General features: G+C 58.9%; 51 protein-coding genes (1 of these 51 running past the window's edge). 30 read left to right on the forward strand and 21 right to left on the reverse strand.

All coding sequences use genetic code 11. The annotated features are described in order from the left end of the window. Positions 1-321: 321 nt before the first annotated feature. Complete coding sequence (locus N902_RS20525; protein WP_051564470.1) at positions 322-1,122, reverse strand: sigma-54-dependent transcriptional regulator; 801 nt, start codon at positions 1,120-1,122, stop codon at positions 322-324. A 189-nt stretch (positions 1,123-1,311) separates the two neighbouring features. On the opposite strand from N902_RS20525, the gene aroL reads away from it, so the two are divergent. The 3 genes from aroL to N902_RS0109220 all read left to right on the forward strand — a co-directional run bounded on the left by aroL (position 1,312) and on the right by N902_RS0109220 (position 4,371). Beyond that, positions 1,312-1,989 carry a shikimate kinase AroL gene (gene aroL / locus N902_RS0109210; RefSeq protein ID WP_051564471.1) on the forward strand — a complete coding sequence of 226 codons (678 nt, stop codon included), beginning with the start codon at positions 1,312-1,314 and terminating at the stop codon, positions 1,987-1,989. 3 nt (positions 1,990-1,992) lie between these two features. Then, the gene (locus tag N902_RS0109215) at positions 1,993-2,838 is read left to right on the forward strand and encodes an HD domain-containing protein (RefSeq protein ID WP_051564472.1); all 846 of its coding nucleotides are present in this window, start codon (positions 1,993-1,995) and stop codon (positions 2,836-2,838) included. Positions 2,839-3,045: 207 nt separating this feature from the next. Beyond that, positions 3,046-4,371, forward strand: coding sequence for a citrate synthase (locus N902_RS0109220; RefSeq protein WP_084288116.1), 1,326 nt, complete (start codon positions 3,046-3,048; stop codon positions 4,369-4,371). A gap of 363 nt (positions 4,372-4,734) precedes the next feature. Here N902_RS0109220 and pruA read toward each other — a convergent pair whose 3' ends face one another. The 3 genes from pruA to N902_RS0109235 form a co-directional block, all read right to left on the reverse strand. Then, positions 4,735-6,366 carry an L-glutamate gamma-semialdehyde dehydrogenase gene (pruA, locus tag N902_RS0109225; protein ID WP_027370707.1) on the reverse strand — a complete coding sequence of 544 codons (1,632 nt, stop codon included), beginning with the start codon at positions 6,364-6,366 and terminating at the stop codon, positions 4,735-4,737. Between the two features lie 914 nt (positions 6,367-7,280). Then, positions 7,281-7,478, reverse strand: coding sequence for a rubredoxin (locus tag N902_RS0109230; RefSeq protein WP_027370708.1), 198 nt, complete (start codon positions 7,476-7,478; stop codon positions 7,281-7,283). Between the two features lie 130 nt (positions 7,479-7,608). After that, positions 7,609-8,715, reverse strand: a complete 1,107-nt coding sequence (locus tag N902_RS0109235) for a DegT/DnrJ/EryC1/StrS family aminotransferase (RefSeq protein ID WP_279614655.1) — start codon at positions 8,713-8,715, stop codon at positions 7,609-7,611. A 47-nt stretch (positions 8,716-8,762) separates the two neighbouring features. Here N902_RS0109235 and N902_RS0109240 point away from each other — a divergent pair, with 47 nt between their 5' ends. Both N902_RS0109240 and N902_RS19225 read left to right on the forward strand, forming a co-directional pair. Beyond that, positions 8,763-8,993: a 2-hydroxymuconate tautomerase gene (locus tag N902_RS0109240; RefSeq protein ID WP_279614656.1), complete on the forward strand. Its 231-nt coding sequence runs from the start codon at positions 8,763-8,765 to the stop codon at positions 8,991-8,993. A 2-nt stretch (positions 8,994-8,995) separates the two neighbouring features. Continuing rightward, positions 8,996-9,715 (forward strand): DUF2231 domain-containing protein, encoded by a 720-nt coding sequence (locus N902_RS19225; protein WP_208596296.1) that lies wholly within the window; start codon positions 8,996-8,998, stop codon positions 9,713-9,715. 451 nt (positions 9,716-10,166) lie between these two features. Here the strand turns inward: N902_RS19225 and lysA are convergent, their stop codons facing one another. The 9 genes from lysA to N902_RS0109290 form a co-directional block, all read right to left on the reverse strand. Continuing rightward, positions 10,167-11,411, reverse strand: a complete 1,245-nt coding sequence (gene lysA / locus N902_RS0109250) for a diaminopimelate decarboxylase (protein WP_027370711.1) — start codon at positions 11,409-11,411, stop codon at positions 10,167-10,169. Between the two features lie 108 nt (positions 11,412-11,519). Further along, positions 11,520-12,533, reverse strand: coding sequence for a biotin--[acetyl-CoA-carboxylase] ligase (locus N902_RS0109255; protein WP_051564473.1), 1,014 nt, complete (start codon positions 12,531-12,533; stop codon positions 11,520-11,522). Positions 12,534-12,720: 187 nt separating this feature from the next. Beyond that, entirely contained in the window at positions 12,721-13,194 is a 474-nt protein-coding gene (locus N902_RS0109260; protein ID WP_051564474.1) for an ATP synthase subunit K, read from the reverse strand. Then, positions 13,185-14,966 carry a V-type ATP synthase subunit I gene (locus tag N902_RS0109265; protein ID WP_027370714.1) on the reverse strand — a complete coding sequence of 594 codons (1,782 nt, stop codon included), beginning with the start codon at positions 14,964-14,966 and terminating at the stop codon, positions 13,185-13,187. The genes N902_RS0109260 and N902_RS0109265 overlap by 10 nt, the downstream gene beginning before the upstream one ends. Beyond that, the gene (locus N902_RS0109270) at positions 14,963-15,568 is read right to left on the reverse strand and encodes a V-type ATP synthase subunit D (protein ID WP_027370715.1); all 606 of its coding nucleotides are present in this window, start codon (positions 15,566-15,568) and stop codon (positions 14,963-14,965) included. The genes N902_RS0109265 and N902_RS0109270 overlap by 4 nt, the downstream gene beginning before the upstream one ends. Next, positions 15,534-16,868 (reverse strand): V-type ATP synthase subunit B, encoded by a 1,335-nt coding sequence (locus N902_RS0109275; RefSeq protein ID WP_027370716.1) that lies wholly within the window; start codon positions 16,866-16,868, stop codon positions 15,534-15,536. Before N902_RS0109275 ends, N902_RS0109270 begins: the two co-directional genes overlap by 35 nt. Further along, complete coding sequence (locus tag N902_RS0109280; RefSeq protein ID WP_027370717.1) at positions 16,861-18,594, reverse strand: V-type ATP synthase subunit A; 1,734 nt, start codon at positions 18,592-18,594, stop codon at positions 16,861-16,863. The genes N902_RS0109275 and N902_RS0109280 overlap by 8 nt, the downstream gene beginning before the upstream one ends. Continuing rightward, positions 18,591-19,145: a DUF2764 family protein gene (locus N902_RS0109285; RefSeq protein WP_027370718.1), complete on the reverse strand. Its 555-nt coding sequence runs from the start codon at positions 19,143-19,145 to the stop codon at positions 18,591-18,593. Before N902_RS0109285 ends, N902_RS0109280 begins: the two co-directional genes overlap by 4 nt. Beyond that, positions 19,145-19,813: a hypothetical protein gene (locus N902_RS0109290; protein WP_027370719.1), complete on the reverse strand. Its 669-nt coding sequence runs from the start codon at positions 19,811-19,813 to the stop codon at positions 19,145-19,147. Before N902_RS0109290 ends, N902_RS0109285 begins: the two co-directional genes overlap by 1 nt. 127 nt (positions 19,814-19,940) lie before the next feature. On the opposite strand from N902_RS0109290, the gene coaE reads away from it, so the two are divergent. From coaE to N902_RS0109310, 4 genes are read left to right on the forward strand one after another with little or no spacing between them, the layout of a single operon-like run. Further along, complete coding sequence (coaE, locus tag N902_RS17210; protein ID WP_051564475.1) at positions 19,941-21,563, forward strand: dephospho-CoA kinase; 1,623 nt, start codon at positions 19,941-19,943, stop codon at positions 21,561-21,563. Then, positions 21,564-22,298: a rhomboid family intramembrane serine protease gene (locus N902_RS0109300; protein ID WP_027370720.1), complete on the forward strand. Its 735-nt coding sequence runs from the start codon at positions 21,564-21,566 to the stop codon at positions 22,296-22,298. A 57-nt stretch (positions 22,299-22,355) separates the two neighbouring features. Then, positions 22,356-23,114, forward strand: a complete 759-nt coding sequence (locus N902_RS0109305; RefSeq protein WP_027370721.1) for an ABC transporter ATP-binding protein — start codon at positions 22,356-22,358, stop codon at positions 23,112-23,114. Next, on the forward strand, positions 23,102-24,307 hold the full coding sequence (locus N902_RS0109310) for a SufB/SufD family protein (RefSeq protein WP_425246692.1): 1,206 nt from the start codon (positions 23,102-23,104) through the stop codon (positions 24,305-24,307). Before N902_RS0109305 ends, N902_RS0109310 begins: the two co-directional genes overlap by 13 nt. Before the next feature lie 104 nt (positions 24,308-24,411). Here N902_RS0109310 and N902_RS0109315 read toward each other — a convergent pair whose 3' ends face one another. After that, positions 24,412-24,873 carry a YkgJ family cysteine cluster protein gene (locus N902_RS0109315; protein ID WP_027370723.1) on the reverse strand — a complete coding sequence of 154 codons (462 nt, stop codon included), beginning with the start codon at positions 24,871-24,873 and terminating at the stop codon, positions 24,412-24,414. Positions 24,874-24,952: 79 nt separating this feature from the next. Here N902_RS0109315 and N902_RS0109320 point away from each other — a divergent pair, with 79 nt between their 5' ends. The 5 genes from N902_RS0109320 (at position 24,953) to N902_RS0109340 (ending at position 28,607) form a co-directional block, all read left to right on the forward strand. Continuing rightward, entirely contained in the window at positions 24,953-26,176 is a 1,224-nt protein-coding gene (locus N902_RS0109320; protein ID WP_027370724.1) for a M24 family metallopeptidase, read from the forward strand. Between the two features lie 8 nt (positions 26,177-26,184). Continuing rightward, positions 26,185-27,057, forward strand: coding sequence for a DUF3786 domain-containing protein (locus N902_RS17215; RefSeq protein ID WP_051564476.1), 873 nt, complete (start codon positions 26,185-26,187; stop codon positions 27,055-27,057). Next, on the forward strand, positions 27,042-27,689 hold the full coding sequence (locus N902_RS0109330; RefSeq protein ID WP_027370725.1) for a cyclase family protein: 648 nt from the start codon (positions 27,042-27,044) through the stop codon (positions 27,687-27,689). Before N902_RS17215 ends, N902_RS0109330 begins: the two co-directional genes overlap by 16 nt. Before the next feature lie 72 nt (positions 27,690-27,761). Then, complete coding sequence (locus tag N902_RS0109335) at positions 27,762-28,307, forward strand: gamma carbonic anhydrase family protein (protein ID WP_027370726.1); 546 nt, start codon at positions 27,762-27,764, stop codon at positions 28,305-28,307. A 27-nt stretch (positions 28,308-28,334) separates the two neighbouring features. After that, entirely contained in the window at positions 28,335-28,607 is a 273-nt protein-coding gene (locus N902_RS0109340; RefSeq protein ID WP_027370727.1) for a hypothetical protein, read from the forward strand. Positions 28,608-28,648: 41 nt separating this feature from the next. On the opposite strand, the gene N902_RS0109345 is transcribed toward N902_RS0109340, so the two are convergent. From N902_RS0109345 to N902_RS0109355, 3 genes are all read right to left on the reverse strand, one after another. Continuing rightward, positions 28,649-28,996, reverse strand: a complete 348-nt coding sequence (locus tag N902_RS0109345; protein ID WP_027370728.1) for an STAS domain-containing protein — start codon at positions 28,994-28,996, stop codon at positions 28,649-28,651. Positions 28,997-29,141: 145 nt separating this feature from the next. Next, complete coding sequence (locus tag N902_RS0109350; protein ID WP_027370729.1) at positions 29,142-31,607, reverse strand: glycogen/starch/alpha-glucan phosphorylase; 2,466 nt, start codon at positions 31,605-31,607, stop codon at positions 29,142-29,144. Between the two features lie 65 nt (positions 31,608-31,672). Next, complete coding sequence (locus tag N902_RS0109355) at positions 31,673-33,574, reverse strand: AMP-dependent synthetase/ligase (RefSeq protein ID WP_027370730.1); 1,902 nt, start codon at positions 33,572-33,574, stop codon at positions 31,673-31,675. A gap of 459 nt (positions 33,575-34,033) precedes the next feature. Between N902_RS0109355 and N902_RS17220 the strand changes: the two genes are divergently transcribed. The 5 genes from N902_RS17220 (at position 34,034) to N902_RS0109380 (ending at position 37,451) form a co-directional block, all read left to right on the forward strand. Then, complete coding sequence (locus N902_RS17220) at positions 34,034-35,239, forward strand: homocysteine biosynthesis protein (protein ID WP_034622401.1); 1,206 nt, start codon at positions 34,034-34,036, stop codon at positions 35,237-35,239. A 51-nt stretch (positions 35,240-35,290) separates the two neighbouring features. Beyond that, complete coding sequence (locus tag N902_RS17225) at positions 35,291-36,016, forward strand: UPF0280 family protein (RefSeq protein ID WP_051564477.1); 726 nt, start codon at positions 35,291-35,293, stop codon at positions 36,014-36,016. A gap of 86 nt (positions 36,017-36,102) precedes the next feature. After that, positions 36,103-36,546: an NIL domain-containing protein gene (locus N902_RS0109370; protein ID WP_027370731.1), complete on the forward strand. Its 444-nt coding sequence runs from the start codon at positions 36,103-36,105 to the stop codon at positions 36,544-36,546. Between the two features lie 76 nt (positions 36,547-36,622). Further along, positions 36,623-37,087, forward strand: coding sequence for a PaaI family thioesterase (locus N902_RS0109375; protein WP_084288128.1), 465 nt, complete (start codon positions 36,623-36,625; stop codon positions 37,085-37,087). A gap of 163 nt (positions 37,088-37,250) precedes the next feature. Then, a complete protein-coding gene (locus N902_RS0109380; RefSeq protein WP_027370733.1) occupies positions 37,251-37,451 on the forward strand; it encodes a hypothetical protein in 201 nt (66 codons plus the stop codon). A gap of 101 nt (positions 37,452-37,552) precedes the next feature. Here N902_RS0109380 and N902_RS0109385 read toward each other — a convergent pair whose 3' ends face one another. Together N902_RS0109385 and N902_RS0109390 are read right to left on the reverse strand one after the other, a co-directional pair. Continuing rightward, positions 37,553-38,215 (reverse strand): nitrite/sulfite reductase domain-containing protein, encoded by a 663-nt coding sequence (locus N902_RS0109385; RefSeq protein ID WP_027370734.1) that lies wholly within the window; start codon positions 38,213-38,215, stop codon positions 37,553-37,555. Between the two features lie 91 nt (positions 38,216-38,306). Then, positions 38,307-39,032, reverse strand: a complete 726-nt coding sequence (locus tag N902_RS0109390; RefSeq protein WP_027370735.1) for a DUF72 domain-containing protein — start codon at positions 39,030-39,032, stop codon at positions 38,307-38,309. 398 nt (positions 39,033-39,430) lie between these two features. Between N902_RS0109390 and cdaA the strand changes: the two genes are divergently transcribed. Continuing rightward, entirely contained in the window at positions 39,431-40,645 is a 1,215-nt protein-coding gene (gene cdaA, locus N902_RS0109395) for a diadenylate cyclase CdaA (protein WP_027370736.1), read from the forward strand. Between the two features lie 403 nt (positions 40,646-41,048). Here the strand turns inward: cdaA and treY are convergent, their stop codons facing one another. Further along, positions 41,049-43,700: a malto-oligosyltrehalose synthase gene (gene treY / locus N902_RS0109400; RefSeq protein ID WP_027370737.1), complete on the reverse strand. Its 2,652-nt coding sequence runs from the start codon at positions 43,698-43,700 to the stop codon at positions 41,049-41,051. A 320-nt stretch (positions 43,701-44,020) separates the two neighbouring features. Here treY and N902_RS0109405 point away from each other — a divergent pair, with 320 nt between their 5' ends. Continuing rightward, positions 44,021-45,391 (forward strand): SH3 domain-containing C40 family peptidase, encoded by a 1,371-nt coding sequence (locus N902_RS0109405; protein WP_034622403.1) that lies wholly within the window; start codon positions 44,021-44,023, stop codon positions 45,389-45,391. 65 nt (positions 45,392-45,456) lie between these two features. Here N902_RS0109405 and N902_RS0109410 read toward each other — a convergent pair whose 3' ends face one another. Next, on the reverse strand, positions 45,457-45,678 hold the full coding sequence (locus N902_RS0109410) for a hypothetical protein (RefSeq protein WP_027370739.1): 222 nt from the start codon (positions 45,676-45,678) through the stop codon (positions 45,457-45,459). Positions 45,679-45,988: 310 nt separating this feature from the next. Here N902_RS0109410 and mfd point away from each other — a divergent pair, with 310 nt between their 5' ends. The 9 genes from mfd to glyS form a co-directional block, all read left to right on the forward strand. Next, positions 45,989-49,489, forward strand: a complete 3,501-nt coding sequence (gene mfd / locus N902_RS17230; protein WP_051564478.1) for a transcription-repair coupling factor — start codon at positions 45,989-45,991, stop codon at positions 49,487-49,489. A 33-nt stretch (positions 49,490-49,522) separates the two neighbouring features. Next, positions 49,523-50,440, forward strand: a complete 918-nt coding sequence (locus tag N902_RS0109420) for a SurA N-terminal domain-containing protein (protein WP_027370740.1) — start codon at positions 49,523-49,525, stop codon at positions 50,438-50,440. Between the two features lie 64 nt (positions 50,441-50,504). Then, positions 50,505-51,521 (forward strand): helix-turn-helix domain-containing protein, encoded by a 1,017-nt coding sequence (locus N902_RS0109425; protein WP_027370741.1) that lies wholly within the window; start codon positions 50,505-50,507, stop codon positions 51,519-51,521. A 45-nt stretch (positions 51,522-51,566) separates the two neighbouring features. Next, positions 51,567-52,322 (forward strand): DNA repair protein RecO, encoded by a 756-nt coding sequence (gene recO, locus N902_RS0109430; RefSeq protein ID WP_051564479.1) that lies wholly within the window; start codon positions 51,567-51,569, stop codon positions 52,320-52,322. Positions 52,323-52,362: 40 nt separating this feature from the next. Next, positions 52,363-53,235: a glycine--tRNA ligase subunit alpha gene (glyQ, locus tag N902_RS0109435; RefSeq protein WP_027370743.1), complete on the forward strand. Its 873-nt coding sequence runs from the start codon at positions 52,363-52,365 to the stop codon at positions 53,233-53,235. 490 nt (positions 53,236-53,725) lie between these two features. Beyond that, positions 53,726-54,772: a TRAP transporter substrate-binding protein gene (locus N902_RS17235; protein WP_034622405.1), complete on the forward strand. Its 1,047-nt coding sequence runs from the start codon at positions 53,726-53,728 to the stop codon at positions 54,770-54,772. Between the two features lie 14 nt (positions 54,773-54,786). Beyond that, positions 54,787-55,266, forward strand: a complete 480-nt coding sequence (locus N902_RS0109445) for a TRAP transporter small permease (protein WP_244147399.1) — start codon at positions 54,787-54,789, stop codon at positions 55,264-55,266. After that, a complete protein-coding gene (locus N902_RS0109450; RefSeq protein WP_027370745.1) occupies positions 55,259-56,563 on the forward strand; it encodes a TRAP transporter large permease in 1,305 nt (434 codons plus the stop codon). The genes N902_RS0109445 and N902_RS0109450 overlap by 8 nt, the downstream gene beginning before the upstream one ends. Before the next feature lie 89 nt (positions 56,564-56,652). Continuing rightward, on the forward strand, positions 56,653-57,527 hold the 5' portion of the coding sequence (glyS, locus tag N902_RS0109455) for a glycine--tRNA ligase subunit beta (RefSeq protein ID WP_027370746.1). It continues 1,216 nt past the right edge of the window; only the first 875 of its 2,091 coding nucleotides appear in the window; it begins with the start codon at positions 56,653-56,655; its stop codon lies off the right edge, out of view.

Raw genomic sequence — 57,527 nt, forward strand, 5'->3', positions numbered from 1 at the left:
TTGAGCCAGCTCAGTCCATTTATCTTTCGAAAGCTCCAAGGTGCCCAGATTAAGCACAACTCTTTGCCTGGGGCCATCCGGAGTACGAATTGACTCAACTAACTTATGTGTATAATATAACTTATTAGAATTCTTGTACTTTCTTTTTGTTTCCCTGATGAACATGCAAGGAGTTTATCATGGCTGGCCATTCTGTCAATAAGCAGTTTTGCATTCGTAGTCACTACAAAAGACCGTATAACTAAAGTAACTACGTATTTTCAGGTGGTTACGGATTTTTGGCAAGTTAATCCAGGCAAATTTTAAGCTAATTTTGCGAAGTTAAGCGTAAAGATGGGTTAAGATCTTGCTCTGCAGAGAGAGCTTCATGTCCGCGATCTCATCCAGGAAAACCGTTCCGTGGTTGGCCAGGGCGATACGGCCTTTTTTGGCCTGATCCGCCCCGGTGAATGCCCCTTTTTCATAGCCAAAGAGCTCACTTTCCAGAAGATCATCCGGTATGGCCGCGCAGTTGATGGCCACAAAGCGTTGCCCGGCTCGCGGACTCAACTCATGGATGGCCCTGGCCACCAGCTCCTTCCCCGTCCCGCTTTCGCCCTGAATGAGCACTGTTCCCTGATCGTGGGCAGCAACGCGTTCAATGAGATCAAACAGGCGCCGCATGCTGGTTGAGACCCCGATGATCCCATGGAATCCGTCGCTCTGGCGCAGGGAGGGGCGGGTGCGCGAGGCCTGCTGAAGAAGCTCCCGGTGCTTCAGGCCCCGAGTGATGATCAAAAGCAGCTCTGCCTGCTCATAGGGCAGAAACAGCTGAAAATGGGCTCCGGCGCTCAAGGCCTGGGTCAGCTCCCGGCGCTGATCAGGGGTGACGGCCACCACAATGACCACAGTCGGGTCCATGTCCTTGAGCTTGGGGATGAAATCCGGCACGGTACTCTGGACATAGCGCAGATTGACCAGGCAGAGATCTACTTCCTGCTTTTCCACCGTCTCAAGTGCGTGGCCCGGGTCGCCTTCCAGGATGACCCCGGCCCGGATCTCGGTTTCTATAACCGAGGACAGATTCCGGGTCTGCTCGGATAGCGAATCGACCCAAAGAATTGTGAGCGGTTCATTGGACATATATTTTGTGCTCCCCTTGTCTGTGAGGGATGTCGTCGCATCTGTGGAGGATGCTTGCAAAATGCCTCAGTGTCCCGGGCATGGAAGAGATATGTTCTCCTTATGCAAACTTTGGTCCGTTCGTTGAGCTTCAGGGCAGGGGGCTAAGGGCATGGAGTGTGCAGAAAATATCACCTGTGTGCAGAAGAGGTGACATACAATGAACATTGCGGACAAAATATCGACCCGGAGGCCACAGTGAGCAGATTTATTCAGCGCAAATTTCACGTCCAGGACCCTGAGCTCACAGCCCGGCATAGACATGGCCAGGCTGGCCGCAGGGCGCCGGTGGACCTGCAGTCCACAAATATCTTTTTCATTGGTCCCCGGGGGTGCGGCAAGTCGACCCTGGCCCGGGCCGTGGCTGAGCATGCCGGCATGATGATTGTGGATACCGATGATCTGATTCAGGACATGCAGGGACAGAGCATCGCCCGGATTGTTGAGGATCAGGGCTGGGAGGCGTTCCGGGAAATGGAACATGAAGCCCTGCTCCGGGTTTGCCAGGGGACGGGCCAGTCCGTGGGCACCGGAGGGGGAGTCGTGCTAAGAGAGGAGAATAGGCAGCTGCTGCGTTCGCATGGACATGTTTTCTACCTCCTGGCTGATGCAGGGATCCTGCGCCAGCGGCTAGAGGCCCAGAAGGACGCATCCTGGCGGCCGCCTTTGTCTGATCTGGATGCGGATCAAGAGGCCGGGAAGATCCTTGCCCAGCGGGAGCCCCTGTATTTTCAGACCCTGCATTATCTGCTGCCTGCGGACAGACCTGTCCAGGAGCTGGTTCAGGATGTTCTGGAACGGCTGGGGCATGTGCAGGAGAGGGCATAGGGCATGCGGCATGGAGGGGTGGAATGCGTACATGGGGCTTTGCCCGCAACAGCCGAGGTCAAGATGGCGTCCAATGACAGTTGGCTCAAACCGGTGCAGGCCGCGGACAGGCTGGGAAAGTTTGTGGCTCACTATACTGAGGATGAGACAGAGCATCAAAGCCATATCGACCTCAAGCTGGAGCACTCCCTGCGGGTTTGGGAGGCTGTGCGCCAAATCGCAAATGAAGAAGTTGACGACGCCCAGGTCCGCGCTTTGGCCGAGATAGGCGCCCTGTACCATGATCTGGGCCGGTTCCCGCAGTACAAGCGGTACCGGACATTCAAAGACAGTCAATCGGTAGATCACGGACTCCTGGGGTTTCGAACTCTGCGGGAGTCCGGGCTCCTGAGCGGGCTGAGCCTGAATGAGGCCCGGATCGTTCTGCAATGCGTATTTTTGCACAACCGGGCTGCATTGCCTGCGGGCCTGCCGGATGCCTTGCACAAGGTGCTCATGCTGGTCCGGGACGGGGACAAGGTGGATATCGTCCGGGTCATTTCCGGTCATCTTTTGGATCAGGCGGGGGATGATGCGGTGCTGACCCTGGGGCTGGCCGATGATCCCCAGTGCTATTCCCCCACGATCATGACTCAGGCAATTCATGAGGGTCTGGTCAGATACCAGGACATGGTCTGGGTCAACGACTTCAAGATCCTGATCTGCAGCTGGGCCTTTGGTCTTAATTTTTCAGCATCCCGGTACATGGTGAGGCGGGAAGGGCATCTGGAACGCCTGCTGGATTCTCTGCCCCGGACCGGAGAAATCAGAGAGCTCACAAAGCTGGTGCGCGCGGCCCTGGAGCGGTGAGCTAAAGCCCTGTGTTGACCAAAAACCGGGAAGGATCTATCATTTGGGTGGATGAGAAGCTGGGGCCTGGACCAGGAGAATGCGCGGGGCATAGAGCATACAGGGCAGACGTCACATTTGCCCAGGCAAGGTTGAAGGGGCGAAAAGGTATGTCTTTGGACGAAGTTGCGGCCATAAACGGCGTGAGAGCAAGACACAGGTGAGGCTATGATTGAAAATGCAGTGATTGTGCCCCAGGAAGCGAGTCGGGATTCGGAGACAGTCACCCTGAAGTACAGGGGGCAGACCTATGAACTGCCCATCCTGGTGGGGACAGAAGGAGAAAGGGCCATCGATATTTCCCGTCTGCGGGAACGGACCGGGCTGATCACCATGGATCCGGGGTATGGCAACACCGGGAGCTGCATGAGCGCCATCACCTACATGAACGGGGAAGAAGGCGTCTTGCGCTACCGGGGCATTCCTGTTGAGGACCTGGCGGAGCAGGCCACGTTCAAGGAGACAGCCTTCCTGCTCATATACGGACGCTTGCCCACCAGGAAGGAACTGACCCGGTTTTCGGTCATGCTCAACGACCATTCCCTGGTCCATGAGGACATGAAGGTCTTTTATCAGAACTTTCCCCGTGGTTCCCATCCCATGGGCATTCTCTCGGCCATGGTCAACGCCATGCGTAGCTTTTATCCGGAGCTCAACGACAGCAGCGAAGAGGTCCAGATGACCGTGACCAGGCTGCTGTCCAAGATCCGGACCATGGCCGCCATGTCCTATAAGATCTCCAGGGGGCATACGGTGGTCTACCCCCGTCCGGATTTGGCCTATTGCGCTAATTTTTTGAACATGATGTTCGATTCTCCGGTCAAGCCGTACAGGATCGATCCGGAAATAGTGAACGCCGTGCGGGTGTTCTGGATCCTGCACGCAGACCACGAGCAAAACTGCTCCACCTCCTCGGTACGCTTGGTGGGCAGTGCCCGGGTCAATCTCTATTCTGCCATATCATCGGGGATTGCCGCCTTGTGGGGACCGTTGCACGGAGGTGCAAACCAAGCGGTGGTGGAAATGCTGGAGGAGATACGCCAGAGCGGCCAGGGATACAAGCACTTCATCCAGCGGGCCAAGGACAAAAACGATCCTTTTCGGCTTATGGGGTTCGGGCACCGGGTGTACAAGACCCTGGACCCCAGGGCGACAATCATGCAGAAGGTCTGTCACCGCCTGCTCTCAGCCTTAAACATTACCGATCCCCTGCTGGATATAGCCCAGCATGTGGAGCGGGCGGCCCTGGAAGACGACTACTTCCGGGAACGGCATCTCTACCCGAATGTGGACTTCTATTCCGGCATCGTGCTTCGGGCCATAGGGATTCCCAAGAACATGTTCACGGTGATGTTCGCCATCGGGCGGCTGCCCGGATGGATCGCTCAATGGCTGGAGAGCATTAGCGATCCCAACTGGAAGCTGAACAGGCCCAGACAGATCTACGTGGGCCAGACCAGGCAGGAGTATATTCCCATTGACGAGCGGGAATAGAAAAAAAGGGGGCGTGAAGCCCCCTTTTATTGTTCTTCGACGTAGTCTGTGGATTTTTTGAGTTTGCCGTCTCTTCTGTGTGCCCACTTCCGGCCCGATATTTTCTAAGTCCCGCCAAAGGGGGATCCCTGCCCCCTCCAGGCACTCACATGCTGGACATTGCTTTCAGATGGACTGAGCATATCATGCATGTGAGTGCCTGGTTTCCCCCTTTTGGCGGGACCAAGAAAATGTGCGGGCCTGCCGCCCAAGGCACACAGAAGAGAGGGCAAACTCTTATGCATGCAATTCCACTTTCTGTGTCGAAGAGCCCTTTTTCTTTTTTTCTTCAGTGTGTAGCCGCGGGTGTGGCGGCGTGGTGATTTATTCTTCGCCCATGAAGGGATACCTGTAGTCTTTCGGGGGATCGAAGTTTTCCTTGATCGCCCGCTGGGAGACCCAGCGCATGAGGTTGAAGATCGAGCCGGCCTTGTCGTTGGTCCCCGAGGCCCGGGACCCTCCGAAGGGCTGCTGCCCGACAATGGAGCCGGTGGGTTTGTCGTTGATGTAGAAGTTCCCCGCGGCCTGGGAGAGGATGTCCGAGGCCTGGGCAATGGCCTTCCGGTCCCTGGCGAAGACGGCCCCGGTCAGGGCGTAGGGACTGGTCTCATCGCACAGATGCAGGGCCTGCTCGTAGGTTCCGTCCTCATAGGCATACAGGGTGACCACAGGTCCGAAGATCTCTTCCTCCATGGTCTTAAACCGCGGGTCCTCGGTTTCGATAACCGTGGGCTGGATGAAGTATCCCACAGAGTCGTCCGCTTCTCCGCCGACCAGGATCGTGGCCTGAGAGGACTCCTTGGCATAGTCCAGGTAGCCCTTGATCTTGTCAAAAGCAGCCTTGTCGATCACCGCGTTCACAAAGTTGGTGAAATCCTGGACGTCGCCCATCTTGATGTTCTTGACCTCGGCGATCAGCTTGTCCTTGAACTCCTGGTACAGGCTCTTGGGGATGTATGCCCGGGAGGCTGCCGAGCACTTTTGGCCCTGGTACTCAAAGGCCCCGCGCACGGTCGCGGCCACCGCGGCATCCACGTCCGCGGACTCATGAAGGACGATGAAGTCCTTGCCCCCGGTTTCGCCGACGATGCGGGGATAGGACCGGTAGTTCTGGATGTTGGTCCCGATGGTCCGCCACATATCCTGGAATGCAGGGGTGGAGCCGGTGAAATGCACTCCGGCCAGGTTGGGGTCGGCCATGACCTTGGGGCCGACCACGGAACCCTTGCCCGGGATGAAGTTGATCACCCCGTCCGGCAAACCGGCTTCCTGCAGGATCTGCATCAGATGGTAAGCCGGGTATACTGCGGACGAGGCCGGCTTCCACAGGACCACATTGCCCATCAGGGCCGGAGATGTGGGCAGATTGCCGGCAATGGCCACAAAGTTGAAGGGGGTTGCTGCGAAGACGAAACCCTCCAGGGGGCGGTGTTCCAGGCAGTTCCAGGTTCCATACGGGGAGTATGGGGGCTGCTCGGCGTAGAGCTGATACAGGAACTGGGAATTGAAGTTTAAAAAGTCGCACAGCTCACAGACTGCTTCGATCTCGGCCTGGTAGCAGTTCTTCCCGATGCCCAGCATGGCCGCTGCATTCATTCGTTCCCGGTAGCGGGTGCTGATCAGGTAGGCGGCCTTCTTCATCACCGCGACCCGGGTCTCCCAGGGGGTGCGGGACCATTCCTTCCTGGCCTCCATGGCCGCATCGATGGCGGACCGGATCTCGTTTTCCCCAGCCATGTGGTAGGTGGCCAGGACATGACTGTGGTTGTGGGGCATGACCGATTTGGCCGTCTGGCCGGTGTAGATCTCCTTGCCCCCGATAATGACCGGGATCTCCAGCTCCTGACTGCTGAGTTCCTTGAGCTTGGCCTTGAGGCGGGCCTTTTCTTCCGTCCCCGGCGCGTATTGATGCACCGGCTCGTTGACTGCCGTGGGCACTGCTGCTCGCCAGTTCATACGATCCCTCCTGGATACATGCGGTTTGGACGACATTTCAAAGCAGGTTCTTCGACGTAGCCTGTGGATTTTTGGAGTTTGCCATCTCTTCTGTGTGCCCACTTTCGGCCCGGTATTTTCTAAGCCCCGCCAAAGGGGGATCCCTGCCCCCTCCCGGCTACACACAAGCAATTCACTACTTTCTGTTTGATAAAGCGTGAGTGCCGGGTTTCCCCCTTTTGGCGGGACCAAGAAAATGTGCGGGCCTGCCGCTCACGGCACACAGAAGAGACGGCAAACTCTTATGGAGGCAATTCCACTTTCTGTGTCGAAGAGCCTCAAAGCATATCCCCGAATATCCCCTGCCGGGCAGGGCAATGACGGTAACGGCATGCTGGTCCTGTCTTTCGCTGTAGCGTTATTAAATTCCACTCCCTGTGACCAAGAGCCTGATTTTAATGGTTAGACCATTCAAATAGACTATTAGACTACTGAACATCACAGAGGTTTGTCAATCACTTGGGGATGCTGACTGCGGATTTTGAAAAGGAAATGTCGCCCGGGTTCTTCGACGTAGCCTGTAGATTGTTGGAGTTTGCCATCTCTTCAGTGTGCCCACTCTCGGCCCGGTATTTTCTAAGCCCCGCCAAAGGGGGATCCCTGCCCCCTCCAGGCACTCACATGCTGGACATTGCTTTCAGATGGACTGAGCATATCATGCATGTGAGTGCCTGGTTTCCCCCTTTTGGCGGGACCAAGAAAATGTGCGGGCCTGCCGCTCACGGCACACAGAAGAGACGGCAAACTCTTATGGAGGCAATTCCACTTTCTGTGTCGAAGAGCCTGCCGCCCGAGGGGAACCGGGCGGCGGCTTTTAGAGCAGGGTCCTGCTGTGCGGCCAGGCACGGAATGGAATTTGAGTCTGGCAAGGAGCCTTATTTTTTGTCTGCATCAGGAGCCATGCATTCAAACATTTTTGTCGTCGCTCCGCATACAGGGCACCGCCAGGTATCCGGCAAGTCCTGGAACTTGGTCCCCTTGGGGATCTTCCCTTTGCGGTCTCCCCGGTCGGGATCATACATGTATCCGCAGTTTACGGTCTGACACCTGTACATGTCTTCCGGATTGGCCATACCAGCTCCTTGGGGTTGTTGTTCCGGTTTGCATTTTTTGTCAGGGCAAGCGAAGCTTCGTCCTGAGCAGACATATGCTGGAGAGTATAAGCTATTGCTTGTGCACGGAGAAGTCAAGACGGCGTGCAGCCTATTCCGTCGCCTCCAGCAATCTGGTGCAGACATACTCCAGGTCTTCGGCAGGTAGAAACGGGTTCATCGGCAGGCTCATGATCCTGGTGCTCACCTCTTCAGCAACAGGAAAATCTCCTGGCCCGTACCCAAGATAGGCAAAACACTCCTGCAGATGAACGGGCTTGGGGTAGTGGACCGCAGTGGGGATGCCGGCCTGGGACAGATGCTCCCGGACCTGCTCCCGGCCTGGGACCTGAATGGAGTACTGGGCCCAGACCGAGGTCCGGTCTGCCCTGACCAGGGGGGTCGGGAGGGCATCCGCCAAAAGACGGGTGTAGGTGCGGGCAACCTCCTGGCGCTGAACAATCTCCCGGGCGTAGTGGGGGAGCTTGGCCAAGAGGACGGCGGCCTGAAGGGTGTCCATTCGGGCCCCCAGGCCGATGTGCTGGTGCTCATAGTGCCTGCTCTGTCCATGGACCCGCAAGCTGCGGATAGTGTCTGCCAGGGAGAGGCTGCTGGTAAAGACCGCACCTCCATCTCCATAGCACCCCAATGGTTTGGCGGGGAAAAAACTGGTGCATCCCAGGGTGGACAGATTGCAGCTTTTTTCGGATTTGTATTCGGCCCCGAAGCTCTGGGCCGCATCCTCGATCACCGGCAGCCCGTGCTGTTTGGCCAGGCGATTGATCTCCTCCATGTCCGCGGGCTGGCCGTAGAGGCTGACCGGGAGGATGGCTTTTGTCTTCCCGGTTATGGCCTGTTCGATCTTTCGGGCGTCGATATTGTAGGTCTCGGGGTCAATATCCACGAAGACAGGCCGGGCCTTGAGGTGGGCGATCATTTCTGCGGTGGCGATGAAGGTGAACGGAGTGGTGATCACCTGGTCTCCGGGACCGATGCCCAGGGCCATGAGGGAGAGCTGTAAGGCGTCGGTACCGCTGGAGCAGGCAATGCAGTGGGAAGCACCGGTAAACGCGGCCAGTTCCTGCTCCAGCTGCTCGATATGCGGACCCATGATATAGGTGGAGGAGTCCAAGACCGACTGAACAGCCGCATCAATTTCCTTCTTGTACAACCGGTACTGGTACTGGAGGTTGGCAAAGTCGATTCGCATTGTATCCATTCTCTGTTTGGTCCGCTTTTCTTGACACCCTGGACAAGCTGAGATAAATAAAGTTACTTTATACCCTTTTTCCCAAGGAGACGCAAATGCCGATTGTACAAGTGGAGATATTGGAAGGCAGGAGTGTGGAACAAAAAAGGAATATGGCCCGGGACGTGACCGAGGCCATATCCACAAATCTGGACTGCCCCAAGCAGGCAGTGACCATCATTATCCGGGAAGTTAAGAAGGAACACCTGGCCCGTGCAGGGGATCTGGCTATTGACCAAAAGGAGTGATGATGCAACAGGAATTTACCCTTGACCACGTGGCCCAAGGCGACGGCCGGGAAGGCAGGCCGGCTTATGTGGTGTATGAGAATACGGTCTATGAGGTGTCCCAAAGCTCTCTGTGGAAAAACGGGACCCATATGCGTCTGCATGCCGCCGGCCAGGATCTGACCGAGCAGCTCAATGCCGCCCCGCATTCTGCAGAGGTCTTTTCCCGGGACTCCGTCACAGAGGTTGGGGTGCTCAAGTCCGGCCAGGGGGGGCCTGAACTGCCCGGCCTGCTCACCACCCTGTTCCGATTTTTTCCCAGCCTGCGCAGGCATCCGCATCCGGTCAGCGTCCATTTCCCCACGGCCTATCTGATCGCAGCCCTCCTGTTCCTGGTGATCCACAGCTTCCAGGGGCCGGATCCCAGCCTGAACTTTGAGGTCTTTGCCCTGGTTATGCTGGTCATGGGGGTGTTGTCAGCCATAGGAACGGTGGGGACCGGCTTTTTTACCCTGTGGGTCAACTATCGAATGCACAAGACCTCTGTGATTCAGTGGAAGATCAGACTTGGCATCACCCTCTTGGCCGCCGGGTTCGTGGCCATCCTTTTGCGGGCTACCGGACTGACGGGATTCGCCTTCTTCGGCTGGATCTACAGCTTCCTCGTATTCGTGCTTGCCCTGCTGGTCATGGGGCTCGGGTATCTTGGAGGCCAGATTGTTTTCCCCACAATCAAAAAATAGCAAGCGGTTACTTCCTTGCCAAAGTTCAAGGGAAGGCCCCCTGAACAAATACAAGAATGAGTGACGGATCATGCAATGGGCAAGGGAATGCCCCTGTCTTACAAACCCACATGCCTGCCAAGGCGCAGGCACGCTTGCGCTAACGAAGCATACAAACGATTTCGATACCGATACCGATAGCGATACCGACTAGGAGTGGTTACCCAATCGGATCCTGATAACTATTAACCAATAACTCATAACAGTTTTTCATATAAATGAGGGCGAAAAGTTGTTTACTTTTTGCACGCTGCACTCAGCTTCGCGCGAAACCCGCCATAGGCGGGACCACTAATGGGAGCGCAATGTAAAGAACATTTCGCTCCCATTAGTAATCTGCCGGTGCAAAGGAAAACGGGCATGAATCCGAACAAAGGGCAGTCACGCGCTGAGGCGTGGCTGCCCTTTGTGTTTATACGTTCTCTTCCAGCCGGAGCAGGTCGGCAAAGGTCTCCCGGTGCCGGATCAGCCGGGCCCGGTCCTTGTCCACCAGAACCTCAGCCGCTCTTGGACGGGAGTTGTACTGAGAGGACATGGTGAAGCCGTAGGCCCCGGCGGAAAAAACAGCTATCAGATCATCGGCCTGCAGGCCGGGCAGGATCCGGTCTTTGGCCAGAAAGTCTCCTGTCTCGCAGATCGGGCCGACGACATCCACGGTTTGTTCCGGGCGGCGGTTGGCCCGGACCTCGGCAATCCGGTGATAGGCACTGTACAGGGAGGGCCGGAGGAGGTCGTTCATAGCTGCATCCACCACCGCGAAGTTTTTGTCGTCCGTGGACTTGCAAGCCAAGACCCGGCTGACCAGGATCCCGGCATTTCCGGCAATCACCCGCCCGGGCTCCAGGATCAGGGTCAGGTCTTCGTTTTGCAGGGCGTGGCTCAGGGCCTGGCCGAGCTCGCTGGGATGCGGCGGCTCTTCTTCGCCGTAGGTAATGCCCAGCCCGCCCCCGATATCCAGGTATTTGATGTTCAGGCCCATGTCCACCAGCTGGCTGCGCAGGGCCATAAGCCGGTCCAGGGCGTCGAGAAAGGGGGAGACCTGGGTCAGCTGGGACCCGATATGGCAGTCGATGCCCACCGGTTCAATACCGGGCAGATCCCTAGCCCGGGCGTAGAGCTCAAGGGCATGGCTCATTTGGATCCCGAACTTGTTCTTCTTCAGGCCTGTGGAGATATAGGGATGAGTCTTGGGATCGACATCAGGATTGATCCGCAGGCTGATTCGGGCCGTGGTGTTCATTTCTCCGGCCAGCCGGCTCAAGGTCTCCAACTCCTGGGCCGACTCAACGTTGAACATCAGGATGTCCGCGGCCAGAGCCGCCTGCATCTCGAACTCCTGTTTGCCCACTCCGGAAAAAACGATCTGTTTGGGGTCCATCCCGGCCATCAAGGCCCGGTGCAGCTCGCCGCCGGAAACGATGTCCGCTCCGGCCCCCAGCTCCTTGAGCAGCTTGAGGACATGCAGATTGGAGTTTGATTTCAGCGAAAAACAGGTCAGATGGGGAAGCTGGGAAAAAGCGGAATCAAAGGCCTGGAAATGCCTGGTCAGGGTAGCGGTGGAGTAAACATAGAGCGGGGTCCCGTATTCCCGAGCCAGGTCAGCCACGCGGACCTCTTCGGCCCACAACTCTCCGTTTCGTTCTTGAAAATGATGCATATAGTGACGTTCCTTTGGATTTTCAATGCACATGACCTCGCATATTGACCAGGCGCACAGTATACTATCATCTGGGCAGCGGCAAGACAGCTCCCCTCAGGTTTAGGGTCAGACTGCCGGGCACAGCTGCACGTCCCCGGCGCTGACGGTCACGAGTTCCTGCTCTTCGGTCCGCACGCGCAGGGCCCCGTCTTCATTTATGTCCACGGCCGTTCCGGTGATGATTTCCCGGCCGGAGGAAATGCGCACCTGACGGCCCAGGGTTATGTTATGCTCTTTCCAGGCCTCCCGGATGGGCCCAAATCCTTGTAAGCGGTAGGCATAATAGGCGGCCTCCAGCTCTTCCAGCAGGGCCCGGACCAGATCGAGCCGGTCGATCTTTCGGCCGGCCTGAATGCGCAGGGACGTGGCCACTGAGGCCAGATCCGGGGGGATGTCCTCTGCTTCGGCGTTTATATTCAAGCCGATCCCCAGGTAGATGGCGCTGATCCGATCCATTTCCGCTTCCAGTTCGGCCAGGATGCCGATCACCTTCCGTCCAGAGATGAGCAGGTCATTGGGCCATTTCAATCCAGGCCAGATGCCGCAGACTCGGGAGACGGCCCGGGCCAGGGCCGTTCCGGCCAGGAGAGGAAAGTGGGGGGCCTTGTCCGGGCTTGTCTTGGGACGCAGGATGAGGGATACGGCCACTCCATGGGGGATAGAGGCCCAGGATCGACCCCGACGCCCCCGGCCCTGGGTTTGGTTTTCAGCCAGGACCGCAGTACCCTCGGGAGCACCCTGGCGGCCGAGGCTTTTGGCCAGATTCTGAGTGGAGTCGATGGACCGGCGGCAGATAAGGTTGCGGCCCAAAAGCTCGGTCTGCAGGCCGGCGTGGACTCCTTCGGGGCTCAAATGGTCGGGTGCGTGTTCCAGCCGATACCCGCGGCCGGAGGAGGCCTGGATGGTGTATCCTTCCCGGCGCAGAGCGTGAATGTGCTTCCAGATCGCTGCCCTGGAAATTCCCGCTGCATCGGCCAGAGCCTGCCCGGAGATCCAGGAGGCCCGCCTCAACGCGGCCAGGATCTGAGTCTTGGGTGAACTCATGTCAGGACCGGCTGTTTTGGGGGTGACGGTAGGCATTGTTCCTCTTTCTGGGTCGAAGAGCCTGTATTTTCGTGGCTCCAGGAGCCCTCATCCAGCTTCAGGCAAGTCCGGGGCTGGGGGGCGGCATGGCCACTGTTGTCCAGCCTGGCGGACCTGGTTGGGCTGGGTAGCACAGACCAGGGTCAAAGGCAAAGCACGCGCTTTTCCTGTCTCTTGGGGCGAGTCAGGTGAACGCGGCCTGGATAAATACCAGGATGAAGAGGGCCACGGTTTCCACAATCCCAATAGTCATCAAGTAGTTGCCGAAGCCTTGTCCGGTTTCCCCCAGGGCATCGGATGCTGCGGCTCCCGCCTTGCCCTGGAACCAGGATGAGGCGCCCATGGCTAAGCCTCCGAATATGCCCGCAGCCAGCATGGCCGGCCAGTTTATGAACGAAGCCCCGGCCTGGACGGCTTGATCGCAGACGCCGATCATGAGATTCATCAGGATCATGCCGTAGATGGTCTGGGACAAGGGAGCGCCGATAAAAGTGATCAGGATGAAGGGAGCGCTCTTGTTCTGGGCATAGGCCTTTTTCCAGGCCCCGATAGCGGCCAGTCCGGCACTTCCGGTCCCCAGGGCCGACCCGGTTGCAGCCAGGCCCAGGGCTGCGGCAGCACCGGCCTTGCCCAGGGCGGCCATGAGTTCTAGGTCCATGTCTGCTCCTTGGTTTTGTGTGCGGCAAAAGGCTGGAACCTGGTCCCGGACCAGGTTATACCGGCATGAGTGGCGAACTCCAGAGTGTTCAGCCGAACGCCGTGGACCAGGACGCCCATGGCGGCCAAGGCGATGTTCATGCTGTGCCCCAGAAACAGGATCGCCGCCGCCCCCAGGGTGCTGACCAGGCTGTTGAAGCCCAGATCAGCGGCCATCTGATTAAAGGCCTGGGCCACGGCAAAGGTTGCCGTGCCCACGGCAAAAAGCCGGATATAGGAAACCAGATCCACGAACTGACTGATGATGTCCAGGGGAAGGCGGATGTATTCCGTCCATTGCTGGAAGGCGGTGCGCACAGGGAGCATAAAGGCGACAACCAGGAGCAGGCCCGAGCCGAGCAACCCCAGGGTCCATGGGGGGAAATCGTGCATCAATACCAGGCTCCGGGCGGCAAAGAACATGACCCAGGTCAGCATCAGCCAGCCTATCTGGGCCACTATCTGCAAACTGGGCCAGCGGAGGAGTATCTGCCAGACATGGGCCAGGCTCAAGTGCACAGCGCCGAGCAGAAAGCAGAGGAGCATAAGCCGGTCTTCGGCCCCAGGACCGGCAAGCCAGTGGATCTGGAAGGAGGCAAACACCGGTGTGTCTGGGGACATCCCCAGTACATTTCCGGTTATAAGGCCCCAGATGACAGTGGCTAGGCTCATGATGAACAGAAAGGGAACCAGCTCGGCCTGAAGCCGGTGCAGGAAACCGCGACCCAAAAAGGTCAGGATCAGAAACAGGATCCCGTATCCGGCGTCGCCGATGATCATGGCGAAAAACAGGCTCAAGAAAAGGAGGAACGGAGCGCTGATATCGGCCTCCCTGTATCCAGGAACGATATTGATCAGCCTGAAGACGGCCTGAATGGGACGAGCCCAGGCCGGGGTTTGAATCAATGTCGGCGGATCGTCCTCAGGGGAAGGATCGACCGCCTTGAGCCCCCAGCCGTGGTTCCGGGCCAGGTCGGCTGCGGTTTGGAGTCTGTGTTCCGGAACAAAGCCCTGAACAGCAGCCACCGGGCCCCAGGTCTGCAGGCCGGCTTTGACCCGGGCGAATTCTCTCCTGTCCCGGGCCTGGACCAGGAGGTCATGGATGTGCGGGCGGTAGGCGGACAGGGAGGCGATATCCTCTGTGAGGGATGCCTTTTCCTCTTTGAGCTCGGCCAGTCTCCGGTTCAGCTCAGTCAGCCCCTGATCCGGCAGGGGCAGCTCGTGTCCGGGAGGACTGATCTTCTCCAGACTGAACAGGGCCAGATAGCGGTCGCTGCGGTCCGCGCCAAGCTCGACTCTCACTGTTTGGGCCGCAAGCTCGACCTCCTGGTTGACAGGGACAGAGCACAAGACGATGTGCACGCCGTTTTTGCCCAGCTCGCGGATGCTGCTGGGGTCGAAGTCTCCAAAGGGCTGGATGCGCTGTATCTTCTGCTCCAGCTCCTGGATCTCATCCCTGATCTTGTGCTGTCGCTGCAGTGCGTTCCATATCCGGGCTGCGGCCTGTTCAGGGGGCAGATCTCCGGATGATGTCCCGGGAGCGTCCTGAGAGTCCAAGGCCCTGAGCATGTGCTCCAGGCGTTGTACCGTCTCCTTGGCCTCCTCCAGGTCCGCATCAGCCGGGTTTTCCGTGATGGACAGATGGGCGAGCCCCGCCTGCTGCAGAACGTGCAGGGCCTGGTCTGTGCGATCCGCCTCACAGAGAAGAGTGATTTTTTTCATGGGTACGATCATGCGCCGGTACTCCATTCCTGGATCTTGGACTTGGCCAGCTTGGCCCTGGCGATAGCCGCGGTCTGCTCTTCGCCCAGTGCGATGCGGATGATGCGGATGTTTTCCCGGCAGTCCGGGATCTTGACTTTTTCGAACAAGTTCACCCTCTGGGTGGCCGTGCGCAGCTCGCGACTGAGGACAGTGTATTTTTCAGCAGTAAGCTCCTCCCGGATCCGAAGGCGGATGAGCTTCTTGATCCGGTCCAGCCCGGGGTCCACCCAGGGAGGGGTCGCTTTGAGGTCCGGGACGCGGGCAGCAAACTGCACATCATCCAGGTGGCGCACTGTCACCCCGGCAATATTGGCCGTCCGGACCTGCACCGTCTGAATATGGATCAGCTCGGACAGGCCGGGGTCTTCTGAAAACAGGGATATCCACTCCGAGAGGTCGGACCGGATTCGGTCCAGCTCCTGGCGCACCTCGGCCAGCTCGGCGCTCACCCGGCGCAGCTCACCCTGGAGCTGCTCTTTTTTCAGCTGCAGGGTGGGCAGGAAGCGCTGATAGCGATGCAGGGCCTCGCGCTGGGCCTTAAGCTCGGCCTTGGTCAGCTTGATCTTGGCCATTGTCCGTCTCCTTCGGCCAGAACTCGGTAACCAGGTCCGAAGGGATGCCTGTTTCCTGAGGGGCGAAGCAGGAGGCAAGGATGGACCAGCCCAGATCCAGGGCCTGCTCCAGGGCAATGTTCACCTTCAGGTCCATCATCCGGTGTTCGAACTTCTGGGCGTAGTCCAGAAGGCGTTGATCCCAATCGCTGAGGGCAAAGCCCATGGCCTGCTTTTCCTCGGTTTCCCGGGCCTGGGCATAGAGCTGGATCATGGTGGTCATGATCGTCCGGTGGTCCTTGCGGGTCTGATCGTTGACCTGCTGCTTGAGCCGGGACAAGGACCCGAAGGGCTCAATATGCCCGTTCTTCAGATACAGCTGTCCTTCAGTGATGTATCCTGTATTGTCCGGGATGGGGTGGGTCACATCGTCGCCGGGCATGCTGGTTACCGAGAGGACAGTGATGGACCCGGCCTGCTCAAAGTCCACGGCCTTTTCATAGCGGGCGGCCAGCTGGCTGTACAGATCACCGGGGTATCCCCGATTGGAGGGGATCTGTTCCATGGTGATGGAGATCTCTTTTAAGGAATCGGCAAAATTGGCCATGTCTGTAAGCAATACCAGGACCCGCTTATTGTCCAGGGCGAAACGCTCGGCCACTGCCAGGCAGAGGTCCGGGACCAACAGGCACTCTACTGTGGGATCAGCTGCTGTGTGCACATAAAAAATGGATCTGGACATGGCCCCGGCCTCTTCCAGGCGGTTCCGGAAATACAGATAGTCGTCGTGCTTGAGCCCCATCCCGCCCAGGATGATGATGTCCACTTCAGACTGCAGGGCGATGCGGGCCAGCAGGGGATTGGCCGGTTCTCCGGGAGAGGAGAATATGGGGATCTTTTGCGATTCAACCAGGGTGTTGAATACATCGATCATGGGAATGCCGGTGCGGATCATGCGACTGGGGATGACCCTGTTGACAGGATTGACCGGCGGACCGCTGATGGGTATCAGGCCTTCCTTGAGTTCCGGTCCCTTGTCTCTGGGCCGGCCGCTTCCGGTGAATAGGCGGCCCATCAGAAACTCGGAATAGGTCGTCTGCATGGGACGTCCCAGAAATCGGACTTTGGCGTCGGTGGCCACACCACGACTGCCGGCAAAGACCTGAACAAATATCCGCCCGCCTTCCAGGCGGATGACCTGCCCCAAAGAGGTGCCCCGGGTGGAGGTGACCTGGGCCAGTTCGCCAAAAGCCACCCCTGCGGCCTGCAGGACAATGACATTGCCAGCGATTTGATCGATATGTTCATAGATCTTACGCATACTGAGCCTGCTCTGCCAGGTGACTATTGATTTTTTCCCGCAGATTCTCAAACTCTTCGCTTTCTTCCGGAGTCCGATTCCAATCCAGGGTGGTTTGGGTCAGGGTCTGGAAAAAACTTCTGGCCTGATCCTTACTTTCAAAAGCCAGTTCAGTGTTTAAAATAGAGCAGATCTGGGCAAATGTGTCTTTCTGACGCTCGGCCCCGGTGGCTCCATCCACAGGATGGAATGCATCCTGCTGTAAAAAGACGGCATCCAGATATTCACCTTTGAGAAAAATGACAAAATCCTGCAGGGAGGTTCCTTCCTCTCCCACGACTTTCATCATCTGAGCTATCTCATGGCTCTGGCGTAAAAAGGAGGCGGCCAGGTCCACATCCTCCCTGTCGGCCAGACTGGGATATTGACTCCAGCTTTCCAGAGGATCGATGGCCGGATAGCGGCGGGCGTCGGAACGCTGTCTGGACAGGCCGTGAAAGGCTCCGACCACCTTGAGGGTGCTCTGGGTGACCGGCTCTTCAAAGTTGCCCCCGGCTGGACTGACTGTTCCCCCGATGGTCACTGATCCATGAGAGCCATTGTGCAGCCGGACAATTCCGGCCCGTTCGTAGAATGCGGCGATGACCGATTCCAGGTACGCGGGAAAGGCTTCTTCTCCCGGGATTTCTTCCAGCCGTCCGGAGATTTCCCGCAGGGCCTGGGCCCATCTGGAGGTGGAGTCGGCCAGGAGCAGACAGTCCAAGCCCATCTGCCGGTAGTATTCGGCCAGGGTCACGGCGGTGTATATCGAGGCCTCTCTGGAGGCAACGGGCATGGAGCTGGTGTTGCAGACAATGATGGTTCGTTCCATGAGGCTGCGCCCGGTTTTGGGGTCTGTCATCTGCGGAAATTCACGCAGGGTTTCCACCACCTCCCCGGCCCGTTCCCCGCAGGCGGCGATAATCACGACGTCCACATCAGCATATCGGCTGGTCAGTTGCTGAATGATGGTCTTGCCCGCGCCGAATGGACCGGGTATGCAGTATGTTCCGCCCTTGGCGACCGGAAACATGGTATCAATGCTGCGGATCCTGGTGGTCAGCGGCTCCTGTGGCCGCAGGCGTTCCGCATAGTTCTGGATGGGGACTTTCACGGGCCACTCCTGGAGCATGTGCACCTCATGTTCTGTGTTCTGCCGATCGGTCAGCACGGCCACAGGGTGTTCGATGCTGTAGTCACCAGCCGGGACAACTGAGCTCAAGGTATAGCGGCCGGTCCAGCTCAAGGGGACCATGATCTGATGTGCAAACGGACCTTCGGCTACCCGGCCCAGGAAGTCGCCGGGACGCAGGATGTGGCCGGGGTCGGCCGCAGGGGTGAAGGACCATGTTGTCTCCCGGTTCAAGGCCGGCAGATAGGCTCCCCGCTGCAGAAAGACGCCGTACACCTGAGCCAGATCATACAGGGGGGTCTGCAGCCCATCAAAGACCTGGCCCAAGAGGCCGGGCCCGAGCTCTACGGACAGGAGCTGATTGCTGAAAATGACCTGATCGTTAATCTTTAGACCACTGGTGTCCTCAAAGACCTGTAACTCGGCGTAGCTGCCCCGCACCCGTACCACTTCCGCCTTGAGGTGATCTTCCCCCAGCCGGGCATAGGCCATCTCGTTCTGGAATACGGCCTGATCGAACTCCACAGTGAGCAGATTGCCCTTGACCCCTACTATGCGTCCGGTTTTTTGGTTCATTGTTGAGGAACACTCCCCTGAAACAGATTTTCACTGACTATGGTTTCGATCAAGTCATTTAGGCGCTTACGCCCCGAATCCACATCCATTCCGGCCCAGCGATGCATGAGCTGGAGCTGGATCCCGAACGCCAGGATCCGCTCCAGGCCCAGGGGCCGATCCGCAGGAATCAAGCCTTGGGCCAGCTTCCACCGGCCCTGGTCCAGCGTCCATTCCATCTGCAGCGGAGTGTCCCGGTTGAAGGCTTCATGCACCAGGCGGCTGGCCTCCAGGCTGAAGCCGGAATGCAGGCGGGGCAGAGGGGGGTGGACTTGCCATTTTTGTGCTCTCTGGGCAGCCATCTCGTTCTCCATCTGGATGTTGAGTGCTGTCCAGGCCCGGCCAAAATACGTATGGCTTTCGGAGAGACGGTTGTGCAAAAGGCGATCAAGTTCTTGGAGCTCCTCCCTGTTTAAGATGCCGGAGCACTGAACATAAAATCCGTTCAGGGACAGTGGCGGAGTATCTCCCAAAGTGCAAACAGGTAAAGTTGCGGCCAGATAGACATGCATCACTTCTGCTTCCGTCTGGATAAAAGGGTGGAGCAATAGGCTTCTAAACTGGGGTCTTCACTGGCCACTCGTTTGACGATTTCTCCCAGATGGGGCCGCAGAAGTTCATTTAAGGCCTCAGCCACTGCTTCGGCCGTAAAGTCCAGATAGACATGATCCTCCTGAAAGGATACCTTAAATCCCTTTTGAATGTCCTCATCCACTTTGAGCTGCTCGCCTTTGATCATTTTTTGCCGGTACATGGAAGCAAAGTATTCTATCAGGGCTTGATGATCCTCCGGGCTGATCAGGTATTCCAGGCGGGTTTCTCCGGATTGGGCGGCACATACTTGGGCAATGCTGACCAGCATGTTCTGGATGGTGGTCACGTCCATTGATTGCTGAACAGATTCAGCCACCAGCTCGGAAAGGATGTTTTCTATGCCTTGGCTGACCAGGATGAGCACATCCCGGGCAGCCTGTTCCAGAGTGGCCTGGCTGCGCTCGGTATACATTTCAGCTTCCTGTTTGGCCTGGTCCAGAATTTGCTGCTTGCGCTGTTCAGCGTTCTGGACAATGGAAGCCGCTTTGTCCTTGGCCTTGGAGACAATTTCATCCGCCTCCTGCTGCCCGCGCTGGACCGCTTCATTGTAGATGCGATCGATAAGGGGCTGAAGCTCTGTGCTCATAACCACTCCTCTCATGCATATGATGTATGTTGCAAGATAGCTAAAATGAGCATATTTGTCCAGGTAGAGGTTGCAAGTTTGAGGGACATATGCTTCTATCATTGCGGTTCTAACAGTGTGCCGGATTATGAGTGACGAAGAGATCAGCAGGACAATACAGGAGGAAGTGGCACCGGAGCAGGAGGGGATGCGCCTGGATGCCTACTGGGTGTGGCGCCTGGGGAAGCAGGGGTGGAGCAGAAACCAGATCCGGAAGCTGATCACCCAGTCCCGGGCAACGCTCAACTCTCGCCCATGCCTCAAGCCGGCGACCTCGGTGCGCAGCGGTGACCATGTGGGGCTGGATCTTCCGCAGATGGAGCCTCAAATCCGGGCTGAGGCCCAGCCGGTGCAGATCGTCTGGCAGGACCGGGATCTGGCCGTCATCAACAAGCCGCCGGGCCTGAGTGTGCATCCGGCCCCTTCGGAGCAGAGCAGCACCCTGGTCCACCGGTTGGTGCATATGTTTCCCCAGCTGGGGGAGATGAACGACCTCCGGCCGGGGATCGTGCACCGGCTGGACAAGGATACATCCGGCCTGCTCCTGGTAGCCTTGAATGAAGATATCCGGTCAGCCTTAAGCCGGTCCCTGGCCGCCCGGGAAGTGGAAAAAGAGTATTTAGCCCTGGTATACGGATGTCCAAAGCAGGCCGAGTCCTGGATCGATCTTCCCCTGGGCCGGGATGAGCAGCACAAGACGCGGATGGCGGTCCAGGATGGCCAGGGTCGGCCCGCCCAGACCTGGTACAGGGTTTTGCGTGTCTTTGCGCATGTTCCCTGCTCCTTGTTGCAGGTCCGGATCGTCACCGGACGCACGCACCAGATCCGGGTCCACCTGGCCCACCTGGGTCATGCAGTTCTCGGGGACCGGACCTATGGACCGCAGCAGACAGCTTCCCTGGAGCGTAGTCATCCGGATCTGGCCAAAGCGGTTACCAGGCAGATGCTCCATGCCTGGCGTCTGGGCTTTCGGCACCCGCGAAGCGATGAGTGGCAGAGTATCCGCCAAGGCGTGCCCAGGGATTTTCTGCGCGTTCTGCTCCGGGCCCATCGCCGCCCCCAGCGGGTTGGCATAACCGGGAGTGCCGGGTGCGGCAAATCGTCTCTTTCCTCTCTGTTGGCCAAGGATAGAGTCCCGGTCTGGAGCGCAGATCAAGTGGTCGCTGAACTCTATGCCCCGGGTGCGGATGGCTGGGAAATGCTCAGACGCAGCTTTGGACAGCGCTTTGTCCCGGACGAATCGGGGCCAGTGGACAAGAAGGCCTTGTTGGAGGCCATGCAGTCGTCGCCAGAGGTGCGGGCGGCTGTCCAGGATCTTATCCATCCCCTGGTCGAACACAGCTGGCTGGAGTTTTGTGCCTGTCACGATACGGCCCGGGTTGTGCTGGCGGAGGTCCCGTTGCTGTTTGAGGGAAAGTGGAAAGACAGAGGCCTGGTTGATGTGACGGTCAACGTTCACACTCCGGCAGGGATCAGGCATCGGCGTCTGGCGGACAACCGGGGATGGAGCCCGGAGATCATCGCCCAAATGCAGGCCTGGCAGATGGCTGATCAGGACAAGGCCCGGATGGCGGACCTGAACGTGTCCAACGCAGGGTCCTGGGCTGAGCTGGAGCGGGCCGCTGCGGATCTGCGCCGATTGCTGCTCGATCTGCGGCGGGAAGCGGTTCATGTGTTTTGCAACCGGCTGAAGACCTGTGGAGTGCTGTAGATGTTTCCTCTGCGCGATGACATTCCCCGCCGCTACTCCCCCTATGCAACCCGGGTCATAGTTGGAGTCAACGCCCTGTTCTTCCTTTATGAGCTGGGGCTGAACGACCAGAGTCTGAACCGACTGTTCTATTTTTTGGGAGTGGTTCCGGCCAGGTACTTCCATCCGGACTGGGCGCAGTGGATGGGCTTTCCGGAAGCCGGACTGCTTCCCTTGTTCACCCACATGTTTCTGCACAGCGGGCTGCTCCACTTTGTCGCCAACATGTGGATTTTGTGGGTCTTTGCGGACAATGTCGAAGATGTCATGGGCCCGGTGCGCTTTGTTGTCTTTTACCTGCTCTGCGGGCTGATCGCCATGGGCGGCCATGTGCTCTTTAATACTGATTCCACGGTGCCGGTGGTCGGGGCCTCAGGGGCCATAGCCGGGGTCATGGGCGCATATCTGCTCCTCTATCCCCATGCCCAGGTCCTGACCCTGATCCCCATCCTGATCTTTCCCTTTTTCATCACCCTCCCGGCCATTACCTTTCTGGGGCTGTGGTTTCTGCTACAGGTCTTTTCCGGCCTGTTCAGCCTGGCCGGACCCCAAAGCGGGGGCGGGGTGGCCTGGTGGGCCCATGCGGCCGGATTCCTGGCCGGGATGATATTTATCCCCCTGTTCAGGGATGACAAACGATGCTCCTGGTGTTATACAGATAGGGACCAAAACTCAGATACGTTTCGTTTCTTCTGAAGGCATACACTGTGGCCCAGAGAACCGGAAAACCATTGAGCCGAAAAGGTGTACGGCATGCTGCAAATTGAAGATCTGCATGTGAATATAGGTCCGAACAAGGTCCTGCGCGGGGTCAATCTGGAGATTGGGCGCAATGAGACCTTCATCCTCTTTGGCCCCAACGGATCGGGCAAGACCACCCTGCTCATGACCCTGATGGGATTCGGCGGGTATGAGATCACCCAGGGCAAGATCGTCTTCCGCGGGGAAGATATTACACACATGCCGGTGTACGAGCGGGCCAAGCTGGGGATCGGGATGTCCTTCCAGCGCCCTCCGACCATTCACGGCCTGAAGACCAGGCATCTGGTCCAGCTCTGCGCCGGGGATGAGGACGTGGATGTGGAGGCCATGGCCAGAGAGGTGGATCTGGAGAAGTTTCTGGACCGGGACATCAACTCCGGGTTTTCCGGGGGGGAGATCAAGCGTTCAGAGCTTTTGCAGCTCATGGCCCAGAAGCCCAAGCTCCTGCTGTTCGACGAGCCGGAATCCGGAGTGGACCTGGAGAATATGAAGCTGATCGGCAAGATGGTCCGTCATCTCCTGCAGCAGGATCTGCAGCCCAGGGACGACATGAGCATGAAGGAACAAAAGGCCAAGCGGGATTCGTCCGGGCTGATCATAACCCACACCGGCTATATCCTGGATTATATCAATGCCGATAGGGGCATGGTCATGTACAACGGGGCTTTGTGCTGTTCGGCCCGGCCCAGGGATATCTTGGACCATATCAGCGAATACGGCTATGAGGAGTGTGTGCGATGTCTGAGGTAAAGAGCAGACCCGAAAAGAAGCCAATGACCCGGAACGACGAGGACATCGACATCTCCAGCTACCAGTACGAGGGAGCTGAGTCCGGGGTGATGGAGGATCTGACCCAGCTGGACGAGCAGGAACGGCAGCAGCTGCTCATGGCTGGAGTGGATGTCTCGGGCAAGGACCGCAGCGGGACATTTTTGCAGATGGACCATTCCAACGTGCATTGCAGCAGCTGCATCCCAGGGGTAGAGGTCCTGGACATCCATCAGGCCCTGAGCAAGTACGATGGGCTCAAGGAGTACTACTGGAAGGCCGTGGATCCGGATAAGGACAAATATACCCGGGCAGTGGCGGACAAGACCCATGGGGGGTACTTCATCCGGACCGAAAAAGGGGCCAAGGTGACCAACCCTATTCAGTCCTGCCTGTTCATCAAAGGGGAGAAGGTCGGCCAGAATGTGCACAACATCATAGTGGTCGAAGAAGACTCCGAGCTGCACATCATCACCGGATGTGCGGTCTCCCATCAGGTGGAATCGGCTCTGCACATGGGCATCTCGGAGATCTACATCAAGCGGGGCGGAAAGCTCTCCTTCACCATGGTCCACAACTGGGGGGAGGAGGTCCATGTCCGGCCCAGGACCGTGGGCATCGTCGAACAGGACGGGGTGTTCTTGAACAACTACATCCTGCTCAAGCCGGTGCGCTCGGCCCAGCTCTATCCCACCCTGTATTTAAACGGGAAAGGCGCTGTGGCCACCTCCAACTCGGTTATCGCCGCCCCTCCAGGCTCATATATCAACAGCGGGAGCAGGGTGGTCCTCAACGCCCCGGAGACCAGGGCCGAGATCATCGCCCGAACCATCACCACCGGCGGAACGATCATCAATCCCGGGCATCTGGTGGGCAATGCAGTCCCGGCCAAGGGACATCTGGAATGCAAGGGGCTGATCCTCAAAGACGGCATCATTCACGCCATCCCTGAGCTTGAGGCCTCGGTCGCCGGGGTCGAGCTGTCCCATGAAGCGGCGGTGGGCAAGGTGGCCCAGGAAGAGATTGAATACCTCATGGCCCGGGGCCTGGACGAGGATGAGGCCACATCGACCATTGTCCGCGGCTTCCTGAACGTGGACATCATGGGCCTGCCCCAGGAGCTCCAGGATGCAATCGACCAGACCATTCAGGAGGCCGGGGACGAGATGTTCTAAACATCCGGTGGCAGAACCCAGCATACAAAAAATCCCGCGACCGCGGGATTTTTTGTATGCTGGGAAAGCAGGCGCCCTTCAGGGATCTGGCTCTGTGGCCCTGCTCAGCCTTGGTGTCTCTCCAGGATATGTCCGGTGACCAGGGCCGACGGGCTGCCCGGCCCCGGGGGATGGATGAGTCCCTGTTCCCGGATGTAGCGGATACCCTGGCGGACAAACTCCAGATGCGGGACATCAGGGTTGATGCCCGGACAGTACTCCTGGGCCATCCTCCAGCTGGCCTCGTCCTCCAGGTTGCCCCGGAAGAAGGGCCAGGCCCGGCACACGTCGGGTTTGTGCCGGTGCACGGTGCATCCGTGATCTGGGCGGAAAAAGACACAGGTCCCGTCGTCCTGAGAGGTCAACACAGGCTTGCTGTTCTCATATCCGGCATAGAGGTCCAGCAGGACCTGCGGGGCGAGATCCAACCCAAAGGCCAGGCGGCGGATGTCCTTGTCGGTCAGCACGATTCCTCCCTGACCCTGGCAACACTGACCGCACATGTGGCAGAGAAAGGCGTGGGGCATAAGCGTTTATCCTTGTGTCTGAAGTGGGCCGAGTCTAGTCCAGTTCAGGCTATGAAGCAAACGACGATCTGGAGGGGATATGGAAGCCTTAGACAGCATCCCGCAGTCTGAATTGAAGTACCGGTGGGCCAGGGTCAGGCAGTATCTGGAGCGGGACCTGCCCCAGGCCCAGGGGGTCATGGTCATGTCCCGGGCTTTGATCTACTGGCTGAGCGGACACTGGGGAAACGGCCTGTTCTGGCTGCCCCGGGAGGGCGAGCCGGTGCTCATGCTGCGCAAGGGGCTGGACAGGGCCAAGCTGGAGTCCCCGGTGCAGACTATTCGTTCTTTCCGTTCCCCGTCCCAGATACCGGGGATTCTTGCCGACCAGGGCCAGACTGTGCCTTCTGTTTCAGGAGCGGATATGGGCGGGATCTCCTGGACTATGGGGCAACTGCTGGCCCGGAAGCTGCCGGATGTTTCCTTTGTTGACGCGGAGCTGGTCTTGAGCAAGGCCAGGGCTGTGAAATCGGATTGGGAGCTCTCGGTCATCAGATTGGCCGGAGAGCGCCACAACCGGGTTCTGGTCCAGAACATAGTTCAGCACATTCATCCGGAGATGAATGAGCAAGATATCGCCCGGTGTTTGCTCCAGGAGATGTTCGCCGTCGGTCATCAGGGCCAGGTCCGCATGCACGGGCTGGGAGAGGAGCTGTATTGTGGGGTGGTTTCGGCCGGAGACTCCGGCAACTACCCAACGGTGAGCAGCGGGCCGGTGGGCTACCGGGGGATGCATCCGGCCGTGCCCCAGATGGGATACTCCGGACAGATCTGGAGTGCTGGCCGGCCTTTGATCCTGGACACTGTCTTTCAACTGGAAGGGTACCATACGGACAAGACCCAGGTATATTTTGCGGGCCAGCAGTCCCAGCTGCCCTCCAAGCTCAAGGATGCGCACAGCATGTGCCAGGAAGTGTATGCCTGGCTGCTGGAGAACCTGCGTCCAGGGGCCATACCATCCGAGCTCTATGCCCATTGCCTGGACATGGTGGCCCAAAAAGGCTGGGGTGAAGGGTTTATGGGCCTGGGGGAGAACAAGGTCCCGTTTGTCGGGCACGGGGTAGGGATATTTGTGGACGACTGGCCGGTTGTGGCCTCCAAGTTTGATGCCCCGCTGGAAGAAAACATGGTTTTGGCCCTGGAGCCCAAGATCGGGATTCCCAGACTGGGCATGACCGGAGTGGAGAACACCTGCCGGGTGACCCCGCAGGGCGGGGTGAGCCTGACGGGTGATGCGGACGACATCCTCTGTGTGCAAGAATAAGGACGGGTATGCCCATATCGCCAATTGATCTCTACCGCGATGTCCTGCCTCAGACCGATTGCGGGGACTGTGGGTTCCCCACCTGCCTGAGCTTTGCAGCCAAAGTGGTTTCAGAGCAGCTTTCCCTGACCAGGTGTCCGCATCTGTCTCCGGAGACTGTTGCTGACTATGAAGACAGGCTGCAGGAGCAGTATGCCGAGCACAAATGGGTCAAGAGGGATACTGCCCAGGATGCCCTGCAGTGGGCCAAGGAGCGGTCAGCCCGTATATCCCTGCAGGACCTGCCCGGCCGTCTGGGCGGGGAGCTGGTGGCCGGGGAGGACGGACCGGCCGTGCGTTTGCCGTACATCGGCGGGGATGTACTGATAACCGAGCAGGGGATGCACAAGGCGGACGGGACGGAGCTTACCCTGTGGGAGCAGGTCCTGCTCTACAACCACTGGGCCCAGGGTGGAGAACGGGAGCCAAGCGGAAAGTGGCTCGGATTTCAGGAGCTGCCGAATACCGTCTCCAAGATCAAGACCATGCAGACCCAGGTCTATGGGCCTTTGGCCCAGTGCTGTGCAGGAAGAGGCGAGGAGCTGAAAAGAGCGGCCCGGGAGCTGGGCGGCGAGGACTGGACCGCTGAACTTGAATCGGGTGATGCCGCTGTCTTTTTGCCCGCCCTGCCCAGGATTCCGGTTCTGGTCATGTTCTGGGACCGGGACCAGGAAGAGGGCTTTGGGGCGGAGGTGAAATTTCTCTTTGACCAGACCGTGACCGAGCACCTGGATATAGAGTCCATTCTGTTCTTGAGCGAACAGATTCGGAAACTGCTGTGTGCCCATATCGGGCGGGAGAACACCAAAGGACACAAGGAAGGTACATGGGAGGCTGGATAGATCTGACCCATCCCCTTTACCAGGGCATGCCGGTCTGGCCGGGGGACACAACGGTGGGCATAACCGAGGTGATGACCGTGGAGACGGACGGGTGCTCCGCCCAGCGGGTGGATATGGGCAACCATGTGGGGACCCATGTCGATGCCCCGTCCCATTTTGTGCCTAAGGCCCGGGACGTGGACCAGCTCTCCTTGCAGGCCATGACCGGACCGGCCAGGCTGCTCTCCCTGCCCAGGGAGCAGGGCGGGGTGATCAGCAGAGACGATCTGCAGGCGGCACTCAGGCCGGGGGATGTGAGCCGGCGGATCATCCTGCGCACCGGCTGGGGGGACCGCTTTGCCACCCCGGAGTTTTACCACCGTTTTCCGGTGTTGACTGTTGAGGCCGCCGAGTATCTGGCCGGTCTGGACCTCTGGCTGCTGGGAATGGATACGCCTTCGCCCAGCCCGATTGACGATCCGGGCCAGAGGATCCACAAGGCGCTGCTCGGAGCCGGGGTGGTCCTGGTGGAGTCCATGGCTCATCTGGACAGCCTTCCGGCCGGGGAAATCGATGTCTGCGTCCTGCCCCTTCCCCTCCATCAGGCCAGCGGCGCCCCCTGCCGGGCCATAGGCAGATGCTGCGGATATTGATGATGGAGGGTTCTTCGATGTAGCTTGTGGCTTTTGGAGTTTGCCATCTGGAAACCATAACGTGAGGTGTGTATGATCTGGGCTATAGCCGACCGGAGGCCAGAGATCCATCCATCCTGCTTCATTGCGCCGGATGCGGCCCTTATCGGCTCCATTGTGCTGGAGCCGGACGCGAGCATCTGGTTCGGGACCATCCTGCGTGGGGACAACGACCTGATAACCATCTCCCAGGGGACGAATATCCAGGACGGGAGCGTGGTACACACGGATGAGGGAATCCCGGTGAGCATAGGGGCGGGTGTTACTGTGGGCCATAAGGCCGTCCTGCACGGGTGCCGGGTCGGGGAGAACTCCCTGATCGGGATCAATGCGGTTATCTTAAACAATGCCAGGGTCGGGGCCAACTGCATTGTCGGGGCAGGGGCACTGATCCCGGAAGGAAAAGAGATCCCGGACAACTCCGTGGTCTTCGGCACTCCGGGCAAGGTGGTCCGGGAGGTTTCCGAGCAGGAGACGGCCCGGATCACGGGCAGCGCCCAGCACTATATGGAAAAGGCCAGGATCTACGCCCAAAAGCTGCGGCTCCAGCAATCTGCGGATCCGGTGCGGCCGGATTGATATTGGCGGGAAGGAACGGAGGGAGCAATGTCCATACGAAAGGTGCTGATAATGAAGGTGCTAGCCATGGCGGCCAGCACCTACGGGGACAAATGGGCCAAGGCGGCAGGAAACAAGGCAGTGACCAGACTGAGCCGCATGGCTGCCGACCGGGGCTATCTGCGCACCACGTATACCCTGGAAACCCTGACCGCTGAGCTGCGGGAGATGCACCGGCGGGGCACTCTCAGCGCACAGGAATGGACCAAGGCCAAAAATCTATTGGCCCGGGCCTGGCAGAGACGCAAGAAGTCCGGGTAAGCAGGGAAAGAGGGTCAGCGGGCAGCGGACCCCGGACCCCTTCAGGAGCTTTTGGTGCTCAAGGCAGCCACGGCCTCTTCCTGTGTATTGAAGATATTGAAGATCCTGTTCATTCTGGTCAAGCGGAATAAGCTCATCACCGGCTCGTTCACTCCGCAGATGGCCAGGTCGCCGTCCTCACCAAGCCGCTTCAGGGCCGAGATGATGGCTCCCAGCCCGGAGCTGTCGATAAAATCCACCTTGGTCAGGTCCAGTACGATGCGCTTGTACCCGTTTTCGATCCTGCCTAGGATATTGTCCCGAAAGCTTCCAGCCGAGGATGCATCAATCTGATCGGCCAACACAAACGCGACCAGGACTCCGTTGTGTTCTACAAATTCAACATTCACGTCGAATACTCCCTTCACTGTTGGTTTGACATATTCCGGTAAACCGTCAGGGGCAAGTCCCCCCGGAACACGGGCGGGACGAGCGGTACCCTGCCGGGCAGAAGAGCGCATTGGGCTGCGCTTTGGACCTTCCTGGGAGCTGCCCCTATACACCACCGGCACTGGGCGGGACCGGATGCAGGTCCCAAATGTCGCGGGCATACTCCCGGATGGTCCGATCACTGGAGAACCGCCCGATCCTGGCGATATTCAAGATGGCCTTTTTCGTCCATTCCCTGGTGTGGGTATAGTCCGCGGCCAGGTGTTCCCTGGTCCGGATATAGGACTCGAAATCAGCCAGTTGAAAGTACTGATCGTTGCTGTCCATGAGATACGGGAGCAGCCAATGGAAAAGGCCGGGGTCCCGGGGACAGAATCGATCGGAGCTCAGGGCCTGCAAAACCCGGCGCAGCCTTGGGTTCTGTTCATAGACAGTATGCGGGTTGTAGCCTCCGGTGCGCTGGTATTCGGCAATTTCCGAGCTGGTCAGTCCGAAGATGTAGATATTCTCCTGCCCCACCTCTTCCTGGATTTCGATATTCGCCCCGTCCAGGGTGCCCAGGGTCAAGGCCCCGTTCAGAGCGAATTTCATGTTCCCTGTTCCTGAGGCCTCCTTGCCGGCGGTGGAGATCTGTTCACTGACGGTGGCGGCGGGAATGATCTTTTCGGCTATGGAAACCCGGTAGTCGGGAACAAACACCAGCTTGATCATGCCCTTGGCCCTGGGATCGGAATTTATGACCTGCCCAACGGAATTAATAAGCTTTATCAATCTCTTGGCAATAGTGTAGCCAGGGGCGGCCTTGCCGGCAAAGACACAGGTCTTGGGAAATGAGGGGAAGACGCCGTCCTCCACGATTTGCAGATACTCATGGATGATGGCCATGAGAAAGAGCAGCTGCCGCTTGTACTCATGGATCCGTTTGGCATGGATGTCGAACATAGCATCCGGGACTGCTTCCACCCAGGCAGTCTCTGAGATGAGCGCACACAGGCGCTGCTTGTTCCTGCGCTTGATATCCAGAAACTCGTCTTGAAAGCCGGTGTCAGTGCTCAAGGGCTCCAGGTCCTGAAGCCGGTCCAGGTCGGTGATCCACTTGGAGCCGATGGCCTGGGTGATCAGGTCCGCTAGAAGGGGATTGCTCTTGAGCAGCCATCTGCGCTGGGTAATGCCGTTCGTTTTGCTGGAGAAGCGCTCGGGCCAGAGCTCATAGAAATCAGAGACAACTGAGGACTTGAGCAGCTCGGTGTGCAGGACAGATACCCCGTTGGTGGCGTGGGAGCCGACGATGGCCAGATGGGCCATGCGCACCATGCGTTCCGGGGTCTCCTGGATCAGGGACATGCGGCTTTTGCGGTGCGGATTGCCCGGCCATTTCTTGTCCACCTCCTCCAGAAAGAAGGCGTTGATGTCGTAGATGATCTGCATGTGCCGGGGCAGGAGCTGCTCCAGGAGATCCACCGGCCAGGTCTCCAAGGCTTCGGGAAGCAAGGTGTGGTTGGTGTAGGCCAGGGTCTGTCTGGTCAGCTCAAAGGCCTGGGTCCAGTTGATGGCGTATTCATCCACCAGGATGCGCATCAGCTCGGCAACGGCCAGAGCCGGATGGGTGTCGTTGAGCTGGATGGCCACCTGGGCCGAGAAGACCTTGAAGTCCTGATACCGGACCAGGTAGCGGCGGACGATGTCCCGCAGAGAACAGGCCACCAGAAAGTATTCCTGGAGCAGGCGCAGCTCCTTGCCTTCCCGGAACGTGTCAGAGGGGTACAGGATCTTGGAGATCTTTTCCGACTCGATCTTCTGCTCCAGGGCCCGGAAGTAATCCCCGGCATTGAATATGGAGATGTCGAACTCAGTGGACGGCCGGGCCGCGAACAGACGCAGATAGTTCACCGACTGCCCGCCATAGCCGACTATGGGGATATCGTAGGGCACACCGACAATGACGTTCCAGTCCAGCCACATGGGGTGTTTTTGGCCGGTATGGTCGGTGAAGTCCTCCACGCGGCCATAGACCGGGATATAGCAGGCCTGGTCCGGGCGGGGGAGCTCCAGGGGGGTCCATTCGTCCAGCCAATGGTCCGGCTTCTCTTTCTGCCATCCGTTGTCAAAGATCTGTTTGAACAGGCCGAACTCGTAATGGATGCCGTAGCCGAATCCGGGCATGTGCAGACTGGCCAGGGAGTCGATGAAACAGGCGGCCAGACGGCCCAGCCCCCCGTTGCCCAGGCCGGCATCCACTTCCTGTTCCCGGACCTCTTCCAGGTCCACTCCCAGGGCGGTCAGGGCCTGGTGGCAGGCATCGAAAAGGCCCAGATTGATCATATTGTTGCCCAGGGAGCGGCCGATGAGGTATTCCATGGACAGGTAGTACAAGGATTTGGCATCGGCCTGGCGGTAGCGGTCCTCGGTCTCCAGCATCCGTTCCAGCATCCGGTCCCGCAAGGCGTAGCTCAGGGCCAGATAGTAGTCCCGGTCACTGCAGTCCGCAGGGCGCTTGCCCAGCGAAAGCCGGATGTGCCGGATAATATCGTTCTTCAGGCTGGGCGGATCGCATCCGAGTTCACGAAGCATAGGCGTATCTCAAGGTAAAGGTTGTCTGTAGGATAATCATATCTGTCTATCGTACCGGTCTCATCCTATTTGAGCAACCTGTTGATAATGTCCTTGTATTTCTGCTCTATGACGTGACGCTTCTTCTTGAAGGTGTTGGTCAGCTCCTCCCCAAGCTTGAAGTCCTGGCTGAGAAAGTGGATGGACTGCAGCTTCTCGTAGGACTTGAATCCGGTCCTGGTGTTGAGGAGCTTGTTGATCTCTTTTTTCACCCGCTCCAAAATCTGCCGGTCCTGCAGGATCTGCTCCGGATCAGGGTCGGGCTGATCCATCTTTTCGGCCACAAACTCGCGCATCTTTTCCACATCGGGAACAATCAGGGCCCCAAGCCCCTTCTTGTCCTGTCCGACCAGGACAGCGTCCTGGACAAAGGGGAAGCGGGTGATGGTGGCTTCAATATTGGTGGGATCGATGTTTTCCCCGCTGGAGAGGACAATGATTTCCTTGGCCCGGCCGGTAATGACCAGCTCTCCGGACAGGGTCCTGCGTCCCAGGTCGCCGCTGCGGAAGTACCCATCCGGTGTAAAGGCCTTGGCGTTGGCCTCGGGATTTTGGAAGTAGCCGCCGAAGACCTGCGGCCCCTTGATCTGGATCTCGCCCTCCCGGCCGGGGGGCACTTCCCGGTCGTTGTCGTCGGCGATCCGGATCTGGGTTAGAGGAAAGGGCGGGCCGATGGTCCCGAATACATGGCAGTCCAGTCCCCTGCCGGCGATGCCGGGTGAACACTCGGTCATCCCGTACGCGTTGACGATCCGGATCCCAACGGCGTCGATCCATTCGTCCAGATAGGCCGGCAGGCTCCCCCCGCCGCTGATGGCCAGGCGCAGGCGGCCGCCGAACTTTTCCTGGACCAGGGAAAGCTTTTTCCTGGCCACCAGATAGGGAAGGGCCAGAAGGACCATCTGTATTCCGGCCCAGCCCCGCCGTCCCAGGTCGGCCAACGGGTTGGGCCGGGAAAAGCGGGGGAGCTGTTTGCGGAGAATGCGCCTGTTGCGCCGAAATGCCGCAGCAATATTCACCAGATAGGAAAAGAGCCTGGCCTGACGCGGGCTGCTCTTCTTCAATGTGGAGTTGACCTTGGTGTACAGGGCTTCCCAGACCCGGGGCACGGTAGCCACCACCGTGGGTCTGTACGTAGCCAGGTCTGCGGCGAAGGTGCGGACCGAGGAGTAAACCAGGCAGCAGCCGTGGGCCAGGGCGATGTACTCTGCGGTGCGTTCAAAGATATGCCAGGATGGAAGAATGGACAGCCAGCGGTCATTACTGCTCACCGCGATGAGGGAAGGCAGGTGCACAACATTGTGCATGATATTGGCGTGGGTGAGCATGACCCCCTTGGGCAGTCCAGTGGTACCGGAGGTGTAGATTATGGTTACCAGATCGTTGGGCCGCAGGTCCCGCCCCTGGGACAGAACGGTTCGAACGTCGTGGGGGGAGATGTTGCGGTCGGACAGGATCTGGGAATAGGTCAGGATAGTGGGAGGCAGGAACTGTCTCTGGTCGTCGTCAATGACAAATATCCCCTTGAGGGCTCGAGAGGCGATCAGGTCTGCGTGCTGAACAGCCAAAGAGGAGGTCTCCACAATCAGGAAGTCGGCCTGGGAGTGATCCAGGATGTATTCGACTTCCTGGGCGGGGGTATCGCTTCCTCTGGGGATGCTCACCGCTCCCAGGGAGATGAGGGCCAGATCGGTGACCAGCCAGGAATAGCGGTTGTCGGAGAGCAGGAAGACCTTGCTGCCCTTAACCATATTGTAGTCCCGAAAGGCCTTGGCCAGCAAAAGCACATCGGCGAAGAGCTTTTCATAGCTGACGGTGAACTCCTCTCCTCCGGCCCGGTAGATGCATGCCGGCTGGGTCTTGTATTGCTTGTAGGAGAGGAGGAATGCGTCGTAAAGCGTGAGCTGGGCAGAGCTGTCGTCTGGCATGGAGGAGCTCGCTGTGTGAGGTTTGTGGAACAAGCGCAGGAAAGAGGCCTGCGGTCTGCTCTGGGCAATCAACGAGACTGGAATGTGCGTACGTGCCCAACGTGGGGTTGTCAATTGCCCGAACCCTGGATATCTTCGAGGCGCCGTATGCCTGCGGTTTTACCTGTCCGGCACAGCAGTGCACGGTACAGCTCTCGATGCACTTTCTATCATTCCAACGAAACTTCGTTTTTTTCATCATTCCCGCGCAAGCGGGAATCCAGGTATTTTGACGATAAAAAGAGCAATAAAGCTACACAAGCTTTCCACTAGATTGCCCGGGGAGTCAAATTACGATGTATTCCGAGATTTGGGCCGGGCAATGACGAAAACGGCATGTGGCTTATACCTTTCGTTGGAGTGCTGTAGGTGGACGGGGATTGGGCCTCAATTTGGAGAACACAATCTGGAGTAGACGGCATGAGTGAGGTACGCGTCAAGCGAAGCATCGATGAAATCAATGCCAAGATCCGCAAAGGCCGGGCGGTGGTGGTTACTGCCGACGAGATGGTGGACATCGTATCCGATCAGGGACCGAAAAAGGCCTATGAGCAGGTGGATGTGGTGACCACCGGGACCTTTGGGACCATGTGCTCCTCAGGGGCGTTTATCAACTTCGGGCACACCAAGCCCAAGATCAAGGCCTCCAAGACGTGGTTCAATCAGGTCGAGGCCTATGCCGGAATAGCTGCGGTGGACTGTTTTTTGGGAGCGGCCCAGGTCAAGGAAAACGACCCTCTGAATTTGGTCCACCCCGGGCGGTTCGCTTACGGCGGGGGGCATGTGATTGAGGATCTGATCGCCGGAAAAACGGTCGCCTTCCGGGCCACTGGATACGGAACGGACTGCTATCCGCTGACTGAATACGAGCAGGATATAACCATCAACGATCTGCGCAACGCTTTTTTGTACAACCCGCGCAATGCGTACCAGAACTACAACTGCGCAACCAACCTTTCGGACCGGACCATATACACGTACATGGGGATTTTGCGCCCGAACATGGGCAACGTGACCTATTCCACGGCCGGTCAGCTCAGCCCCATGCTGAACGATCCTTTCTACTGGACCATCGGGGTGGGGACCAAGATTTTTCTGGCTGGAGGCGTGGGAGCGGTCACCTGGCAGGGAACCCAGCACGATCCGGAAGCCAAGCGCACCCCAAACGGCGAGGTCAAGGAGGGGGCCGGGACCCTGGCTGTGACCGGGGACATGAAGCAGATGTCGGCTGAGTTCATCCGCGGGGCGTCACTGGCCGGCTACGGGTGTTCCCTGATGGTCGGGCTGGGGGTGCCCATTCCGATCATCAATGAAGAGATGGCCTATTTCACCGGGCTGAGCAACAAGGATATCTGGTACCAGGTGATCGATTACGGGATCGATTATCCGAACAATATCAGCCGATCAGTGGGCGAGGTGAGCTATGCCCAGCTGCAGTCCGGCGAGGTGGAACTGGAGGGGAAGAAGGTGCCCACAGCTCCAATGGCCAGCTACAGCATGGCCAGACGGATTGCCGGAGAACTCAAGGACTGGATCCAAAGAGACGGCTTTACCCTGGGCCAGGCCCAGCTGCCGTTGCCCTCGGTTGCCTTTGATCCGGAGATGTACCCCCAGGTGGGCAAGTAGTGCAGCCCGGCAGGGTGGTCCAATCAGCACAATGACCAGGCAGGCGGTTTTGTGAGCTGTGAGCCCCGCTTTTATCGCACCTTCAGTTCCAGTGAGCGCTGGGAAACCTACCGGGTACGGGTTGAGAGCACGGATCTGTATATTCGCACCCAGGGCAATCACGCCTTCTGGGTCCAGAAAAAAGTCTGTGAATTGCGGAAGGTGCTCACACAGCACATCCAGCGCCAGCCCCGGTTTCTGGAATCCCTGACCCCGGTGCCCGGGGTCCGCGGGATGCATCCCATGCTCACGGCCATGCACCGGGCCTCGGAGCTGGCCGGGACCGGACCAATGGCCGCGGTGGCCGGGGCCATTGCCCAGTGGGTGGGAAGCGGCCTGCAGAGGTGGTCCAGAGAGGTGATTGTGGAAAACGGGGGAGACATCTACCTCTGCCTGCAGGAGGCGGGGACGATGTCTCTGTATGCCGGGGGCTCGAGGCTGTCCGGAGCCATAGGCCTGACTGTGGAGCCTGCCCAGACCCCGGTCGCAGTATGCACCTCCTCCGGCACGGTCGGGCACTCCTACAGTCTGGGGCGGGCGGATGCGGCAACCATTGTTTCCCAGGACGCCTGCCTGGCCGATGCAGTGGCCACCGGGGCGGCCAATCTGGTTGGATCTGAGCAGGATCTGGAGAAGGCGCTCGCATACGCATTGAATATCCCCGGTGTGTTGGGGGCGGTTCTGATCCTGGGCGATAATCTGGCTGTTCAAGGAGATGTGCAGCTGGTAAGGACCTGAGACGGCAAACTTTTATGTATGCAATTCCACTTTCTGGGTCGAAGAGCCGAAATACAAGATACGCACTGAGAGACGAGAGGAAAATCATGAGTTCGCAGACTGTTTCCAAAAATGTTCTTCTGATCTTCAAGAAAGAGGTCATGTACAATCCGGTCATATCCCGGACCATCAAGCGCTACGATATCCTGTTCAATATCCTGGAGGCCAAGATCCTGCCCAAACAGGAGGGGCGGCTCATTCTGCAGCTGGAAGGCGAGCTGGATCTGCTGGACCAGGCCGTGGCCTATATGGAGTCCGAGGGGGTCAAGGTGGAGGTCCTGAGTGAACGAGTCAGGCGGGACGAGGACAGATGCGTGCATTGCGGGGCCTGCACTGCGGTCTGCAAGACCGGGGCCTTGTACATGGACCGGAGCACAATGCAGGTTCTGTTCGATCCCGAGCTGTGCGTTGTCTGCGGTCAGTGCCAGCTGGCCTGTCCGGTCAAAGCCGTTCAGGTGGCAGGCATTGACATAGATGTTCCTGCGGCCTGACCGTGCTGGGTCCAAATGCCACGAGCAGCCGGATCAGGCGCTGCAAAGGGAATGGAATACGTGAGAGGAGACGAGAATGATGGAAAACGAGCTGTCGCTGCAGGATCAGCTTCCTGAAGGCCATCCGGCCAGAGTGTGCTTCGGCTGCGGAGCGGATAACACTTCCGGCTTGCAGATCAAGAGCTATGTGCAGGGCGATGCGGTTGTGTGCAGATTTCGCCCCCAAGCACATCACACTGCGTTTCCCGGAGTCCTGAACGGAGGCATAGCGGCCACCCTTTTGGATTGCCATGGGATATGGACCGCAGTCGGCGTGTACAATACCCGCTATCTGGACCCCGGGGTGGAGACCCCGGAAACGATGTTCGTGACTCGAAAAATGACTGTGGAGTATGTGCGGCCGACTCCCATGGATATGGAGCTCATGCTTCAAGGCCGGGTGGTCACGGAGGGAAAGAAATCGATGCAGGTGGAGGTGGAGCTGTGGGCCGGCGGGGAGATGACCGCCAAGGCCGATGTCCTGGCGGTGAGGGCCAGCTGAGCTTTTCGGCACTTGGACCCTGAGATCGGAACAAGGTCGACAAGAGCTGTTTGCCCCTGGGATTCCAACTCCTTGACAGGGACACAATCTTTCTGCATAAAGGTACAATCCGTGCAAGGTTTGGAGAGTGTGCTTGGAGAATCTGATCCAGGAGGGGCTGTGTATGCTGATGCCGGAGAAAAATGCTCAGGAAAGGATTTGCCCGATCATGTCCTCAGGTACAGAGACCGTGCAGTGCAAGGGCAGCAAATGCATGGCCTGGCGGCACAACGAAAAGCACAAGTATCCCCAAGAGCAGACCGGGTATTGCGGCCTGGCCGGGCGACCGGAGCCGAACCCTAAAGAAGGCGAGCCGTGGTGGTGATCAGCCGCAGTGCATAGTTTGGCCTTTGTCCGCCCTTTCCCCGGGGAAAGGGCGGACAAAGGCCAGACCGATTCTGCAGGGGCAGACCTTGAGTGCGGGCCTTAGCGGCCACATACTGCAGAACAGAACTCCCGGACCCCGATGCGATCCATCATCTTGCCCATCCGCTCATTCTTCTTGGCATTGTCCTTGAAATATTGGACGATTGTGTCCACCAGGGCCAGGGCCTGGTCAGTATCCAGGTCTTCAGCCACAACATCCGCCAGCCGTGGCTTGCCCGCGCCTGAGCCCCCGGCCATCACTGTCCATCCCTTCTTCTTGCCCACCAGGGCGATATCCTTGATGCACGTTTCGGCACACTGATTCGGGCATCCGCTGACCCCGATCTTCATTTTTCCGGGCAGCTCCATACCGTGGTAGCGTTCATCCAGCTGCATGCCCAGCCCCAGGCTGTCCTGCTGACCCAGGCGGCAAAAGGTAGTTCCCGGGCAGGCCTTGACGCTGCGCACGCATACACCGACAGCAGCCCCCGGGGGCAATCCCAGCTCCTGCCAGGCATTGTCCACATCCTCTTCCTTGAGCCCGACCAGGGCTATTCTGGCCGCGCTGGTTATCTTCATTGCCGCGCAGCCGTATTTTTCAGCCACGTCGGCCAGCTTGCGCAAGGTCTCGGGCTTGACCACCCCGCAAGGAATATGGGGGGCAATGGCGTAGGTTTCCTTGTCCCGCTGCAGAATGGCACCTTTTTCTCCGTCTTTGAGCATAGGGGCAAACCTCCATGAATAGAAATTATAATGCATATCACTCTACGTGGTTCATAGCAGAGCAGCTGGGGAAAGTAAATCCGGAGCCGGCTCAGGGCATCCGGGAGATCAGCTCCCGGGCATTGTCCACTGCCGCTCCTGACCCGGTGTTGTCGAAGTAGACGTGCACTGTACGTCCGTGGGCCGCCCATGCGCTGATGGAGTCGGCCCAGGACTGCAGCTCCTGGGAGGTGTACGCAGACTGATAGGTTTCCCGGTTTCCGTGCAGGCGGATGTAGACGAGCTTGGAGGTCACTGCATCCCACCTGGGCCAATCTGCGGCATCGGAGATGCAGACACCCACATTATGAGCTGAAAGGCAGTCTGCCGTTTCCTGATCGAACCAGGAGGTATGCCGAAACTCAACGGCATGCAAGACCCAGGGCCAGTGGTGTAAGGCCAGGACAAAGGCCTGGAGCCGGTCCATGTTCTTGTGCAATCCGGCTGGAAGCTGCCAGCACATAGCCTGCAGTCTGCCCCGCATGGGCTGGAGATTCTGCTTTTGTTTGTCCACCGCTGGTTTAGGGTCTTTCAGCCGTTTGGTGTGGGTGGTGTACCTGCTGCCTTTGGCGGTAAACATGAAGCCTTTCGGGGTGCGCTCGATCCATTGCTGCATGGTCTTGGCCTGGAGCAGGCGATAAAAGGTGGCGTTTATTTCCACGGTCTGAAAAGTGGATGCGTACTGTTCCAGCCAGCGCTTCTGGGGGACACCCTGGTAGAACGAATCTTTCCATTCCTTGTAGTTCCAGCCGCTTGTGCCGATAAAAATTTTGTTCATGGCCGGACTCCTGCACAGGACAAGGCTTATGCTTGGACCAGGCGGATACAGGTTCAGATTTCAATACACGAACCACATGCCTGCCAAGGTGCAGGCACGCTTGCGCTAACGAGGCATACAAACGATTTCGATACCGATTGGGAGTGGTTATCCAATCAGATCCTGATAATCATTAACTAATAACTCATACTGTGTCGAGGAACCAAAAAAGATACACGAGACCATTTGCCTGGAGGAGCGTCATTCTGCAGCAAAGAGGAGCCGAGAGTATTGCCTCGGACCGAGAGCCTTCGTATCATTCCACCAGTCGGGGGTGAAACCGGGGTGATCATTCTCCCACCCGGTCAAGTACAGATCCACCACCAGCCCACTTTCCTGCACAAGAGGATGAGCACACTATGAAAACACTGTGGGCCCTGCTGGCCAACTTTCGTCTTCCAGATCTTTTGGACGTCCTGTTCCTGTCGGTCATTGTCTATCATCTGGCTGTCTGGTTTCAGAGCACAAAGGCCTTCCGGGCCTTGATCGGCCTTTTGCTCCTGGGAGTGGTCTACACTGCCGCCCGAGCCGGAGGTCTTTTTTTGACCACCTGGGTGTTTCAGATCTTCTGGCAGGTTTTGATCATCCTGCTCATTGTGGTCTTTCAATCCGAGATCCGGCAGGTTCTGGAGCGGGTGAACCCTCTGCAGGCCATGGGCCTGCGCCGCCTTCCGCAATCCCGGGCCTGGATTCAGGAGTGCGTCCAGGCCGCTTTTAGAATGGCGGAGCAGAGGGTGGGCGCCTTGATCATTATTGAGAATATGGAACGGGTGGATACCTGGATAACAGGAGGGCAGGAGCTGGCAAGCGAGCCGGGAGCTGAAGTCCTGAACATGATTTTTCAGCACACCTCGCCGCTTCACGACGGCGCGGTCCTGATCCGCAACGGACGGATTACCCGGGCCGGAAGCTTTCTGCCTTTAAGCACCCAGAGTGAACTGCCCAAGGAGTGGGGGACCAGGCATCGGGCGGCCATGGGCTTGAGCGAACGCTGTGATGCCTGGGTGCTGGTTGTTTCCGAGGAACGAGGCGAGGTGTCTGTGGCCCGGGCCGGCCACATGCAGCGAATGGACAGTGAAAAGGATCTGGAAGCTGTTTTGGAGGAGGCTGCCGGATATCCGAAAGAAGGGGACACCAAGCGTCTGGGGCGTTTGCTGCTGGGGGTGACCCGCCGCTGGCACCTGAAGCTGCTCACGGTTTTGGGCGTGGGATTGGTCTGGCTTCTTTTGGCCGGGCAGCAGGATTTTGAACGCACCTTCGCAGTTCCGGTTCGAATACAAGATGTGCCCAGGACACTACAGATCGTTGATCCAGCGAGTCCCCAGGTCCAGGTGACAGTGCGCGGGATGCGCAAGGAGGCCAGCACATTGACGGAAAAGAATGTCTGGGTGGAAACCAGCCTGCGCCAGGCGGCGGCGGGAAGGAGGACGGTCTTTCTTTCCCGGGACTCGGTGCACCTGCCGAACAACCGGGTGCGGGTGGTCCGGGTCTCGCCCAATGTCCTGCAGCTGACTGTGGAGGAAACAGAGCCGGAAGAGGGCGAGCAGGCAGATGAAGATGGTTCTTCGACCTAGCCTGTGGGTTTTTGGAGTTTGCCATCTCTTCTGCGTGCCCACTTTCGGCCCGGTATTTTCTAAGCCCCGCCAAAGGGGAATCCCTGCCCCCTCCCGGCTGCTTATGTGCAGGTCACTGCTTTGTGGGTCGAAGAGCCTTTTCTTTCTTCGGTTTCGTAATCGAAATCGGGATCGATATCCATAAACCAAGGGTTCCTGCTGCACCGAATGACAGATTCTTCCGATTTCGATAGCGATCCAGATTTCGATTTGGATTATCCCAATTTCTGGGTCAAGAGCCATGAAAATACCCAGTGAGAGAGGAACAAAAGCCCGGAGGCCGGCAGGTGTTGCTGCGAACGAGGCGCCGGGTGGTGTGTCCCGGAGGTAAACGGCGCGGGGCATTTGTCCCTCGCTTGTGGGGTTACTCCTCCCGCAGGAGCAAAGCCACGGGGAAAGGCTGGAGCAGGCCTCGGACAGCCTGATCTCCGCCCTGGATCCGGGTGTTGGTCAGAAGGTCACGCCAGCCGCCTTGGGGCAGGGATATGGTGGTGTCCTCCCACCTGCCGTTGAAGGTGAGGGGAAGCCGGGTGAGCAGGCTGACCACATGTTCGCCCCGGGCAAAGGCCAGGGCGTGTTCGGCCTTTTCCCCTGAGATCCGGAGAGGGGCATAGCTCCCGGCCGGACCGAAGGCTTCCGGCAGCCGGCGCCGAAGGGAAAGGCCCTGGCGGGTCAGCCACAGCTTAGGCAGGCCCTCGTCCGTCCGGTCCATGATCTCCCGGGCCGTGAGGCGTTCGATCTGGGCCAGAAGGTCGCGGCGGGTGGAGTACGTAACAGGACGGCGGTTGTCCGGATCCACCAGGCTGAAGTCCCAGAGCTCGGTGCCCTGGTACAGGTCCGGCACTCCGGGGCAGGTCAGCTTGAGGAGGGTTTGGGCCAGGCTGTTCACATATCCCGGGTAGGCAATGTCCTGGACCAATGCCTCCAGCTCAGCCACAAAGCCCGCATCCTGGTACAGGCTGCTGACAAAGCTGTGCAGGGCCTCTTCGTACTCCGCATTGACCCGGGTCCAGGAGGTGTGGGTCTTGGCTTCCCTGGCCGCCTTTTCCGCATATCCGTGCATCCGCTCCTGGTCCAGGGGCCAGGCCCCGGCCAGGGTCTGGTACAGGAGGTACTCCATATTGTTTTCGGGCCAGTCCTGGGTCTTATAGCTCCGGTGCCGCTGCACCCAGGTCTGTACCTGCTCGGCCCAGGCTGCGGGCATCTCGGAGAGCACGGCCAGTCTGGCCCGGACATCCTCGCTGCGCTTCGTGTCGTGGGTGGAGGTGGCGGACATGGCCAGGGGGGTGTTCTGCAGGCGCTCCTGCATGGCCTGATGAAACGTGGACGGGGGCAGGCCCAGGCTGCCCGGGTCGCCGCCCACCTCGTTAACGGCTGCAAAGCGGTTGTAGCAGTAGAAGGCGGTATCCTCCGCTCCCTTGGCCATGGCCGGAGCAGTGAGCTGCTGGAGGCGCATGACGAACTCAGATTCCTGCTCCCCGGTCTTGTCCAGGAGCACAATCTTGCGGATCAGCTGCACAAGCTCCGGGTCCGCCTCCGGCAGTGCCGTCTGGACCCGCTCCAAAACACCCTGGATGATCTCCCGGTCTTCGGGGTCTACCTGTCCACCTTCGGCCCGGACATAGGTCCGATAGACCGGGGTCTGGACCGCAATCTCAACGATCACCGCCTCCAGCTCCGGAAGGGTGAAGTCCCGATAGCGGCGGTCCTTGATGCAGATGGAGCGCAGGACGTCGCACAGCCGGTGCACGTCGCTGCCGAAGAGCTCCTGGATCACCATCCGTTTCTTGACCTCAAGGACCTGGTGATACCCGGCATCAGAGCCGGTCAGGTCTGTATACAGATCGGTCAAGGCCGGTTCGGCCTTGGGGTCTATGAGCAGATGCAGGACCGTATTTAAAAATTCGTATCCGGTGGTGCCCTGCACAGGCCACGAGGAGCGCAGCCGTTCCCCGGGATGCAGGATCTTTTCAGCCAGGATCCAGACCTCGGGGCTGTAGTTCCGCAGGCGGCGAAAGTACTGCTCCGGATCCAGTAGCCCGTCCGGATGATCGATGCGCAGTCCGTCGATCCAACCCTGATTCAGCCAGCGGTGGACCAAAAAGTGAGTGTCGGAGAAGACCTCCTCGTCCTCCACCCGGAGCCCGACCAGGGTGTTGATGTCAAAGAAACGGCGGTATCCGATGTCCCGTCCGGCCAGGCGCCAAAAGCACAGGCGGTAGTTCTGCTGTTCAAGGAGCTGGTCCAGGGATTCCGGGTCGTTGTTTATTTCGGCCAGCACCGCGTCCATGGTCTCTGGGGCCTTGGGTGTTGCCTCCAGAAAGTTTTGCAGGTATCGAAAGATGACCCCTTTGTTCCGGTGCCTGCGCTTGCGGGTCTTGCGGTCCTTGACCGTGGGGAGGGGGAGATTGTGCAGGCAGTCAACCAGGAAGGCCAGCTCATCGGAACCCAGGCGCTGGGCCGTCCTTTGCAGGATGTGGACCAGGGAGCGGGGAGCGAGGGGGAGCTCGTGTTCAAAGTAGCAGGCCAGAAAGAGATGCTCCCGGCGCTGGATCTGCAGCTCTCCCTGGTCCAGGACCCGGCCGTAGTGATCGCCGAGCACGGGCAACAGGATCCGGTTGGCAGGGGAGGCCTCAGAGGCTTCCCAGTCCACGTCGAAATGGGAGGCGAATCTGCTGGCCGGACCGTTTTCCAGCACGTCCCACCACCAGCGGTTCAAGGAGCTGTTAATGGACATATGATTGGGGACCAGGTCCAGAACAATGCCCATTTCCCTGGCCTGCAGGGCCTGAATCATCTCCTGGAAGCCGTGGTGTCCGCCCAGGTCTTCGTTGGGCCGCACCGGATCGACCACATCGTAGCCGTGGGTGCTCCCGGGCACGGCCTGAAACACAGGCGACGCATACAGGTGGCTGGCTCCGAGGCTGTGCAGATAGGAGCTCAACTCAGCGGCGTGGGCAAAGGTGAAGGCAGGGGTGAATTGCAGTCGATACGTGGCGGTGATGGGCTTGGGCATACACAACCTTCTTGTTCCCGGCCGTACAATGGTCAACGCTCAGGATCACTGCTGCGAAGAATGAGCGGCCGGTGCATCTGTTTTTTGGGAATTTCTTTCTTCGGGTTCGTAATCGCTATCGGGATCGAAATCGAATCTATAAGCTGAGGGTTCCTCTTGCTCCGAATGACATATTCGGTTCTTTGACGTAGCCTGTGAATTTTTGGAATTTGCCATCTCTACTGTGTGCAGTCGGCGTTTTTGTTCACCAAGGAAAAATATTCCTACAGAATAGCTTTACGAAGGCGAGACGGCTTTTGTCAACACAAATTGAGGCGGCTATGACTCGGATCTCCAGGGCGGGGCGTCATCCGGTGGTTGTGTGTGCCCTCGTCCTGCTCGCGGTTGTGCTCAACGGCTGTGCCCGGGCCCCGCAGCCGGGGCATATTGCCGACCTGGCCGCAGTGCCTCAAAATCCTGTCCGGTATGCGGACCGCACCACCTGGGAAGGGCCGCCGGGCCTGGACCGGAGCGGGGCGAAGCTGGCCGGGGCGTATACAGCCAAGCATTATCTGCCCTGGACCACACAAGGGGCCTTGCATTCCAGGGACGAGTTGTACTGGGGGGTGGAGGAGTTTGCAGGCCGCACTTTGTTTGCGGCCCAGGGGCTGCCCTATCCGGAGGGCTGGTTCACCTCCCTGGCCGCCAATGCAGACAAAGAGGGCTTTCCTTCCCTGGACCGGTCCGGAATTACGGTGAACATCACCGATGTGCGGGTCCTCCCCACCCGGGAGCCTGTCTTTACCGATCCGGATCAGGCTGGACAGGGATATCCTTTTGACATGATGCAGAATTCTGTCCTGTGGACCGGGACTCCGGTCCATGTTGTGCACAGGTCAGTGGACAGGGCCTGGCTTCTGGTCGAAACCAGCTGGGTCTCCGGATGGGTCCGGGCCCAGGATGTGGCCTGGGTCGGCCCGAAGCAGGAGGAACGGATGACTTCGGCCCCGCTGGTGGCAGTGACTGCGGAACGGGTCCCGTTAACCGGCCCTGAAGGGACCTTTTGCAGTACGGCCTGCATAGGATCCTTGCTCCCGATCCAGGCAAAGACCGAAGACGGCTGGCAGGTCATGATTCCAGCCAGGGGCGCGAACGGGAGACTGGATATTCAATCTGGGATGGTTCCTGCTCAGGACGCACGGCGGTTTCCAGTACAGCTCAGTGCCCACAACGTCGCCCGGGTGGCCGAGGAGATGATCGGCCAGCTGTACGGCTGGGGAGGGCTGCATGCCCGAAGGGATTGCTCGGCGAGCATCCGGGACCTGTTTGTCCCCTTCGGTCTCTGGATGCCGCGCAATTCCTCCCGGCAAGCCCAAGCCGGGCAGAAGATCGATCTTTCCGGACTTGGGCCCCGGGCCAAGGAAGAGCGGATTATGGACCTGGGGGTTCCCTTTGCAACCCTGCTCTGGAAGCCGGGGCATATCATGCTCTACATCGGGGAGCATCGGGGGCGGCCAGTGATCTGGCACACCATGTGGGGGGTTGCAACCCGGAGCTGGTGGTCCGGAGAAGGGCGGCATGTGGTGGGCCGGACAGTGATTACTAGCCTGCGGCCCGGAAAAGAGCTGGGCAGTCTGGACCGGCCGGGGGGGCTGCTGATCAATGGGATCGAACGTATGATCCTTTTGCCTCCGGCTGGACAGTGCAAATAAAAAACCCCGAGTACCTCGGGGTTTGTACGTTCAAATCAGTACAAGCTCCCAGGTCCATGGGCATATCATCTGGACTCAAGATGTCCCATGCACCTGCGCAGCTGCAGTTCCTGAAGGACGGCGCGCTCGTACTCCAGGCTGAAAAACGGAAGCTGTTCGCTGTCCTTTTGGGAGTAGGTGTCCATGTACTGGGTTTCCTCCCAGAAATCCAACAATTCCTCATTGGGCAGGGTCTTGATTTGATCAGTGACAGAGACGCTTTGAAAGTAGGGAAAAAATTGGGCCATCAACCAACTTCCTCCTTTGAGGGTTCAACGACATGCTTTGGCTCGGTACTGACAAAAGTATGATCTATTGTGGAAGAATTTGCAACCCGCGATGTGCGAGGCGAAATGAGGCCGCCGCACGCAGGGCTTGATCTGGGATTCTGAGCGCGGTATGCATGGCGGGGGCCGGGCCGCGGAGCCCATGGGCCGACCATTGGAAATTTTACGCTCTTGGACACAGAAAGTGGAATTGCATACAGAAGAGACGGCAAGCTCCAAAAATCCACAAGCTACGTCGAAGCCCCAGATTTTAGGTGCAAGGAACGATTGAGTGTTTATACCTCCCAAACTGAAACAACAGCTCCCTGAGGACAATATCATTATCCACAAGAGTGGACCGGCCACTCAGGCGGCTGTTGCCCAGCACGAGCTGCACAAGGGCCGGAATGTGGTTCTCATTGTTCCGGATCACGGAACATTGACCCAGATCTCTTCTGTGCTTTCCCTTTTGTCCGCCGATCGGCCGGAATGCCCTCTCTGGGAGCAGGACTGGCTGAGTCTGCCCCCGTTTCCTCCCGGGCAGCAGGAGCGCAGCGCATGGGCCACACGCTGGGCCGTCCTGTATGCCTTGCGCCACGGCTCAGGCAACAAGGGACTGATCCTCAGCCTGGACAATCTCCTTCCCTATTGGCCCCCGCCCCGGGTCCTGGACCAGGAGGCCCTGCAGGTGGTCGCGGGGGAGGAGTTTGCCCCGGAGCTGATTGTTGAACAGATGATTGCCCTGGGCTTCGAGCGCGTTTCCATGGTCACCCGCGTGGGCGAGCTGTCCTGGAGGGGCGGCATCCTGGACATCTACCCTCCGGGATATCCCTGGCCCGTTCGTCTGGAGTTCTTCGGAGACCAGGCGGAGAGCATACGGGCCTTTGACCCCCTGTCCCAACGCTCCAAGCAGGAACTCCAGGATTTGATCCTTTTGCCCTGCACCCCTGCGGTGCTTGAGGATCAGGCCTGGCAGGAGGCCCGGGAGTACTGGACGCATCTGTGGACCATCGGCAGTCTGGACAAGCCGACTCGATCCCATCTGGAAACCGCTCAGGAGAGCGGAAATCACCTTATCTGGCCCGGCCTGTTCTATCCCCGGAGCACCCCGCTCCGGGAATGGCTCCCTGTACAGGCCAGGTTCCTGCTTGTGGACGCCAGTCAGGCCCGGACCCGGATGGAGGGCATTGAGGGGGAATGGGAAGGGTATATCCACAAGGAAAAAGAATCCAAGGGCCTTCGCTGGCCGGAGCAGTGCGTGTTTCAGCCCGCCTCCAGGGCGCGGCAGACCTGGCTGGATGAAGACCAGATCCTCTTTGAGTCCCTGCCGGTGGGAGAGCGGGAAGGCACCCTGGCCCTGGCGGAACGGCGGTTCGCCGCTTTTCAGGATCTGTTCTGGCAGCCGGAGCAGCGCAAGCGTCCCTGGCGGGCCCTGGTGGAGAGTCTCAAGGACTGGTCCCGGACCACGAATCAGACCCTGCTTGTCTTTCATACCCAGAACTCCAGACGCCGCTTCCTGGAGCTGATCGCTGAAGAGGAGGTTGTGGTCCACACCGCATATCAGGCTGATCAGCGCGGCGTCTTCGCTCTCCTGGGAAATGTGGAGGGCGGATATGAGCTGCAATGGAATCATGTGCGCATTCTGTCCGAAGATGTCCTGCAGCCTTCTCAGCCTGGGGCGGGGAAGAAAAGGCGGGCCCGGGACCAGGATTTCGCCGGGCTGAAAAGACTGGAAGAGATCGAGGCCGACGATCTTTTGGTCCACCGCGATTACGGCCTGGGCCAATATGCCGGACTGACCAGGATGCAGGTTGATCAGACCGGGAACGACTATTTGGTTCTGCTCTATGCAGGCGAGGATAAGCTCTATGTCCCTGTGGACCGCCTGAATCTGGTCCAAAAGTATAAGGGGCCGGAAAACGCGACCCCGGCCCTGGACCGCCTGGGCAGCACCCGGTGGGCCAAGACCAAGGAGCGGGTGCGCAAGGTTCTGGAGGCCATTGCTCACGATCTGGTCCAGATGTATGCCTACCGCAAGGTGGCCAAGGGGTACTCCTATGCCGCGGACCAGGAGCTTCTGCGCGAGTTTGAAACCACCTTTGGTTTTGAGGAGACTCCGGACCAGGAACAGGCCATCAGGGACGTGTTCGCGGACATGGAGAAAGAGGAGCCCATGGACCGCCTGATCTGCGGTGATGCCGGGTTCGGAAAGACCGAGGTGGCCATGCGGGCGGCCTTTCGAGCCGTGAGCGCCGGGAAGCAGGTGGCCATGCTCTGTCCGACCACGGTACTGGCCGAGCAGCATTATCAGTCCTTTAAGCAGCGCATGGAGGACTTTTCGGTCCGGGTGGAGATGGTCAGCAGATTTGTTCCTCCCAGGGAGCAGAAGAAGATCCTGAGCGCAACGGAAAAGGGGGAGGTGGATATCCTGATCGGCACCCACCGCCTCTTGTCGGCTGATGTGAACATCCCCAATCTGGGGCTGTTCATCCTGGACGAGGAACAGCGGTTTGGGGTCAAGCACAAGGAAAAGCTCAAGAATATCCGTCAGACCATCGATGTCCTGACCTTGACCGCCACTCCGATCCCGCGCACCCTGCAGCTCTCCCTGTCCGGGATCAGAGGGCTGAGCGTGATTGAGACCCCGCCCCAGGAGCGCAAGGCGGTGCAGACCTCTCTGGTCGAGCGGGAGCAGGGTATGCTGGGGGGGATTGTCCGGCGGGAGCTGGAGCGGGGAGGGCAGGTCTTCTGGGTCTACAACCGGGTCCAGGGATTGCCCCGGGTCAAGGAGTTTGTCCAGTCTCTGGCTCCGGACGCACGGGTGGCCATGGCCCACGGGCAGATGTCCGAGCGCAACCTGGAAGAGACCATGCACGCCTTTTGGCACGGGGAGGTGGACATTCTGGTCACCACGGCCATTATCGAGTCCGGTCTGGATTTCCCCCGGGCCAATACCCTGATTGTGGATCAGGCCCAGATGTTCGGCCTGGGGCAGCTCTATCAGCTGCGGGGACGGGTTGGGCGTTCAGCCGCCCAGGCCTATGCCTATTTTGTCGTTCCCTCGGTGGAGCATCTTCCCAAGAGCTCGGCCAGACGGCTGCAGACCATCCTGGACATGGATTATCACGGGGCGGGATTCCAGGTGGCCATGGAAGACCTGCGCCTGCGGGGCGCGGGCAACATCCTGGGCGAATCCCAGTCCGGGACCATGAGCAAGGTGGGGCTGGACCTCTTTCTGGAGATGCTGGAGCAGGAGGTCCGCCGAGTCCGGGGAGAGCCGCTGCAGCAGGAGACCGATCCGGAACTGAACATTACCTTTGAGGCCAACATCCCCGGAACATATGTGCCCGACCCCCAGGAACGGCTGCAGTACTACCGGGGGATGTCCTCGTCCCATGCCGATGCCCAGATTGAGGAATGGATGGCCGATCTCCAGGATCGATACGGGGCCCTGCCTGAGGCGGTGCACAACCTGGCCGCGGTGCTCAAGATCAAGCGCAGGCTGGCCGCCCTGCAGGTCCAGCGGGCGGACCTGTTCACCAATCGGATAGTCATCCACTGGGCCCAGGACGCAAGACCCCTGAATCCTGATGATTTTTTGGCCTGGCTGCACACCCATCAGGACCGGGTCAAGTTCGATCCGCCGGCAAAATTGGAGTTGCGCTTTGAGGACAAAGCAAGTATCTCTAGGGCCATTCAAGAGGCAGGCCGGCTGCTGGACGAGCTTTCCGGCGGGCGTGCTGTCTTGGCTGAGGACAGTGAGCACAGAGAAAAGGAAATATCGACCCACTGAGGAGCTATGCGCACTCTCTGGACAGGAATTCTGATGACAGGGCTGTTGATATGCCTTGCGGCCGGTGCGAGTCCGGCCAAGCTGGTGAACAGGATTGTGGCCGTGGTCAACGGAGAAATCATCACCCTGCATGAGCTGCAGCAGCAGCTTTCTGCAAACGCCCCGGGCATGGAGCAGGGCGGTGGGGATGAAGGCCAAAGATCCCAGGCCATGCAGCGCCGGGTTCTGGAGGCCATGATCAATGACACCCTTGTAAAGCAGCAGGCTGACAAATTCGAGATCGATGTTTCAGACGTTGAGGTCCAAAATCAGATCGATCAGATACAGTCGGAGAACGGGCTCAGCCAGTCCGAGCTCAGACAGGCCATCCAGGATCAGGGGATGGACATGGAGGAGTACCGGCAGGCCCTGCGGGATGAGATAAAAAAGAACCGGGTCTTGAGCAGCATGGTGCGGCAGAAGGTGGTCGTGGCCGAAGACGAGATGCGCTCGTATTACGACAAGCACCAAGACCAATTCAGGCGGCCGAAGACAGTGGGGCTGCGGATCATCGTCCATCCCAGCAGGGAACGGGTCAAGCAGGTCCGGCGGGCCGTAGCCTCCGGGGACATGAGCTTTGCCCAGGCTGCCGCTTCGGTCTCCCAGGGGCCTGGAGCAGACCAGGGCGGCAGGCTGGGCAGCTTTGAATGGAAAGATCTGAAGCCGGACTGGCGGCGCATGCTGGACGGGCTGCAGGCCGGGCAGATGACCCCGGTCTTCTCCCTGCAAGGCAACGCTGCCCTGTTGGCTGTTGAGGATGTGGCGGACAAGCAGGTCCAGCCGTTCGAAGCGGTCAAGGACAAGATCCGGCAGCAGATATACGGACAAAAGCTCGAGGACAGGTACCAAGAATACATACAGGGGCTGAGGGAAAAAGCCGTCATCGACCTTCGGCTCGAACAGACGGGCTGAAGCTGGCGAGCAGCAGATGGAACACGGCCTCTTTGCAGACCGTTAAAGTGGGTGAGGATATGCCATGGATTACTCCGAGCTGGGCGCATACCTGAAAGAAGAGCGCGAGAGGCAGGGCCATTCGCTGGAGGATATTCAGCAAAAGACCAAGATAAGCTTGAGCAGCCTGGAAGCTATTGAGGCTGGAGAAATACACGAGCTGCCCCATCCCGTCTATGCCAAGGGATTTATCAAGAACTACGCTCAATGTCTGGGGCTGGACGCGGATGAGCTGGCCGGAACATTCGCCCAAAAGGCCGGAATCGATGAGGAGTTTGAGGACGAGACTGAGCATTTGCAGCAGGAGCTGACCTCCTCCCGGAGCTCAAGCAAGTGGCCGTTGATTTCAGTCCTGGTTTCCGTTGTCCTCCTCGCCGTCCTGGCCTGGCTGGCGTATGGGTTGTTCGTGGGTCCGGCAGAGGAACAAAAAGCCATGCAGTCCACCTCGCAGTCAGAAACGGCATCTGGCCCAGCCGATGCAAACGCATCCCTGGATGCCGCTTCCCTGAATGCTGACGCCGGGGACGGACAGGGCGATCGCGGGGAAAGCAGCGGCTCAGAGGCCGGGGAGCAAAACGATATACCCGGAACCCAAAATACAGATCCAGATCAGGCTGCCGCACAGGACACCAGGCAGGCAGGAAGCGAAGAGCCCACGCAGCCGTTGAACATAGATGGCTCGTCTGCGGTGCAGGAGCAGGATGCTGCTGCCGGCACCCAGGACGCCCGGTCTGAACAGGATGCGGAGACGCCAGTTGCCGACTCTGGATCCGGGCGGCAGGATGCCGGCGGGAGCACGAGTGCGGCGGAGACAGGCCATGCATTGCAGATTCAGGCCACGGAAGCCTGCTGGATGAGCGCGACCATTGATTCCAAAAAGCGGGACCTCTATCTGCGCCCCGGAGAATCGGTGACCTTCCGCTTTGACAACAGCCTGGACCTGAAGCTGGGCAATGCAGGGGGGGTTCAGCTCACTTTCGACGGAGAGGCCTACCCCCTGGATGCCACGTCTGGCGACGTCCTCAGCCTGAGCTTTCCGTAATCAGGTCCCGGGGCCGGGTCCACGCCGCCGGATGCGCAGACCACCATGTCCAGAATGGAGAGCAGGGGCGAGCAGGCCGTGATCCTGCGCGTAGGGACCTTCCGGGAGATCGACTGCTGGGTCCGCTTTTTTTCTCCGCTTCGGGGGATTGAAACCGGGTTCGCCTTTGGCGGGCGGCGGAGCAGGCGGCGTTTCACCGGGTGCCTGGACAGCCTGAATCATGTGCGTCTTGATCTTGAGGCGCCGAGGTCTGGCCGGTATCTGACCCTGAGCCAGGGGACCCTGGTTCATCGCTTCGCCGGGCTGCACCGGGACATGCAGCGCATGGGCATGGCTGTGAACTGCATCAAGTTCCTGGAAGGTGCGCACACAGGTGCGGATCAGGCTGAGCCGGTCTTTGACCTCCTGCTGGCCGCACTGGACGTGCTCAATGCAGCACCTGACGTCCCGGCCACCTTTCCCCTTCTGTTTCGAGCCAAGCTGGCCTGTACCTACGGATATGCTCCGGAGGTGAACCTCTGCGGAGTTTGCGGAGTTTCCCTGTCCTCCATGGAAAGCGGCAGCTTCTCCTGGAGAGGGGGATATGCGCTGTGCGCCGGATGCCGGAAGCGGGCCGAAGCCGGGGTGATGGACAACCTGGATCTGAGCAGGTTGGGTCTGTTTTTGAGCGGGAGCCCTGAGGAATGGGCCCGGACCGGCAGGCCGAAGCCGGGAGACAGCAATCTGTGGCAGGTGCTGGACTTTTTCGTGCAGCACCATACCGGACTGCAATGGACGAGGGGCCGATTCCGCCGGGTGTGACCCAGAAAAGTTGAAAGTCTTATCAGATCGGAGCGGAGCTATGCATTTTCAAGATGTTATTTTGACCCTGCAGAGTTTTTGGGCCGGGCAGGGATGTATGCTGCACCAGCCCTATGATGTGGAGGTCGGGGCGGGCACTTTCCATCCGGCGACCGCTTTGCGGGTTATTGGTCCGGAACCCTGGAACACCGGGTATGTGCAGCCGTCCAGGCGGCCCACGGACGGCCGGTACGGGGAGAATCCCAATCGTCTGCAGCACTATTATCAGTACCAGGTCATCCTCAAGCCGGCCCCGGACGATGCCCAGGACATCTTTCTCCAGAGCCTGTACGCCCTGGGGATCGATCCCTCGGAGCACGATATCCGGTTTGTGGAAGACGACTGGGAGTCTCCGACCCTCGGGGCCTGGGGATTGGGCTGGGAAGTGTGGCTGGACGGCATGGAGATTACCCAGTTCACGTATTTTCAGCAGGTCGGAGGCATCGATCTGGAGCCGATCAGCCTGGAGCTGACCTATGGCCTGGAGCGGATCTGCATGTATCTGCAGGGCCGGGAATCGGTGTATGATCTGTCCTGGAACGATCACTGCACCTACGGAGACATCCATCATCAGGGCGAGTTTGAGCACTCCAAGTATAATTTTGAGGAAAGCACCCCCCAGATGCTCTTCGACTTTTTCGCCGCCAGCGAGTCCGAGTGTCTGCAGCTGTGCGCAAAGAAGCTGCCCTGGCCGGCCTATGATTACTGCCTGAAGTGCTCCCACCTTTTTAATCTCCTGGATGCCCGGGGGGCGATCTCCATTACCGAACGGACCGGATATATAGCCCGGGTCAGGCATCTGGCTTCGTCGGTGGCAAAGCTGTATGCGGCCCAGAGAGAGGAGCTGGGATATCCGATGCTCGCAAAGCGGTAAACCCGGCACTCACGTGTATGATAAGCTTTCGTATGAAAAACTGTTATGAGCTAATAGTTGGGATAATCCAAATCGAAATCGGGATCGCTATCGAAATCGAAAGAATATGTCATTCCGTGCAGCAGGAACCCTCAGTTTATGGATATCGATCCCGATATCGATTACGAAACCGAAGAAAGAAAAGGCTCTTCGACACAGAAAGCAGTGACCTGCACGTGAGTAGCCGGGAGGGGGCAGGGATCCCCCTTTGGCGGGGCTTAGAAAATATCAGGCCGAAAGTGGGCACACAGAAGAGATGGCAAACTCCAAAAATCCACAAGCTACGTCGAAGAACCGGGTCGGAAGCGGGACGCGTGTTCCAGCCGGGCACGCATCCCCGGTCAGTTTCATTTGAAGGATTGACCAGCCCAAGGCCGAAGCTCCTTGGTTTCAGAGCAGGAATGTGCAGCAATTACACGCCGTCCAACCGGGTAATACATATGGAGGGGCTATGAAGAAAACAGCCGTATGCGCGATGCTGCTTGGGGCATGGATCGTGGGGCTCTGTATACCGGGCACGGTCTGGGCTGGATCCCATTCCTTGACCTACAGCAGCTTTTTTCCTCCCAGCCATGTCCAGAGCAAGCTGGCTAAAGCGTGGTGCGAGGAAGTCAAGGAGCGAACCGGGGGAAAGGTTTCCATCTATTTCTACCCAGGCCAGACCCTGACCAAGGCCGATCAGACCTACGACGGGGTGGTCACCGGGCGCTCGGACATCGGGATGTCCTGTCTGCTGTACACCCGGGGGCGATTTCCGCTCATGGATGTGATCAATCTTCCATTCGGCAATCCCAGCGGAGAGTTCGCCACCGCAGCCTTTAATGAACTGTATGACAAATTCCAGCCGAATGAATTAAGCGACGTCAAGGTCCTGTATCTGCATGCCCACGGGCCCGGACTGATGCATACGGTGAACACGAAGGTCAGTTCCTTGGGGGATCTCAAAGGACTCAAGCTGCGCTGTCCTGGGTCTGTTGCCGAGACGGTGAAGGCCTTGGGAGCGGTGCCGGTGACCATGCCCATGCCGGAAGTGTATCAGGCCCTGCAAAAGGGTGTGGTCGACGGAGCGGTCTATCCCCTGGAGACTCATCAAGGCTGGAAGATGGGGGAAGCCGTGGATTTTACCACCGCCAATTACTCCACAGCCTATTCGGTGGGTTTTTTTGTGGTCATGAACTCCCAAAAATGGAACGCGTTGCCCGCTGAGATTCAGGAGACCATAGAGGAGATCAATGCCGAATGGGCGGTCAAGCACGGCAAGGCCTGGGACCGAAGCGATATGGAGGGCGTGCGCTTTACCCTGCGGGCAGGCAACTCCATCCTGGGCCAGGGACCAAAGGAGGCCGACCGCTGGGCCAAGGCCGTTCAGCCGGTCTTTGACTCCTACATCCAGATGACCGAGGACAAGGGGGTGCCTGGAGAAGAGGCACTGTCCTTTTTGCGTCAATGTCTGGAAAAGTACAGGCAGGGTGATTTTGACAGCCAATACATGGAGTGATGGGGTTGAGAGCCATGTTTGGACCGGCCCTTGACTTTCTGGTCCGCTGGCTGCGGCGTGCTGCCGGCGTGCTGCTGGTGGCCATGATGGGCCTGACCTGCCTGGATGTGGTGGGCAATGCCTTCGGGCGGCCCATATTGGGGACCATAGAGCTGGTGGGCCTCATGGCCGCCTTGCTGCTGGCCTTCGCCCTGCCCTCCGCCCATGTGCACAAGGCCCATGTGGGCATTGATCTGCTCCGGTCCAAGATGCCGCCCCGGCTGCGGCGGATAAATGATATGGCGGTGAATGCGGTCACGGCTGTCTTCTTCGGTCTTGTATCCTGGCAGTGCGTGCTCTATGCCCGGGAGCTGCGGCAGACCGGGGAGGTGTCCACCACTCTGAGGCTGCCTTTGGATTTTATCCTGGAGGCCATGGCTCTCTCCTGCCTTGTCCTGAGCCTGACCATGCTCCGGGATGTCTTGGGGGCCGGACAAAGAGGCGGGCATGGATAGCTTTGTGCTCACTGGATGTATCGGGGTTCTTGTCCTGGTGGCCCTGTTCTTCACCCGGATGGCCGTGGGCTATGCCCTGGCTGTGGTCGGGTTCGTGGGCTATGCCTATCTGACCAGCCTCCAATCCGCCCTGACCCTGCTGTCCAGGGATATCTTCAGCGTCTTCTCCTCATATGAACTGGCCCTGGTCCCCCTGTTCGTGTTCATGGGTTATGTGGCCTACTATGCCGGGGTGAGCAAGCGGCTCTACGACATGGCCTATAAGTGGACCTGCGGGATCCGCGGCGGTCTGGCCATGGCCACCATCGGTGCCTGTACCGCCTTTGGTGCGGTATGCGGGTCGACCACAGCCACGGCTGCAACCATCGGGGCCATCGCCCTGCCTGAGATGCAGCGCTACAAGTACGCCCACCGGCTGTCCGCCGGTTCAGTGGCCGCCGGGGCGGGCCTGGGCGCACTGATGCCGCCGAGCGTGATCCTGATTATTTACGGGATCCTGACTCAGATCTCCATCGGCAAGCTCTTTCTGGCCGGGATCGTTCCGGCCCTGTTCATAGCCGTCCTGTTCATGCTGGCCATCTGGGTTTTCTGTGCCCTGGATCCGGGACAGGCGGGCCGGGGGGAATGCTTTCCGTGGTCGGAGATGCTCAGATCCCTGGGCGAGATATGGGAAACGGTCCTGGTCTTTGTGCTGGTCATGGGGGGGATGTTTTTCGGCTTCTTCACCCCGACCAAGGCCGGGGCGGTGGGCTCATGCCTGCTTCTGGCCATTGTGGCCGTCCAGGGCAAGATGAGCCGGTCGAACTTCGCCAAGGCGGTCAACGACACCCTGAATGTCTCCTGCATGGTCATTATTCTGGTCACCGGAGCGACCATTTTCGGTCATTTTCTTGCTCTGTCCCGGGTGTCCATGGAGCTGGCCAATCTGGTCGCCGAGCTGGCCTGGCCGCCCTGGGCCATTATGGCCGCCATCTGCGCCATCTATCTCCTGGCCGGATGCTTTATCGATGCCCTGGCCCTGATCACCCTGACCATTCCGATCTTTTTTCCCATCGTGCTCAACCTGGGCTACGATCCGATCTGGTTCGGGGTGCTGATCGTGCTGATTACCCAAATGGGCATCATCACTCCCCCGGTGGGAGTGAACGCCTATATTGTCAAAGGCATTGCTCCGTACATATCCCTGCAGGATATCTTTATCGGCATCCTCCCGTTCCTGCTGGCCCTGATTGCAGGGACTGCGGTACTGATCGCCTTTCCCCAGGTGGTCACCTTTCTGCCGCACATGGTCCGGTGAGGCCGAGCGGCGGTGCAGAGATGCAGGTCGGGGAGTGATTTTTCCGCGTGCACACCAATGCAAATCAGGATTGGAAAAGGATTGTCCACATGTCAGCTTTTGTTTTTGAGATCGGTTTGGAGGAAATGCCGGCTCGGTTTCTGCCGGATCTGGAGGCGGGGCTGGAAGATCTGGCCCGGGAACATTTGACCCGGGAGCATATTGACCATGCCGATGTTCAGGTCTTTTCAACCCCCAGGCGACTTGTTCTCTGGGTGGCGGAGATGGCCGCCATTCAGGAGAGCAGGTCGGAGCTGATCACCGGTCCCCCAAAAGCCATAGCCTATTCCGAAAGCGGTGAACTGACCAAGGCCGGACAGGGATTCGCCCGCAACCAGGGGGTGAACGAATCCGACATCTTTATCCAGGACACCCCCAAGGGGGAGTATCTTGCGGTGCAGAAGCAGGTCGGAGGCCAGAAGACCGAGGCCATCCTGCCCGGGATCTGCGCCCAGATCGTGGGCAAGCTGCCCATGCCCAAACGGATGCGCTGGGAGTCCAGCGGCTTTTTGTTTGCCCGGCCCATCCGCTGGCTTCTGGCCCTGCTGGACGACACAGTGATCCCGGTTCATATCGCTTCCCTGAACGCCGGACGGCAGACCTGGGGGCACCGGGTGCATGGTCCGGGGCCCTTGGAGGTGCCCCGGGCGGAGGAGTATTTCGATCTGATCCGGAACCAGGGGAGCCTGATCCTCAACCGCCACGAGCGCAGGCAGATGATTCAGGAGACGGGCGACGCCCTGGCCCGGGACGAAGGAGGCAGTGTGGTCTGGAATGACTCCTTGCTGGCTGAGGTGGCCTCTCTGGTAGAGCTGCCCATGCCCATCCTGGGCCGTTTTGACAGCCAATATCTGGAGCTGCCCAAAGAGGTCCTGCTGACCAGCATGGAGAGCCATCAGAAGAGCTTTGGCCTCCAGGATGCCCA

Origin of the sequence: Desulfovermiculus halophilus DSM 18834, from assembly GCF_000620765.1 — a bacterium.
Taxonomy (GTDB): Bacteria; Desulfobacterota; Desulfovibrionia; order Desulfovibrionales; family Desulfothermaceae; genus Desulfovermiculus; species Desulfovermiculus halophilus.

Coding starts and splice junctions, on each gene's coding strand:
- N902_RS20525 (WP_051564470.1), bottom strand. CDS start 1,122: ATGTCCAATGAACCGCTCACAATTCTTTGGGTCGATTCGCTATCCGAG.
- N902_RS0109215 (WP_051564472.1), top strand. CDS start 1,993: ATGCGGCATGGAGGGGTGGAATGCGTACATGGGGCTTTGCCCGCAACA.
- N902_RS0109220 (WP_084288116.1), top strand. CDS start 3,046: ATGATTGAAAATGCAGTGATTGTGCCCCAGGAAGCGAGTCGGGATTCG.
- pruA (WP_027370707.1), bottom strand. CDS start 6,366: ATGAACTGGCGAGCAGCAGTGCCCACGGCAGTCAACGAGCCGGTGCAT.
- N902_RS0109230 (WP_027370708.1), bottom strand. CDS start 7,478: ATGGCCAATCCGGAAGACATGTACAGGTGTCAGACCGTAAACTGCGGA.
- N902_RS0109235 (WP_279614655.1), bottom strand. CDS start 8,715: ATGGATACAATGCGAATCGACTTTGCCAACCTCCAGTACCAGTACCGG.
- N902_RS19225 (WP_208596296.1), top strand. CDS start 8,996: ATGCAACAGGAATTTACCCTTGACCACGTGGCCCAAGGCGACGGCCGG.
- lysA (WP_027370711.1), bottom strand. CDS start 11,411: ATGCATCATTTTCAAGAACGAAACGGAGAGTTGTGGGCCGAAGAGGTC.
- N902_RS0109255 (WP_051564473.1), bottom strand. CDS start 12,533: ATGCCTACCGTCACCCCCAAAACAGCCGGTCCTGACATGAGTTCACCC.
- N902_RS0109260 (WP_051564474.1), bottom strand. CDS start 13,194: ATGGACCTAGAACTCATGGCCGCCCTGGGCAAGGCCGGTGCTGCCGCA.
- N902_RS0109265 (WP_027370714.1), bottom strand. CDS start 14,966: ATGATCGTACCCATGAAAAAAATCACTCTTCTCTGTGAGGCGGATCGC.
- N902_RS0109270 (WP_027370715.1), bottom strand. CDS start 15,568: ATGGCCAAGATCAAGCTGACCAAGGCCGAGCTTAAGGCCCAGCGCGAG.
- N902_RS0109275 (WP_027370716.1), bottom strand. CDS start 16,868: ATGCGTAAGATCTATGAACATATCGATCAAATCGCTGGCAATGTCATT.
- N902_RS0109280 (WP_027370717.1), bottom strand. CDS start 18,594: ATGAACCAAAAAACCGGACGCATAGTAGGGGTCAAGGGCAATCTGCTC.
- N902_RS0109285 (WP_027370718.1), bottom strand. CDS start 19,145: ATGCATGTCTATCTGGCCGCAACTTTACCTGTTTGCACTTTGGGAGAT.
- N902_RS0109290 (WP_027370719.1), bottom strand. CDS start 19,813: ATGAGCACAGAGCTTCAGCCCCTTATCGATCGCATCTACAATGAAGCG.
- coaE (WP_051564475.1), top strand. CDS start 19,941: ATGAGTGACGAAGAGATCAGCAGGACAATACAGGAGGAAGTGGCACCG.
- N902_RS0109300 (WP_027370720.1), top strand. CDS start 21,564: ATGTTTCCTCTGCGCGATGACATTCCCCGCCGCTACTCCCCCTATGCA.
- N902_RS0109305 (WP_027370721.1), top strand. CDS start 22,356: ATGCTGCAAATTGAAGATCTGCATGTGAATATAGGTCCGAACAAGGTC.
- N902_RS0109310 (WP_425246692.1), top strand. CDS start 23,102: ATGTCTGAGGTAAAGAGCAGACCCGAAAAGAAGCCAATGACCCGGAAC.
- N902_RS0109315 (WP_027370723.1), bottom strand. CDS start 24,873: ATGCCCCACGCCTTTCTCTGCCACATGTGCGGTCAGTGTTGCCAGGGT.
- N902_RS0109320 (WP_027370724.1), top strand. CDS start 24,953: ATGGAAGCCTTAGACAGCATCCCGCAGTCTGAATTGAAGTACCGGTGG.
- N902_RS17215 (WP_051564476.1), top strand. CDS start 26,185: ATGCCCATATCGCCAATTGATCTCTACCGCGATGTCCTGCCTCAGACC.
- N902_RS0109330 (WP_027370725.1), top strand. CDS start 27,042: ATGGGAGGCTGGATAGATCTGACCCATCCCCTTTACCAGGGCATGCCG.
- N902_RS0109335 (WP_027370726.1), top strand. CDS start 27,762: ATGATCTGGGCTATAGCCGACCGGAGGCCAGAGATCCATCCATCCTGC.
- N902_RS0109340 (WP_027370727.1), top strand. CDS start 28,335: ATGTCCATACGAAAGGTGCTGATAATGAAGGTGCTAGCCATGGCGGCC.
- N902_RS0109350 (WP_027370729.1), bottom strand. CDS start 31,607: ATGCTTCGTGAACTCGGATGCGATCCGCCCAGCCTGAAGAACGATATT.
- N902_RS0109355 (WP_027370730.1), bottom strand. CDS start 33,574: ATGCCAGACGACAGCTCTGCCCAGCTCACGCTTTACGACGCATTCCTC.
- N902_RS17220 (WP_034622401.1), top strand. CDS start 34,034: ATGAGTGAGGTACGCGTCAAGCGAAGCATCGATGAAATCAATGCCAAG.
- N902_RS0109370 (WP_027370731.1), top strand. CDS start 36,103: ATGAGTTCGCAGACTGTTTCCAAAAATGTTCTTCTGATCTTCAAGAAA.
- N902_RS0109375 (WP_084288128.1), top strand. CDS start 36,623: ATGATGGAAAACGAGCTGTCGCTGCAGGATCAGCTTCCTGAAGGCCAT.
- N902_RS0109380 (WP_027370733.1), top strand. CDS start 37,251: ATGCTGATGCCGGAGAAAAATGCTCAGGAAAGGATTTGCCCGATCATG.
- N902_RS0109385 (WP_027370734.1), bottom strand. CDS start 38,215: ATGCTCAAAGACGGAGAAAAAGGTGCCATTCTGCAGCGGGACAAGGAA.
- N902_RS0109390 (WP_027370735.1), bottom strand. CDS start 39,032: ATGAACAAAATTTTTATCGGCACAAGCGGCTGGAACTACAAGGAATGG.
- cdaA (WP_027370736.1), top strand. CDS start 39,431: ATGAAAACACTGTGGGCCCTGCTGGCCAACTTTCGTCTTCCAGATCTT.
- treY (WP_027370737.1), bottom strand. CDS start 43,700: ATGCCCAAGCCCATCACCGCCACGTATCGACTGCAATTCACCCCTGCC.
- N902_RS0109405 (WP_034622403.1), top strand. CDS start 44,021: ATGACTCGGATCTCCAGGGCGGGGCGTCATCCGGTGGTTGTGTGTGCC.
- N902_RS0109410 (WP_027370739.1), bottom strand. CDS start 45,678: ATGGCCCAATTTTTTCCCTACTTTCAAAGCGTCTCTGTCACTGATCAA.
- N902_RS0109420 (WP_027370740.1), top strand. CDS start 49,523: ATGACAGGGCTGTTGATATGCCTTGCGGCCGGTGCGAGTCCGGCCAAG.
- N902_RS0109425 (WP_027370741.1), top strand. CDS start 50,505: ATGGATTACTCCGAGCTGGGCGCATACCTGAAAGAAGAGCGCGAGAGG.
- recO (WP_051564479.1), top strand. CDS start 51,567: ATGTCCAGAATGGAGAGCAGGGGCGAGCAGGCCGTGATCCTGCGCGTA.
- glyQ (WP_027370743.1), top strand. CDS start 52,363: ATGCATTTTCAAGATGTTATTTTGACCCTGCAGAGTTTTTGGGCCGGG.
- N902_RS17235 (WP_034622405.1), top strand. CDS start 53,726: ATGAAGAAAACAGCCGTATGCGCGATGCTGCTTGGGGCATGGATCGTG.
- N902_RS0109445 (WP_244147399.1), top strand. CDS start 54,787: ATGTTTGGACCGGCCCTTGACTTTCTGGTCCGCTGGCTGCGGCGTGCT.
- N902_RS0109450 (WP_027370745.1), top strand. CDS start 55,259: ATGGATAGCTTTGTGCTCACTGGATGTATCGGGGTTCTTGTCCTGGTG.